This is a genomic window from Micromonospora sp. NPDC049004, from assembly GCF_040649315.1.
Taxonomy (GTDB): Bacteria; Actinomycetota; Actinomycetes; order Mycobacteriales; family Micromonosporaceae; genus Micromonospora.
In genome coordinates, this window is the sequence record NZ_JBEZFG010000003.1 from 401,497 (window position 1) to 459,167 (window position 57,671).

At 71.0% G+C, this 57,671-nt stretch carries 44 protein-coding genes (2 of these 44 only partly in view); 17 read left to right on the forward strand and 27 right to left on the reverse strand.

From position 1 onward, the window contains the following. Positions 1 to 633, reverse strand: partial view of an amino acid adenylation domain-containing protein gene (locus AB0B97_RS11190; RefSeq protein WP_357492696.1) — the start only. Its footprint begins 2,655 nt before the window's first position; 633 of the gene's 3,288 nt are visible here — the first part of the coding sequence; its start codon is at positions 631 to 633; its stop codon lies off the left edge, out of view. Continuing rightward, a complete protein-coding gene (locus AB0B97_RS11195; RefSeq protein ID WP_357492698.1) occupies positions 630 to 3,014 on the reverse strand; it encodes a non-ribosomal peptide synthetase in 2,385 nt (794 codons plus the stop codon). Before AB0B97_RS11195 ends, AB0B97_RS11190 begins: the two co-directional genes overlap by 4 nt. 409 nt (positions 3,015 to 3,423) lie before the next feature. On the opposite strand from AB0B97_RS11195, the gene AB0B97_RS11200 reads away from it, so the two are divergent. Further along, positions 3,424 to 5,745: a BTAD domain-containing putative transcriptional regulator gene (locus AB0B97_RS11200; RefSeq protein WP_357492700.1), complete on the forward strand. Its 2,322-nt coding sequence runs from the start codon at positions 3,424 to 3,426 to the stop codon at positions 5,743 to 5,745. Between the two features lie 111 nt (positions 5,746 to 5,856). Here the strand turns inward: AB0B97_RS11200 and AB0B97_RS11205 are convergent, their stop codons facing one another. Beyond that, positions 5,857 to 6,930, reverse strand: a complete 1,074-nt coding sequence (locus tag AB0B97_RS11205) for a glycerophosphodiester phosphodiesterase family protein (protein ID WP_357492702.1) — start codon at positions 6,928 to 6,930, stop codon at positions 5,857 to 5,859. Positions 6,931 to 7,114: 184 nt separating this feature from the next. After that, positions 7,115 to 9,181, reverse strand: coding sequence for a PQQ-dependent sugar dehydrogenase (locus AB0B97_RS11210; protein ID WP_357492705.1), 2,067 nt, complete (start codon positions 9,179 to 9,181; stop codon positions 7,115 to 7,117). A gap of 878 nt (positions 9,182 to 10,059) precedes the next feature. On the opposite strand from AB0B97_RS11210, the gene AB0B97_RS11215 reads away from it, so the two are divergent. The 4 genes from AB0B97_RS11215 (at position 10,060) to AB0B97_RS11230 (ending at position 15,578) form a co-directional block, all read left to right on the forward strand. After that, positions 10,060 to 11,106 carry a polysaccharide deacetylase family protein gene (locus AB0B97_RS11215; RefSeq protein WP_234581226.1) on the forward strand — a complete coding sequence of 349 codons (1,047 nt, stop codon included), beginning with the start codon at positions 10,060 to 10,062 and terminating at the stop codon, positions 11,104 to 11,106. Positions 11,107 to 11,319: 213 nt separating this feature from the next. Continuing rightward, positions 11,320 to 12,822 (forward strand): FAD-binding oxidoreductase, encoded by a 1,503-nt coding sequence (locus tag AB0B97_RS11220; RefSeq protein ID WP_357492707.1) that lies wholly within the window; start codon positions 11,320 to 11,322, stop codon positions 12,820 to 12,822. Positions 12,823 to 12,993: 171 nt separating this feature from the next. Next, the gene (locus AB0B97_RS11225) at positions 12,994 to 15,036 is read left to right on the forward strand and encodes a copper resistance protein CopC (RefSeq protein WP_357492709.1); all 2,043 of its coding nucleotides are present in this window, start codon (positions 12,994 to 12,996) and stop codon (positions 15,034 to 15,036) included. 170 nt (positions 15,037 to 15,206) lie between these two features. Continuing rightward, positions 15,207 to 15,578, forward strand: a complete 372-nt coding sequence (locus AB0B97_RS11230; protein WP_007461709.1) for a metalloregulator ArsR/SmtB family transcription factor — start codon at positions 15,207 to 15,209, stop codon at positions 15,576 to 15,578. A gap of 28 nt (positions 15,579 to 15,606) precedes the next feature. Here the strand turns inward: AB0B97_RS11230 and AB0B97_RS11235 are convergent, their stop codons facing one another. Further along, positions 15,607 to 16,425 carry an SAM-dependent methyltransferase gene (locus AB0B97_RS11235; protein WP_357492712.1) on the reverse strand — a complete coding sequence of 273 codons (819 nt, stop codon included), beginning with the start codon at positions 16,423 to 16,425 and terminating at the stop codon, positions 15,607 to 15,609. Between the two features lie 76 nt (positions 16,426 to 16,501). Continuing rightward, complete coding sequence (locus tag AB0B97_RS11240) at positions 16,502 to 17,515, reverse strand: PaaX family transcriptional regulator C-terminal domain-containing protein (RefSeq protein WP_357492714.1); 1,014 nt, start codon at positions 17,513 to 17,515, stop codon at positions 16,502 to 16,504. Positions 17,516 to 17,797: 282 nt separating this feature from the next. Between AB0B97_RS11240 and AB0B97_RS11245 the strand changes: the two genes are divergently transcribed. Continuing rightward, positions 17,798 to 19,186: a PHB depolymerase family esterase gene (locus AB0B97_RS11245; protein ID WP_357492716.1), complete on the forward strand. Its 1,389-nt coding sequence runs from the start codon at positions 17,798 to 17,800 to the stop codon at positions 19,184 to 19,186. Positions 19,187 to 19,311: 125 nt separating this feature from the next. On the opposite strand, the gene AB0B97_RS11250 is transcribed toward AB0B97_RS11245, so the two are convergent. After that, positions 19,312 to 19,926, reverse strand: a complete 615-nt coding sequence (locus AB0B97_RS11250; protein WP_357492718.1) for a dihydrofolate reductase family protein — start codon at positions 19,924 to 19,926, stop codon at positions 19,312 to 19,314. A gap of 155 nt (positions 19,927 to 20,081) precedes the next feature. Between AB0B97_RS11250 and AB0B97_RS11255 the strand changes: the two genes are divergently transcribed. After that, the gene (locus AB0B97_RS11255; RefSeq protein ID WP_357492720.1) at positions 20,082 to 20,792 is read left to right on the forward strand and encodes a DNA alkylation repair protein; all 711 of its coding nucleotides are present in this window, start codon (positions 20,082 to 20,084) and stop codon (positions 20,790 to 20,792) included. An 85-nt stretch (positions 20,793 to 20,877) separates the two neighbouring features. Here the strand turns inward: AB0B97_RS11255 and katG are convergent, their stop codons facing one another. Next, positions 20,878 to 23,154 (reverse strand): catalase/peroxidase HPI, encoded by a 2,277-nt coding sequence (gene katG, locus AB0B97_RS11260; protein ID WP_357492722.1) that lies wholly within the window; start codon positions 23,152 to 23,154, stop codon positions 20,878 to 20,880. Positions 23,155 to 23,177: 23 nt separating this feature from the next. Then, positions 23,178 to 23,606, reverse strand: coding sequence for a Fur family transcriptional regulator (locus tag AB0B97_RS11265; protein ID WP_357492724.1), 429 nt, complete (start codon positions 23,604 to 23,606; stop codon positions 23,178 to 23,180). 442 nt (positions 23,607 to 24,048) lie between these two features. Between AB0B97_RS11265 and AB0B97_RS11270 the strand changes: the two genes are divergently transcribed. Continuing rightward, positions 24,049 to 25,089, forward strand: a complete 1,041-nt coding sequence (locus tag AB0B97_RS11270; protein ID WP_357492726.1) for a glycoside hydrolase family 11 protein — start codon at positions 24,049 to 24,051, stop codon at positions 25,087 to 25,089. 99 nt (positions 25,090 to 25,188) lie between these two features. On the opposite strand, the gene AB0B97_RS11275 is transcribed toward AB0B97_RS11270, so the two are convergent. From AB0B97_RS11275 to AB0B97_RS11290, 4 genes are all read right to left on the reverse strand, one after another. Then, positions 25,189 to 25,608: a VOC family protein gene (locus tag AB0B97_RS11275; RefSeq protein ID WP_357492728.1), complete on the reverse strand. Its 420-nt coding sequence runs from the start codon at positions 25,606 to 25,608 to the stop codon at positions 25,189 to 25,191. Positions 25,609 to 25,696: 88 nt separating this feature from the next. Beyond that, positions 25,697 to 27,436, reverse strand: coding sequence for a multicopper oxidase family protein (locus AB0B97_RS11280; RefSeq protein WP_357492730.1), 1,740 nt, complete (start codon positions 27,434 to 27,436; stop codon positions 25,697 to 25,699). Further along, the gene (locus AB0B97_RS11285; protein ID WP_357492732.1) at positions 27,433 to 27,885 is read right to left on the reverse strand and encodes a DUF6220 domain-containing protein; all 453 of its coding nucleotides are present in this window, start codon (positions 27,883 to 27,885) and stop codon (positions 27,433 to 27,435) included. Before AB0B97_RS11285 ends, AB0B97_RS11280 begins: the two co-directional genes overlap by 4 nt. Before the next feature lie 9 nt (positions 27,886 to 27,894). After that, on the reverse strand, positions 27,895 to 28,884 hold the full coding sequence (locus AB0B97_RS11290; protein WP_357492734.1) for a carboxymuconolactone decarboxylase family protein: 990 nt from the start codon (positions 28,882 to 28,884) through the stop codon (positions 27,895 to 27,897). 143 nt (positions 28,885 to 29,027) lie between these two features. Between AB0B97_RS11290 and AB0B97_RS11295 the strand changes: the two genes are divergently transcribed. Together AB0B97_RS11295 and AB0B97_RS11300 are read left to right on the forward strand one after the other, a co-directional pair. Further along, positions 29,028 to 30,155, forward strand: a complete 1,128-nt coding sequence (locus tag AB0B97_RS11295) for a sensor histidine kinase (protein WP_357492736.1) — start codon at positions 29,028 to 29,030, stop codon at positions 30,153 to 30,155. After that, positions 30,152 to 30,814 carry a response regulator transcription factor gene (locus AB0B97_RS11300; RefSeq protein ID WP_357492738.1) on the forward strand — a complete coding sequence of 221 codons (663 nt, stop codon included), beginning with the start codon at positions 30,152 to 30,154 and terminating at the stop codon, positions 30,812 to 30,814. Before AB0B97_RS11295 ends, AB0B97_RS11300 begins: the two co-directional genes overlap by 4 nt. A 35-nt stretch (positions 30,815 to 30,849) precedes the next feature. On the opposite strand, the gene AB0B97_RS11305 is transcribed toward AB0B97_RS11300, so the two are convergent. The 4 genes from AB0B97_RS11305 to AB0B97_RS11320 form a co-directional block, all read right to left on the reverse strand. Beyond that, on the reverse strand, positions 30,850 to 33,846 hold the full coding sequence (locus AB0B97_RS11305) for a glycoside hydrolase family 95 protein (protein WP_357492740.1): 2,997 nt from the start codon (positions 33,844 to 33,846) through the stop codon (positions 30,850 to 30,852). Between the two features lie 395 nt (positions 33,847 to 34,241). Next, positions 34,242 to 34,865 (reverse strand): VOC family protein, encoded by a 624-nt coding sequence (locus AB0B97_RS11310; protein WP_357492742.1) that lies wholly within the window; start codon positions 34,863 to 34,865, stop codon positions 34,242 to 34,244. A gap of 87 nt (positions 34,866 to 34,952) precedes the next feature. Beyond that, positions 34,953 to 36,143, reverse strand: coding sequence for an MFS transporter (locus tag AB0B97_RS11315; RefSeq protein ID WP_357492744.1), 1,191 nt, complete (start codon positions 36,141 to 36,143; stop codon positions 34,953 to 34,955). A gap of 86 nt (positions 36,144 to 36,229) precedes the next feature. Continuing rightward, positions 36,230 to 36,730: a MarR family transcriptional regulator gene (locus AB0B97_RS11320; RefSeq protein WP_357492746.1), complete on the reverse strand. Its 501-nt coding sequence runs from the start codon at positions 36,728 to 36,730 to the stop codon at positions 36,230 to 36,232. 111 nt (positions 36,731 to 36,841) lie between these two features. Between AB0B97_RS11320 and AB0B97_RS11325 the strand changes: the two genes are divergently transcribed. The 3 genes from AB0B97_RS11325 to AB0B97_RS11335 are packed head-to-tail and all read left to right on the forward strand — an operon-like array spanning position 36,842 to position 39,689. Beyond that, positions 36,842 to 37,891, forward strand: coding sequence for an LLM class flavin-dependent oxidoreductase (locus AB0B97_RS11325; RefSeq protein ID WP_357492748.1), 1,050 nt, complete (start codon positions 36,842 to 36,844; stop codon positions 37,889 to 37,891). After that, positions 37,884 to 38,915: an LLM class flavin-dependent oxidoreductase gene (locus tag AB0B97_RS11330; RefSeq protein ID WP_357492750.1), complete on the forward strand. Its 1,032-nt coding sequence runs from the start codon at positions 37,884 to 37,886 to the stop codon at positions 38,913 to 38,915. Before AB0B97_RS11325 ends, AB0B97_RS11330 begins: the two co-directional genes overlap by 8 nt. A 30-nt stretch (positions 38,916 to 38,945) precedes the next feature. Further along, complete coding sequence (locus tag AB0B97_RS11335) at positions 38,946 to 39,689, forward strand: NADPH-dependent F420 reductase (RefSeq protein WP_357492752.1); 744 nt, start codon at positions 38,946 to 38,948, stop codon at positions 39,687 to 39,689. A gap of 13 nt (positions 39,690 to 39,702) precedes the next feature. Here the strand turns inward: AB0B97_RS11335 and AB0B97_RS11340 are convergent, their stop codons facing one another. From AB0B97_RS11340 to AB0B97_RS11355, 4 genes are all read right to left on the reverse strand, one after another. Continuing rightward, positions 39,703 to 40,365 carry a tetratricopeptide repeat protein gene (locus AB0B97_RS11340; protein ID WP_357492754.1) on the reverse strand — a complete coding sequence of 221 codons (663 nt, stop codon included), beginning with the start codon at positions 40,363 to 40,365 and terminating at the stop codon, positions 39,703 to 39,705. A gap of 135 nt (positions 40,366 to 40,500) precedes the next feature. Beyond that, positions 40,501 to 41,259, reverse strand: coding sequence for a GNAT family N-acetyltransferase (locus AB0B97_RS11345; RefSeq protein ID WP_357492756.1), 759 nt, complete (start codon positions 41,257 to 41,259; stop codon positions 40,501 to 40,503). Between the two features lie 91 nt (positions 41,260 to 41,350). Next, positions 41,351 to 42,040, reverse strand: coding sequence for a TMEM175 family protein (locus AB0B97_RS11350; protein WP_357492758.1), 690 nt, complete (start codon positions 42,038 to 42,040; stop codon positions 41,351 to 41,353). 124 nt (positions 42,041 to 42,164) lie between these two features. Further along, on the reverse strand, positions 42,165 to 43,733 hold the full coding sequence (locus AB0B97_RS11355) for a pectate lyase (protein ID WP_357492760.1): 1,569 nt from the start codon (positions 43,731 to 43,733) through the stop codon (positions 42,165 to 42,167). 507 nt (positions 43,734 to 44,240) lie between these two features. Between AB0B97_RS11355 and AB0B97_RS11360 the strand changes: the two genes are divergently transcribed. Beyond that, positions 44,241 to 45,116 (forward strand): CDP-diacylglycerol diphosphatase, encoded by an 876-nt coding sequence (locus AB0B97_RS11360; protein ID WP_357492762.1) that lies wholly within the window; start codon positions 44,241 to 44,243, stop codon positions 45,114 to 45,116. A gap of 487 nt (positions 45,117 to 45,603) precedes the next feature. Beyond that, entirely contained in the window at positions 45,604 to 47,337 is a 1,734-nt protein-coding gene (locus tag AB0B97_RS11365; protein ID WP_357492764.1) for a cellulose binding domain-containing protein, read from the forward strand. Positions 47,338 to 47,350: 13 nt separating this feature from the next. Here the strand turns inward: AB0B97_RS11365 and AB0B97_RS11370 are convergent, their stop codons facing one another. Then, entirely contained in the window at positions 47,351 to 48,355 is a 1,005-nt protein-coding gene (locus tag AB0B97_RS11370; protein ID WP_357492766.1) for a DUF1731 domain-containing protein, read from the reverse strand. A 171-nt stretch (positions 48,356 to 48,526) separates the two neighbouring features. Here AB0B97_RS11370 and AB0B97_RS11375 point away from each other — a divergent pair, with 171 nt between their 5' ends. Continuing rightward, complete coding sequence (locus AB0B97_RS11375) at positions 48,527 to 49,462, forward strand: hypothetical protein (RefSeq protein WP_357492768.1); 936 nt, start codon at positions 48,527 to 48,529, stop codon at positions 49,460 to 49,462. A 24-nt stretch (positions 49,463 to 49,486) separates the two neighbouring features. Here the strand turns inward: AB0B97_RS11375 and AB0B97_RS11380 are convergent, their stop codons facing one another. The 3 genes from AB0B97_RS11380 to AB0B97_RS11390 form a co-directional block, all read right to left on the reverse strand. Then, entirely contained in the window at positions 49,487 to 50,569 is a 1,083-nt protein-coding gene (locus AB0B97_RS11380; RefSeq protein WP_357492770.1) for a glycosyltransferase family 2 protein, read from the reverse strand. A 60-nt stretch (positions 50,570 to 50,629) separates the two neighbouring features. Further along, positions 50,630 to 52,414 (reverse strand): hypothetical protein, encoded by a 1,785-nt coding sequence (locus tag AB0B97_RS11385; RefSeq protein WP_357492772.1) that lies wholly within the window; start codon positions 52,412 to 52,414, stop codon positions 50,630 to 50,632. A gap of 172 nt (positions 52,415 to 52,586) precedes the next feature. Continuing rightward, complete coding sequence (locus AB0B97_RS11390) at positions 52,587 to 54,053, reverse strand: endo-1,4-beta-xylanase (protein ID WP_357492774.1); 1,467 nt, start codon at positions 54,051 to 54,053, stop codon at positions 52,587 to 52,589. A gap of 1,467 nt (positions 54,054 to 55,520) precedes the next feature. Between AB0B97_RS11390 and AB0B97_RS11395 the strand changes: the two genes are divergently transcribed. Continuing rightward, entirely contained in the window at positions 55,521 to 55,802 is a 282-nt protein-coding gene (locus AB0B97_RS11395; RefSeq protein WP_234581173.1) for a hypothetical protein, read from the forward strand. A 145-nt stretch (positions 55,803 to 55,947) separates the two neighbouring features. Here the strand turns inward: AB0B97_RS11395 and AB0B97_RS11400 are convergent, their stop codons facing one another. Beyond that, positions 55,948 to 56,871, reverse strand: a complete 924-nt coding sequence (locus AB0B97_RS11400) for a SpoIID/LytB domain-containing protein (protein ID WP_357492776.1) — start codon at positions 56,869 to 56,871, stop codon at positions 55,948 to 55,950. A gap of 6 nt (positions 56,872 to 56,877) precedes the next feature. Then, a protein-coding gene (locus AB0B97_RS11405) for a peptidase inhibitor family I36 protein (RefSeq protein WP_234581169.1) crosses the window boundary here: on the reverse strand, positions 56,878 to 57,671 show its 3' portion. The gene runs 91 nt beyond the window's last position; the window shows 794 of its 885 coding nt (coding positions 92–885); the start codon falls outside the window, past its right edge — the gene reads right to left on this strand; its stop codon occupies positions 56,878 to 56,880.

Here is a 57,671-nt window from a genome sequence, read left to right on the forward strand (position 1 = left end):
CAGCAGGTCCTGGGCCAGCGCAGCCGGTACGTCCCGGGGCGCCGGCGGCAGCGCCGGACGGCGTCCCTCCCGCACTGCGGCGTACGCCGTCGACAGCTCATCGAAGAGCAGACCCATGCTCCAGCCGTCGCATACCACGTGGTGCAGGGACAGCAGCAGCGTGCAGTCGGTGGGGCCGGTGCGGCACAGGGTGGCCCGCACCAGCGGCCCCCGGGCCAGATCGAACGGGCGTACCGCCTCGGCCGCGGCGTACTCATCGATCCGCTCCGGCGCGACGTCCTCGACCACCAGCGGCAGGCCGGTCGGCGGCAGGACCATCTGGTACGACTGCCCGTCCAGCGGCACGAACACCGTGCGCAGCGCCTCGTGCCGCGCCACGATCTCGTCGAGCGCGCCGCGCAACGCGGCCACGTCCACCTCGCCGCGCAGATCCACCCGGTACGGCACGTGGTAGGCCGGACTGTCCGGGCGCAGCTGCGCCAGCAGCAGCATCCACTCCTGGGCGGCGGTGAGCGGGTGGATGCCGTACCGGTCGCCGTCGGCGCGGATCGCGGCGAGGAACGCCCGCCGCCGTTCGGGCGGCAGGGCGTCCACGCGCTGGCGCAACTGCCCGGGCGTGAGGGCTCCGATCATCGGACGATCCCCTGTTCGAGCTGGTCGAGCAGGCCGGCGAGGTCGGCGGGCGGCGGCCCGTCCGGCGCGAGCACGGCCGCCTCGGTGGGCGCTACCGGCACCCCGCCGATCTCGTCGGCCGCGGCGGCCAACGCGGCCACCGTCGGGTGGTCGAAGATCAGCCGGAGCGGCACCTGCGCGCCGATCGCGGCGGCGAGCCGGGAGCGGACCCGGGTCGCCTTCAGGGACCGTCCGCCGAGGTCGAAGAAGTCGTCGTCGCGGCGGCGCACCGGCACGCCGAGGACGTCCTGCCAGATCTCGGCGACCGCCCGTTCGGTGGGTGTCCGCAGAGCGGCGTCGTCATCGGCCGTCGCGGTGGTGTCGGGCGCGGGCAGCGCCGCGACGTCCACCTTGCCGTTGCGGTTGAGCGGCAGCCGCGCCAGCACCACGAACACGGCCGGCACCAGGTGGTCGGGCAGTTGCTCGCGGGCCCGCTCCCGGACCGCCTCGACGCGCACCCCGTCGTCGGGCACGACGTACGCGACCAGCCGGGCGTCGCCCGCGGCGTCGCGGTCGGCGCGCACGATCGCGTCCCGCAGCAGCCTACCGGCGCGCAGCGCCTCGGTCACCTCCCCCGGCTCGACCCGGTACCCACGGATCTTCACCTGGTGGTCGGAGCGGCCGACGAACTCGATCAGCCCGTCCGGGCGTTGCCGCACCACGTCGCCGGTGCGGTAGAGGCGACCACCGGTGCGCGGCCCGAACGGGTCGGGCACGAACTTCTCGGCCGTCGCGTCGGGACGGCCGAGGTAGCCGCGGGCCACCCCGTCCCCGCCGATGAACAGCTCACCGAGCACCCCGGGCGGCACCGGCTGCAGGAGCTGGTCCAGCACGTACACCCGGGTGTTGGCGACCGGACCGCCGATCGGCACGATCGGGTCCGCGGCGGTGAGCCGGGCGCAGTCGTACGTCGTGGTGTAGGTGGTGGCCTCGGTCGGGCCGTACCCGTTGACAAGCGTCGTGTCCGGGCAGGCCACCCGGAGCCGGTCCACTGCCGTCCGGTCGGCCTGCTCGCCGCCGAACGTCAGGTAGCGCAGCGCGGCCAGGGCGTCCGGCGCCTCGGTCGCCACCTGGCGGGCCACGGACGTGGCCAGGAACATCATCGTCACGCCGGTGTCGCGCAGCCGGGCGCGCAACCGGTCCGGCACGATCACGTCGTTGATGTCCAGGTCCGCCAGGCACGCGCCGTTGAGCAGGGCGCCCCACACCTCCAGGGTCGCCGCGTCGAACGACATCGTGGCGGCCTGTCCCATCACGTCGTCCGGGCGTACGTCGACGAAGTTGGTGTCGCGGACCAGCCGGACGATGTTGCGGTGGCTGACGCCGGTGCCCTTGGGTCGGCCGGTGGAGCCCGACGTGTACATCACGTACGCGAGCTGGTCGGGGTGGATGGCCACCGCCGGCGGGTCCGCCGGGCCGTCGTCGGCCGGCAGCCGGTCCACGACGATCCGGGGCGTGCCGTCGTCCGGGAGCCGGTCGGCCAGCGCGGCGGTGTGCAGGATCGCTCCCGGTGTGGCGTCGCGGCACATCAACGCCAGCCGTTCCGGTGGGTATCCGGGGTCCAGCGGCAGGTACGCGGCGCCGACCTTGAGCGTCGCCAGCGCCGCGATCACCCAGGCGGTCGTGTCGGCGAGGCAGATGCCGACGAGCGTCTCGGCGCCGATCCCCAGCCGGCGCAGACGCCCCGCCAGGTGGTTGGCACGCCGGTCCACCTCCCGGTAGGCCAGGATCCGCTCGCCGTCGCGCAGCGCGGGCGCGTCCGGGGTCTGCCGCACCCACTGGGCGAACAGGTCGGGCACCGACCTTTCGCGCGGGTAGTCGGTGTCGGTGGCGTTCCAGTCGATCACCACCTGCCGTTCCGTCGCCGGGTCGAGCAGCGGGAGGTCGGACAGGCGCGCGCCTGGCCGCTCCTGCGCCCGGGCGAGGAGCACGGCCAGCGCCGCCCCGATCGACGTCGCGTGCGGGTGGCTCACCGTGGCCGCCGGCCGTTCGTCGGTGTCGTCGATCAACAGCCGCACCGCACCCCGAAAACCGGGAGACGCTTGATCGGAGCTAATCGATACCACCGGCCGATAGTCGGGAACCGTTTCGGGCAATTCCGCGTCGTGCTCCCGGGCCTCGCGCAGAGCCGTTCGGACCAGGTCCCGCAGCTCGGTCCACGTGGGATCCTCGGGCAACCGGACCCGCACGGGCAGCCATCGTCCCGAGCCGGTCGGCGCGGCCGGCGTCTCGGCGAGCAGGTCCCGGCCACCGACCCAGCGGTGCAGCAGCGCGAACAGGCCGGCCAGCGAGCTGACCTGCGGCTCGACCGGGTCGCAGGGCAGCTCGGCGGGGGTGTCCACGGCGGGGTCGGTGGATGGCGCGAAGGGCAGGTCCGGCGGCTCCGGAAGGTCCGTGAGCTGTCGTTCCCAAAAGGCGGAAAGGCCAGGGCGAACTGTCTGTTCGGTCATCGGATCTCAGCTCCGATCGGCGGGTGACACGCAATGCCGGGAAGTCTGGACCGGGCCCGTGCCAGTTGCTTGTAGGGGCCGTTCGGGTGCCGTTGCGGCGGTCTGAGGGAAACCTGAGTGCGCCTTTATGCCGATAGCGCATTGCAGTCAGTAAGTACACCGACTCTTTTGGTTATGGCGATGCCGCTCGATGAAGACAATGATCGTGCCCGGGGGGAAGCCACGCCGGGGGCGACGACTCGTAGTGCCCGGTTGTCTCTTCGCTCGCCTGAGCCTCCACGAGAGAACACAGGAGCGGTGAATGTCCGGAGACAATGTCAACCATGCCTGGCGCCCGTCGACGCCGGCTCGCAGCGAAGGTGGGGACGAGGCATCGACAGCGGAACGACACCCTACGGGTGGTGACCCGGGGCGGGCGCTGCGTCACCTCGCCGCCGCCGGTGACCGCGCGGCCGCGCACCTGTGGCTCGCCACCCAACCCGACCTCCTCGCCGCGACACCCGACCCGGCCGACGCGCCGGTCGCGGAGATCTGGCGCGCGGCGCTGCGGCACCACCTCGCCGGGGAACCGCACCTGGCGGCGGCCCGTCTGGCGACCGCGCCGATCGGCGCGACGGGCCCACACGCCGTGCAGATGTACTGCCACGCGGCCGTGCACCACCTGCTCGACGACGACATCGAGCGGGCCAGCGCGGACGTCGAGGAGGCGGCGCGTGCCGCCCACGCGTGCGGCGTCCCGACCGCCCACCGGGCGTACGCCCGGATTGTCGTGCTGCTCGCCGCCGCCACCGGCGACGCGACGGCGACCCACGGGCGCGCGGAGGCGACCGACGGGCTGCGCCGCGCGGACGCCGACCTGCTGCGGTTGATGGTCCACCTGGACCTGGCCGGCCACCTGCTGTGGGCCGGCGACGCCACCGACGCGCTGCGGCACGCCGAAGCGGCCGTCCGACTGACCGAGGTGGCGGGCGACACGGGTTTCGAGCCGTACGCGCTGACCCTCGCCGCGGTGGCGAAGTGTCAGCTCGGCCGGTTGGAGGAGGCCCTCGCCGACGGGGCGGCAGGGCTTCGCCTGCGGGAACTGGCGGGAGTCGCCGCCGACGAGGCGATCTCGCTCGCCGCCCTCGGGATGGTGCACCGTCGCCGGCGGGAGCCGCGGCAGGCCCGGCAGGCGTTGGAGAGCGCCCTGGCCGCGGTGGGCAGCGGTCAGCCGCGCATCGTCTCGCCCGCCTGGGTCCTGGCCGAGCTGGCGCGGATCCGCGCGGCCGACGACCTGTGCGCCGCGCAGGATCTCGCCGAACGGGCGGTCACCATGGCGCGGGAGCCCGAACGACCGTACGCCCTGCTGGCCCGTGGCTGGGTGGCGCTGCTGCGCGGTGACACCGCCGCCGCCCACTTCGACGCCGCCGAGGCCCGCACCGGCGCGACCGTCGGGCGGCGACGCGCCACCCTCGTCGAGGCGCTTCAACTCACCGTGCTCGCGGCGGACGACCCGCGCGCGTCAGCCGGGCTGCTCGACGACGCCGCCGCGCTCTGCCGGGAACTGGGCGACCCGGCCGAGGAGGCCACCGTCGCGCTGATCGCCGCGCGACTGCAGGGGCGGCAGGCCCGCCGTGGCGCCGAGGGCGCCGGGCAGAAGCTGCGCCGGTGCGGGGTACGCCTGGACCCGGGCGTCGCCGACGGGCTCACCGCGATCACGCTGCGCGTACCGGCGGTGGTCATCCACACGCTGGGCGACTTCCGGGTGTTCCGGGCCGGCGCCGTCGTCCCGTACGGCGAGTGGCAGTCCAAGAAGGCACGGGACCTGCTGAAGATCCTCGTCGCGCACCGGGGACGCGCCGTGCCCCGGGCCAGGCTGATGGAGCTGCTCTGGCCGGACGAGTCACCGTCGCGTACCGCGAACCGGCTGTCGGTGCTGCTGTCCACGTTGCGCCGGGTGCTCGGCACCGGACGCCGCACCAGCGGCCGGGGCGCGGTGCTGGCCGACCGGGGTTCGGTGGCGATCGACCTGGACGTGATCGACGTGGACGTCGAGACGTTCCTGACCGCCGCCGAGGAGGCGCAGGTCGCCCTGCGGGGCGGACACCCGGACACGGCCCGCGCGCTGGTCCGGGCCGACGAGCTGTACGGCGGGGACTTCCTCGCCGACGACCCGTACGAGGACTGGGCGCAGCCGCTGCGCGAGGAGGCGCAGGTCGCCCACACCAGCGTGCTGCGGGCTCTGGCCCAGCACGCCTCGGACACCGACCAGAAGCTGGTCTACCTGATGCGGCTGGTGCACCGGGACCCGTACGACGAGGACGCCCACCTGGAGTTGGTGCAGGTGCTGCGCGCGGCCGGGCGGCACGGCGAGGCGCAGCGGCGCTACCGCACGTACGTCGAGCGGATGCGGGAGTTGGGCATCGCGCCGGCCGGCGGTGAGGCGACCGACCCCGACGCGGGGCCCGCCGGGGCCGGCGGCGGGCAGCACGCCGACTCGCCGCCTGGGGCACTGGCCCGGTGGCGGGCCCCGGCCGCGCAGGCCCGGCCGTGGACGACGGAGTTGGGCGGCGCCCACCGACCGACAGGCGTGCCGGCGCAGCGGAGGGGGAATCCGAGGAGACTCATTGAGCATCCGGCCTGACCGGACCGCCCGGGCCGTCGCCGGCCGCGCCGCGGCACGCGCGCCGGACGGGACCGGCCCCACGAGCGCGCCAGGCGGCTCACGGGACCGGCCCCGGATCGGGCGTACGGGTCAGTGGCGGGGCTGGTAGCTCTTCGGCAGCCGCATGCCCCGCTCGGCCATGATCTCCCGGACCCGGTTCGGGTAGTTGGTGATGATCCCGTCGACGCCCATGTCCATCAACGCGGACACGGTTGCCGGGTCGTCGCAGGTCCACGGAATGATCTTCAGGCCCCGGGCGTGCGCCTCGGCCACCATCGTCGCGTCCGGGTAGAAGCGGAAGTTCGGGTCGCTGATGGTCCCGTTCTGCGGGAATCCGTAGTTGGGCGACAGGGCGGTGACGCCGGGGATGGCGGCGGCCGCCTTCACGAAGTCACCGTCGTAGTCGTCAGCGTCGATTCCCCCCAGCCAGGGGGACGCGCCCGGCTGGCCGACCTGGAGGAAGTCGTAGTTCGTGAGGGCCACCAGCGGCCACTTCGGCGCGAGCCGGTGCATCGCCTTGAGCGCACCCCAGTCGAACGACTGGATGGTGACCTGCTTTTCGATGCCGGAGGCGTGGATCTCCTCGAAGACCCGCCGGACGAACAGCTCACGCGGCGCGGTCTGCTCGGGCGCTCCCGCCTCGACCTTGGTCTCGATGTTGAGGGTGATCTGCTTGGCCCGGTAGCTCTTGACGAGGCCGAGGACGTCCTTCAACTCGACCATGCGGAAGCCCTTGACCTGCTCCTGCTCGGGAAAGCCCGGAAGCTGCTGGTAGCCGCAGTCCATGGTCTTGAGCTGGGCGAGGGTGAGGTCCTTGATGTACTTGCCGACGTACGGGTACATCGGGTCACCGGCCCGGACCGGTGCGGTGTCGGCGCACTTCTGGGCGCTGATCTGGCGGTCGTGATTGACGACCACCTTCTGGTCCTTCGTGATCTGGGTGTCCAGCTCCAGCGTGGTGACACCGAGGCGCATCGCCTTGCCGAAGCCCTCCAGCGACTCCTCGGTGGTCATGCCGATGCCGCCGCGGTGGGCCTGGAGGTCGAAATGGGTCTTCTGGGGGTGCAGCGCGCTGGCGCTGTCGACTGGCGACGCGTGCGCGGCTACCGGAGCGGCGAGCGCGGGCAGAACGGCGAGGCCCGCCAGAACGTGACGCAGGGACATGGTGCAAACCTCAGCTCTTGGGTGCAGATGCCCTGGTGAGGCTAGGTGGAAGCCGATCCGGCACGGTGACCTCGCCACGAGCGTTGTGTGAACGCTCGTCGAACCTCAGAGCTGCGGGGACCGCGTCCCGGCCTCGCCGACGGCCTCCGCGCCGAAGCCCGGTGACCGTCGGCGAACGTCCCGGCTAACCGCCGAGAGTGACGTGCAGGACGCGTTCGTTGCTGTTGTTCGGGGTGCTGTCCTTGTCGCCGGTGTTGGTGGTGGTGAGCCACAGTCCCCCGTCGGGCGCCGGCTCCACCGTCCGCAACCGGCCGTAGGTGCCACTGAAGTACGTCTGCACGTTCGTCAGGCTGCTGCCGCTGATCACGGCGCGGTACATCCGCGTACCGCGGGCGCAGGCGACGTAGAGCGCGTCGCGCACGATCGCGATGCCGGAGCAGGAGCCCTCGGCGGTCGGGTAGGTGCGGGCCGGCGCGATGTAGCCGGCCGTGCCGCAGGTGCCGCTGGTGCCCTCGCAGGCCGGCCAGCCGTAGTTGCCGCCCCGCGTGATCAGGTTGGTCTCATCCATGATCGAGTTGCCGAACTCCTGCTCCCACAGGCGGCCCTGCGAGTCGAACGCGAGCCCCTGCGGATTGCGGTGACCGTAGCTCCACACGTAGTTGCCGAACGGGTTGTCCGAGGGCACGCCGCCGTCCGGGTTGAGGCGCAGGATCTTGCCCTCGAGGCTGGAGCGGTCCTGGGCGTACGCGCCGTTCTGCGCGTCGCCGGTGCTGGCGTACAGCTTGCCGTCCGGGCCGAAGCGCAGCCGACCGCCGTTGTGGTACTTGTTGCGCCGGATCCCGCTGAGCAGGACCTGTTCGCTGGCGGTGGTGAGCCGGTCGTTCTCCATCTTGATCCGGACGATCCGGTTGTCGCTCGGCGAGGTGTGCATGATGTAGAGCCACCGGTCGCTGGCGAAGCTCGACGAGATCGCGAGGCCCAGCAGACCACCTTCACCGTCGGTGCTCTGCACGTTCGGCACGGTGCCCACTGTGGTCTTCGTCCCCGTGGTGGGGTTGAGGTGGATGATGTCGTGCGCGTCGCGGCGGTTGTAGAGGACGGTGCCGTCCGGCAGCGTCACCAGGCCCCACGGGACGTCGGTGTCGGTGGTGACCTGCCGCACCGTGCACACCGGGTTGGCGCAGGCGCCGCCGGTGCTCACCGCGACGGAGGCGCTGCGCGCCGAGGCGTTGTCCTGCCCGTCGCGAGCGAGGACCTGGTACTGGTACGTGGTGTTCGCCGCCAGGCCGCTGTCGGTGAAGGTGGTGGCCGGCGGGGCGCCCGTGACAGTGCCGATCTTCACGCCATTGCGGTAGACGTCGTACGCCCGGACCCCGACGTTGTCGCTCGATGCGGTCCACCGCAGGGTCACAGTGGTCCCCGACGCGGTGCCGGTGAGCTGCGTCGGCGTGCTTGGCGGCACGGTGTCGGCCTGGCAGGGCGGCGGCGTGATCGTCACGGTGGCACTGGCCTGCGACACGTTGCCGGCGGCGTCGCGCGCGTTGACGTACAGGCCCCAGGTCGCTCCGGGGACGACGGTGAGGCTGGCCGACAGGGTGCCGCCGCTCACCGAGGTCATGAGCTGGCCGTCGTGGTAGATGTCGTAGAACGCCACCGCGACGTTGTCCGTCGAGGCGTTCCACGCGAACGTCACCGAGTTGCAGGTCAGCCCGCTCACCCGGGGGTTGCCCGGGGGCGTGGGCGGCTGACTGTCGGTGCTGCCCAGCGATGACGTCCAGCGCTGGTTGGTCTGCCCGTTGCAGGTCCAGAGGCCGACAGTCGTGCCGTTGGCGGTGCCGCCGCCGGTCACGTCCAGGCAGAGCCCGGACTGGACACCGACGATGCTCCCGTCGGCGTTGATCCGCCAGCGTTGGTTGGCACCGCCGGTGCAGCCGTAGATCTGCAGCGCGGCCGGCGCGCTGGTGTCCTGGCCGACCACGTCGAGGCACATCGTCGCGTCGTACGCCCGCAACTCGCCGGCCGCGGTGAACGTCCAGGCCTGGTTGACCTGGCCGACGCAGTCGTAGATGTTGATGCCGGCGCCGGGTGTCCGGGAGTTGCCCACCACGTCCAGGCACCGACCGGACGCCACACCGACGACTGTCGACGGGCCCGCCGCCGACGCCGGCACACCGACCGCCGCGGCCAGCAGCACCGCCACGGCGAACGCCGGCACCAGCCGTCGTGGTCTGACTCGGGCGAAGTTTCGCATCCGTCCTCCAGGGTCGGGGCATCGAACGGCCCGACCCCACGCCGGACGACCCAGCGCCCGACCGGACCGACGAGAAGCAACATCGACCATCAAAGATGGATTCGCGGCACATGTCAAACGATGTCGTTCGATCGGGGACAAACCGATCAACGGGGTCGCCGCCGCCGGTCGGGACAGGCGCGCGGGGCGCCGACGGTGATCCGACCCGGCGGCCGGACCGCCCCAGCCCGCCGTGCGGGGCGATCCGGCCGGCGGTCAGCTCGCCCTGCGTGAGACCGTTGGCCAAGGTGCGGCCGGCTGCCGTCGCCGCCCGGCAGACCAGGTCGCCGCGAGCGACCCGAATCGACATCCGTCAAGGTCTGTCGATGGCGGAAGTATTGGTAGCACGGCGGCGCACTGTCAACGTTTATCGGAAACATTGCGGAATCACCTGACGAGCGTCGCCCGCTGAACGGCCTGTCGAACCTGGCCAGAGCCCTGATCAATCAGTCGACAACAGATGCCTCGGCGACGTCCGTCATCGATTGGTCGGATCTCCGCCGAGAGTTCCGGGAGATTTCCGGATCACGCGATCGAGTGCTCCCTGAATCGAGGCCGAAAGGTCCGGCCTTTGCGAGCACCTGGTTGCCATTGCTCCGACATCCCGGCTGTTCCCGGGTCACGTCGAGCACGAGAGCGGCTCCGGACGACTCCGGCCGGGGTTCCGGAAATTGTTGACGCGTCGGAATTCCCGCTGCAATACTCCGATCCATTCTGGTCGATGCGATCCGGCTTCCGGCGAGCTTCGGTCGATCTCCCCACCCACCACCCACACGTCCGGACCGGACCGTGCCGCCCACACACACCGGGGCGCGTCCGACCCGGTAGAAGGGGCACAGATGAGCACTGTCTCCGCTGGCACGCTCGTACGGTCGAGGCGACTCCGTGCGGTGCTGTCCATCCTCGCCACCGCCGTCGCGACATGCGGCGTCGTCGTCGTGGCCACCGCGACCCCGTCGAGCGCCGCCACCTGCAACGGCTACGTCGGGCTCACCTTCGACGACGGTCCGACCGGCAGCACCAGCGCCCTGCTGAACGTGCTGCGCGCCAACGGCGTACGGGCCACGATGTTCAACATCGGGCAGAACGCGCAGAACAACAGGTCGGCGGCGCAGGCACAGGTGGCCGCCGGCATGTGGGTCGGCAACCACAGCTGGAGCCACGCCCACATGACGTCGATGAGCCAGTCCCAGATGCAGTCCGACCTGTCCCAGACGAGTTCGGCGATCCAGTCCGCGACCGGCAGCCGGCCGCAGCTGTTCCGGCCGCCGTACGGGGAGACCAACTCGACCCTCCAGTCGGTCGCCTCGTCGCTCGGGATGCGGCAGGTGATCTGGGACGTCGACTCACAGGACTGGAACGGCGCGAGCGTCAGCCAGATCGTGTCGAACGCCAGCCGTCTCCAGGCCGGCCAGGTCATCCTCATGCACGACGGGATCCAGAACACCCGGGACGCCATCGGCCAGATCGTGGCCAACCTGACCAGCCGCAATCTCTGCCCCGGCATGATCTCGCCGTCCACCGGTCGCGCGGTCGCACCCGACGGCGCGACCCCGCCGCCGGGCAGCACGACTCCCCCGCCCAGCAGCACGACCCCGCCCCCGTCCGGCGGCAGTTGCACGGCGACGGCGACGACGCCGAACGTCTGGGGTGACCGGTACAACACCTCGGTCACCGTCAGCGGCACCAGCACCTGGACGGTGGTGGTCGCCCTCACCGCGCCGCAGAAGGTCTCCACCATCTGGAACGGCAACGCCACCTGGGACAGCAGCGGCTACGTCATGACCGTGCGCCCCAACGGCAGCGGCAACACGTTCGGCTTCACCACGATGTTCAACGGCAACAGCAGCGCCCGACCGCAGATCCGCTCCTGTACGGCCGGCTGACGCCGCGACGGTCCTGCGTGGCGTCGACTGACGTCACGCAGGACCGAGCCGTCCCGCACACCACGAACCGACCCGTCCCGATCACCCGACCGGGTTTCCGGACAAAAACGCCCATCTCCGAATAACTCTCCCGTAATAGCGTGAGTTGCGTGCCACCGGGCCAGAACCACTCTGGTCGATCGCTGGCGGAACCCACATCGAGAGGATCGGACCATGCGCGACCTATCTCGTCGCGAAGTACTCAAGGCGACGGCGGCCGTCGGCGCGGGGGCCGCGGTCTTTCCCGGCATCGTGGCCGCCGGCACCCCGGGGTTCGCGGCCGACGGCGGCCCGGGTCCGTCTTCCACCGCGGAGTGCCCGCCGGCGGAGCTGACCGGCCGCATCGTCCGCCCGCAGGATCCCGGCTACGCGAACGCGAGCCTCGGCTGGGACGAGCTGTTCGTCCGCTACCCGCTGGTCATCGTCTTCGCCCAGAACACCCAGGACGTGGTCAACGCCCTGACCTGGGCGCGGCAGAACGACGTCGCGCTGCGGGTGCGCAGTGGCCGGCACAGCCTGGAGGGCTGGTCGAACGTCGACAACGGCATCGTGATCGACGTGAGCGAGCTGAAGTCGACAGACATCGACTACGCAAGCCGCACCGCGCGGGTGGGCGCCGGGCTCAACCAACTGGAGGCGGTCACCGCGCTCGGTGAGCACGACCTCGCGGTGACCACCGGGACGGAGGGAAGCGTGGGCCTGTCCGGCGCGACCCTCGGCGGCGGTCTCGGCTTCCTCACCCGCTACCTCGGGATGGCCTGCGACAGCCTGATCGGGGCGGAGATCGTGGTCGCGTGGGGCACCAACGGCGCGAAGGCGATCGAGGTGGACCTGCACAACCACGAGGACCTGCTCTGGGCCCTGCGCGGCGCGGGCAACGGGAACTTCGGGATCGTCACCTCACTCACCTACCGGGTGACGCCGCTGCACAGCGTCGCCTACGTCCAGGCGACCTGGGACGGCCTGGGCGACCTGGAGGAAATCTTCGACACCTGGCAGCGCATCGCTCCGTTCACCGACTACCGCCTCGGGACCCAGGTCGAGATCCACAAGTCCCAGATCCTGCTGTTCGCGGTGCTCGCCGACGGTCCGGAGGCCGAGGCGAGGGAGTTGCTGGAGCCGATCCTCTCGATCGGCAGCCCCGAGGTCACCGTACAGACCGGGGGCTGGGGCGAGATCTACGCGGGCTTCCAGATCCCGACCGAGGACGAGCCCGCCAACTGGAAGTTCTTCTCGCAGTTCTCCAACCGGCCGTTCCCGAAGAAGGCGATAGGTGTGGTCCGGGCCTTCATGGACAAGGCACCCACGGACGACAGCAACTTCTTCCTCCAGGCGTTCGGCCGCGGGGCCCAGGCGCACGAGCCCCGTGGCGGGTCCGCGTTCCCGCACCGCGACGCGCTCTTCTACTCCGAGCCGGGCGTCGGCTGGGGCACGCGCGGGGAGCCGGACAGCGGCGACGCCCTCACCCCGGTCGCCCAGACCTGGATCGCCGAGTTCAGCCAGGCCCTGCGGCCGTACGTCGACGGCGCCTACGTCAACGTGCCGAACATCGGGATGGCCGAGTGGGAGTCGGCCTACTGGGGGTCCAACTTCTACCGACTGCGCAAGGTCAAGGCGAAGTACGACCCGCACAACGTCTTCCAGTACGAGCAGAGCATTCCACCCGCGACCTGCTGAAGCGACGGCCCCGGACCACGCGTGGGCGTGGGCGTGGTCCGGGGTCGTGGCGCGCGGCGACGGTCGTGGCCACCGGCGGAGTGTGCCGACCGGAGCGAGCGCAACTTTTGCCGTCGGCGAAAAAAGATCAGCTCCTTGTGAAGAAAGCCTCACCCCGGTGAGGATATTCAGATGCGTCGTCTCCCCCAGAGTCTCGGCCGGCTGGTCGCGGGCGTGCTCGCGCTCGCCCTCGCCACGGCGGTCACCCTTCTCGCGTCCGCTCAGCCCGCCGCAGCTCACGGGACGTTCGCGATGTCCACTCCCGAGAGCGGCGCCACGGTGCCGGGGCCGTTGACGTCGGTGGCGCTGTACTTCACGGAGAAGGTCGGCGCCAACGCCTACTTCACGGTCACCGCGCCGAACGGCGTCCGCGTCGACAACGGCTGGACGTACGGGGAGCCGAAGCCGCTGACCAAGCCGGTGCGGGAGTACTTCCTGGTCGACGGCCAGTTCCAGCCACGCGAGTACACGACAGGCTTTCCGGCGGTGGTGTCGGTCGCGCACCTTCCCGCCGCCGGCCAGTACTCGGTGAGCTACCTGTCGGTGGCCTCCGACGGTGACGCGGTGCGCGGCACGATGACGTTCCGCTACACCGGCCGGGCGACCAAGGCTCCGCAGGGTTGGCAACCGCCGACCCAGCAGCCCGACCCCGCGCTGCTGGCGGCCATCGACCAGCACGCCTCCACGGGGCAGCAGCCGGTGGCCTCGGCGGCGCCCGCCGGCTCGCTCGGCACGACGCCTGCGGCGCCCGCCGCACGCCCGCAGGAGCGAAGCGGCCCGGGCGCGCTGCTCGGGGTCGGTGGGGCGGTCGCGGTCCTGGCTGCGGTGGCGGGATTCGTCCTCTGGCGTCGTCGTTCGTCGCCCGCGGGTGGATCGCCTGGCCGGGTCCGCACGTCGAAGGCTCCCGCCGGCCGGGGCGGTCGCGTCGCCCCCTCGGCACGCAAGCCCGTCGGCGCCAAGAGCACGGCGACCGCCGGCAGGAACGCGGCGACCGCCGGCAGGAGCCCGGCGACCACGGGCGGCGGTCGCGCGGCAGGTGGCAGGCAGCGCAGCGCCGCCGTACCCCCGGCGCAGAGAAGCGGCGCGCGCTCCAGCGCGCGAGGTCCGGTAGTGGTCGAGTCCGCGCCGGCGCCGTCCGCGCAGGCCCTGGCCACGCCCGAGGACGCGTCGCCCGCCGAACGGTCGCGGCCCGAGGCGCAGGACGGCACCGGGGCACGCGGGTCACGACTGACCAACACCCACCTGGCGCTGCTCGTCGGCGGGCTCATGGTGGCTCTGCTGGCCGGCTTCGGGCTCGCCCGCATCGGCGCCGGCGACGCGTCCACTGCCGGGAACGCTCGTCGGCCCGGGGCCGCCGGCGGGGCGCCGACCGGCGCCGGGGAGGCCCTGTCGGCCGGGAACGGGCACGACCACGCGCCCGGGACGGGGCCGCACTCGCATCCGGGGGACGTCGGCGCGGGTGAGACGCTGGCGACCGGGACGACGGTCAGTGCGGGCGGTTACACGTTGCAGCCCCTGGAGCGGACCCAGCCGCCCGGCGTACGCGCGGACTACCGGTTCCGGATCGTCGGGACCGACCGGCAGCCGGCGACGCGTTTCGCCGTCGTGCACGAGAAGCCGTTGCACCTGATCGTGGTGGGGCGCGACCTCGGCGGCTACCAGCACCTGCACCCGACGATGGCGTCCGACGGCACCTGGAGCGTCCCCCTGACACTGGCCCGACCGGGTGGCTACCGCGTCTTCGCCGACTTCTCCGTCAACGCCCCCGACGGTCGACAGGTGCCCCTCGTGCTGGGCGTCGACCACCACGTGCCGGGCGCGTACGCCCCGGCCGCGTTGCCACCGGCCCAGGCCCAGGCGACGGCCGGACCGTTCACGGTGTCGATGACCGGGACGCCCACCGCCGGGGTGACCGCGCCGGTGCGATTCCAGCTCACGCGCACCGACGCCGCCGGGCCGGTCCAGCCGCAGCGATACCTGGGCGCGTACGGGCACCTGGTCGTCGTTCGCGAGGGTGACCTCGGGTACGTGCACGTCCACCCGGAGCAGGAGCTGGTCGACGGCGCTGTCGCGTTCTGGCTGACCGTCCCCAGCGCCGGCCGGTACCGGGCCTTCTTCGACTTCCAGGTCGACGGGAAGGTCCAGACCGCCGAGTACACGATCAACCTGCCCTGACGGCTGGCCCACGCGGCCCCGGTTCGACGGAGGACGTCAGCCGTACGCCCTCCGGAGAGCCCACCGAGGGCGCGTCGGCCACGACACGCGTCGATGGTGTCGTGATGAGCACAGCATCCGCTCGGGGATTTGTCCGGTTCCGCCGCTCTGTTCCCCAGGTTGGTGGAACGATGGCTGTCGTGGGAACTGCCGAGACTGCCATGCCTGCCATTTCGCCGCTTGCCGGTGAGCCGATCAAACGCGCGGATGCCGAGCGGCTCGCGGGGGTGCTGAAGGCGTTCGCCGATCCGGCCCGCCTGCGGCTGCTCAGCCTGATCCAGGCCGCCCCGGAGGGCGAGGCCTCGGTCACCGACCTCACCGCGCCGCTCAACCTCTCTCAGCCGACCGTGAGCCATCACCTGCGGATTCTCACCGAGGCCGGCCTGATCGAGCGCGAGAAGCGCGGCGTGTGGGCGTATTACCGCATCGTGCCGTCGGCGATCGCGGCGATCGCCGACCTGCTGACGCCGCCCCGCAAGCGGCCGACGAAGAAGACTCGCTGAGCGACCGCGGCGCCGGTGGCGGTCGTCGTCACGGGACCCGGGCGACGGCGGCGTTGAACGACACGTCCTCTACGGACGGGCGCGGCTGCGGCGCGTCGTCGGCGTGCCAGCGCGCCACCGACACGATGCCCGGCTCGACGAGCTCCAGCCCGTCGAGAAGGGCCGCGAACTGCTCGGTGCTCCGGGCCTGGAACCGGCCGTCGCGGTTGTTGGCTTCGAGCTGGGCGGTGACGGCGGGCGGCAGGTATTCCCAGGTCACGTGCGAGGCGACCACGTAGCTGCCGGACGGCAGCGCCGCGATGAGCCGATCGAGGATGCCCTTGGGGTCCTCGTCGTCGCGGATGAAGTGCAGGATGGCCACCAACATCAGCGCGACGGGCCGGGTCAGGTCCAGTGTCGTGCGCAGATCGGGGTGGGCGAGGATCGTCTCCGGCTCGCGCAGGTCGGCGTCGAGGTAGGCCGTCCGCCCCTCGGGCGTGCTGGACAACAGCGCGCGGGCGTGGGCCAGGACGATCGGGTCGTTGTCGACGTACACCACCCGTGCCGACGGGTCGATGCCCTGGGCAACCTCGTGGGTGTTGTCGGCGGTCGGGATGCCGGTCCCGATGTCCAGGAACTGCCGGACGCCGTGCCGCGCCAGGAAGCGCACCGCGCGTTGCAGGAACATCCGGTTCTCCACGGCGGAGAGCCGGATGGTGGGCATCGCGGCCGCGAGCGCGTCGCCGGACTCCCGGTCGGCGGCGAAATTGTCCTTACCACCCAACAGGTAGTTGTACCGGCGGGCAGGGTGCGCGACCGAGGTGTCGATCCGGTCGGTCGCCGAAAGGTCTGCACCGCGTGACGTCATCCGGCCTCCCCAGTGCTGCGCGTTCTCCACAAGGTACACACCTGGCCGCCGGTGGGGAGACCCCGTCAGCCCCCGTTCAGGTCGCGCAGCTCTCGACCGGCGCCGACGTGCCGCCCCGGTCCGGAGCCGGGTCCGCGCCGCAGACACCGGCGAGCAGGTCGGCGGTGGTGTGCGCCTGGATGCCGGGCTGCGCGCCGTCGGCGAACCGCGCGACGACCGACCGGACGTGGCGCGCGGCCGGTTCGGCGAGGCCGTCGTAGACGGCTTCGAACAGCTCCCGGGCCGGCCGTCGGAGCCAGCCGGGCGGCAGCAGCTCCAGCGGCAACCGGGGGTCGAGGGTGGGAAACCGCCGGAAGGTGTCCATGACCTCGGTACGCGCCCGTACCGCCGCCGCGCCGTCGACGGCTCCGGATCGCAGCACCGGCACCAGGGGCGTCCAGCGCCGCAGGAACTCCTCGTAGTGCCGTCCGATCGCCTCGATGTCCCAGGCGTCGATGGGAGCGCGCTGGCCGATCACGTCGAGCGCGGCCTGCCGCCCGCGAAACACCGTGACGGCGCCGAGAGTGAATCGGGCGAGCTGGGCCCTGCCCTGCGCGCTCAGTTCGTACGGCGAGATCCACAGACCGTCGTACAACGGCGCGTACCCGAGCCAGCGGAGCTGGCCCCGCAGGGCCCGTCGCTGGGTGCTGTGATCCTGCGGCAGCGAGAAGGCGACGATGGTCCAGCATCCGTCCCACGTCGTGACCTCGGTGGTGGCGGCCAGGATCCAACTGCCGCCGCTGGACAGGTTCGCGGCGGCGGCGCGGCTGATCCGGTAGGAGCTGCGCCGCCCCTCCCGGCTGCCCTCCAGCACACCCCGACGGGCCAGGCGGCTGATCGCGGCGCGAGCGCCGGCAGTGCTCACCCCGGCCTCGGCGAGCAGCGCGACGAGGGCGGCGGACGGGATCCGCGCGCGGTTGCGCAGGGTGTAGTCGGCCAGCAGGGTCACCGCGAGATCCTGCGGCGAGCTGCCGGCCTGTCGCCGGGGCAGCCGCGGCGGGTCGTCCCCGTCGTCGGGATAGATCTCCTCGATGGTGAAGGGGCTTGCCACAGGCGCTCCCGGCTCGACTCAGGGACGGTGCACCGACTGTAGACGGACGGTCCGTGCCGCCGGGACCGCCGCGGCGGTCACCAGCACTCGTGCAATTGAGGTACATCGATTGACACTTCGACGACCGCGAGGAACACTATCTGCATCGCGACGCCGCACAGAGCCGGGCACAGGGCAAGCACACGTAGTGGGCGAGGCGCGATCACCACGGGCAGTCGGGCGCACCCGTGACCGCCGCGCGACCACACGCAACCCGCACAGGTGATCGAAGGAGTCGTCCCCGTGAAGATCCGAAGAAAACTGCTGCTCGGCCTGGTCACGTCGCTGGCAGCGGCCGGCCTGGTGGCACCCGCCCTCCAGCCCGCGTACGCCGCATCCCTCACCGAGGTGACCAGCTTCGGCGACAACCCCGGCGGAATGCGCATGCACGTCTACGTGCCCGACACCCGCCCGACCAGGCCCGCGATCGTGGTCGCCATGCACGGCTGCGGAGGATCGGGCCCCGGCTTCTACTCCGGCAGCGAGTTCGCCGCCCAGGCCGACCGGTACGGCTTCATCGTGATCTACCCGACCGCGACCCAGCAGGCCGGGTTCGGCAACTGCTTCGACACCTGGTCGGACGCCGCCAAGCGCCGCGGCGGCGGCAGCGACCCCGTGTCGATCATCTCGATGATCCGCTACGCCCAGCAGCAGTACGGCGGCGACCCCGACCGGGTGTACGCCACCGGCAGCTCGTCCGGCGGCATGATGACCAACCACATGCTGGCGCTGTATCCCGACGTGTTCAAGGCCGGCGCGGCGTTCATGGGAGTCCCCTACAACTGCTTCGCCAACGCGGCGGACTATCCACCGGGGAGCAGCCAGTGCACCGGCGGGAACATGAACCGCACCCCGCAACAGTGGGGTGACGCGGTCCGTCAGGCGTACCCCGGCTACTCCGGCCCCCGCCCGCGTGTGCAGTTGTGGCACGGCACCAGCGACACCCTCGTGCCGTACTCGCTGTTGCAGGAGACGATCGAGCAGTGGACCAACGTGTTCGGGCTCAGCCAGACACCCACCTCCACCGACACACCGCAATCCGGCTGGAACCGGCGTCGGTACGCCGACGCGAGCGGGACCGTTCAGGTCGAGGCGTACAGCATCCAGGGGGCCGGGCACAGCCTGCCCTCCGCCGGCATGGCCGCTGCCGCCGTCGCCTTCTTCGGCCTGACCGCCCCGCCGAACCCGACCACACCGCCGCCAAACCCGACCACGCCGCCACCCAACCCGACCACGCCGCCCCCGAACCCCACGACGCCGCCACCCAACCCGACCACGCCGCCCCCGAACCCGACCACGCCGCCGCCGGGTTCCGGCGCGTGCCGGGTGAGCGTCGCCGTCAACGCCTGGAACACCGGCCTGACCGAGAACTTCACCATCACCAACACCGGTGCCAGCGCCGTCAACGGCTGGTCGCTCGTGTTCACCCTGCCCGGCGGGCAGAGCATCACCTCGGGCTGGAACGCGACCTACTCCCCCACGTCCGGCCAGGTGACGGCCCGGAACGTCGCCTACAACGCCAGCATCCCGCCGAACGGATCGGTCACGATCGGCTTCCAGGCCACGCACACCGGCAACACCGCCCGACCGAGCTCGTTCACACTCAACGGCGCGACCTGCACGATCGCCTGATCGCGGACCTCCACCAGGGCTGAGCTGTCCGAGCCCGGACGAGATCGGGCCGGCCCCGTCGCGCGCAGCGACGGGGCCGGCTCGGACCAGGCGTCGGGCGGCCGACAGGTGGGCGGCCGGGTCGCCTAGTTTCCTGCGGGCACCTGGTCCTTGACCTCGTCGTAGCCGACCGCGCCGGGCGCGTCGGTCGGGGCGTAGATCACGCGGAGCACGCCCGTCGGAAACACCTCGGTCGCCGTCACCCGCAGGTGGTACGGGGTGTCACCGTCGTCGAACAGCCTGCGACCCTTGCGCGCCGCCACCGGGTGCACCAGCAGTCGCAGCTCGTCGACCAGCCCGGCGGCGAGGAGCTGCTGCACCACGGAGATCGACCCGGGAATGAGGATGCCCTTGATCCCGGCGTCGGCCTTGAGCGCGGCGACGGCCGCCGGGAGATCGCCGTCGACGAGCTCCGAGTTGCGCCAGGAGAACTCCAGCGGCTGGCGGGACACGACGACCTTGCGCACGTCCCCGAGCTGCTTGGCGAACCCGGCGTCCTCGCCACCCGCCGCCTCCCGGTCGGGCCAGGCTCCGGCGAAGCTGTCGTAGGTCACCCGGCCGATGAGCAGCACGTCGGACGTGTCGTAGTCCTCGGTGACGGCGCGGCCCATGTTGTCGTCGAAATACGGGAAGTGCCAGTCGGGGTCGATCTCGGCCACGCCGTCGGCCGAGATGAACAGCGTGGAGATGACCTTCGCCATCGCAGTGCTCCTTCAGATCAGGTGCTGTCGGCAGAGAGACGGCCACAGCATCCCAAACTGGTCGGACACTCACCGGCCTCTCGCACCGCGCGCCGCGGACGGAACGCCACCGAACACGACCGAACTGTCGGACGCGCCCGGTAGGTTGCGCAGACATGGCCACGCCCGCCGACGTCCGCCACGACCTCGCGCGCCTCGCCGACCCGGCCCGGGCGGCCGGATCGAGCCGGCTCCTCCAGCTGGTCCCCGGCGGCTACGGCGAGGGCGACCGCGCGATCGGCGTTTCCGTACCAGACCAGCGGCGGGTCGCCGCCCGGTACTGGCGCGATCTCTCCCTGACCGACACGGCGGAGCTGCTGACGGGCGACGTGCACGAGGAGAGGTTGACGTCGCTGTTCGTTCTGGTCCGCAAGTTCAGCCGGGGCGACGAGGAGGAACGGGGCCGCGTCGTCCGTCTCCTGCTGGACAACACGGACCGCGTCAACAACTGGGACCTGGTGGACTCGTCCGCCCCGTACATCCTCGGGCCGTGGCTGATCGACAAGGACCGGAGCGTCCTGGATCGCCTGGCCGCGTCGGACCTGGTGTGGGACCGGCGCATCGCCATCATGGCGACCTTCGCCTTCATCAGGGTCGGTGACTTCGACTGGACGTTTCGCCTGGGTGAACGGCTCCTGCACGACCCGCACGATCTGGTCCGCAAGGCGGTGGGCTGGATGCTGCGCGAGGTGGGCAACCGCGACCGGGCGGCCGAGGAGGAGTTCCTGGCCCGGCACCACCGGGTCATGCCGCGCGTCATGCTGCGGTACGCGATCGAGAAGTTCGAGCCGCAGCGACGCAGCGAGTACCTGTCCGGGCTGGACTGACGGACGTCAGGCGGTCGGCGGCAGGACGCGGACGAGCCCCGGTCGATCGCTGACGGATCGGCCGGGGCTCGTCGGTGACGCAGGATCAGGCGAGGTCGAACCGGTCGAGCTCCATGACCTTCGTCCAGGCCGCGACGAAGTCCTGCACGAACTTGTCGCGCGCGTCCTGGCTGGCGTAGACCTCGGCGAGGGCCCGCAGCTGGGAGTTGGAGCCGAAGATGAGGTCGACCGCGGTGGCGGTCCACTTCACCTCGTCGGTGGCCAGGTCCCGGATCTCGTACACGTGCTCGTCGGACTTCGACGCGCTCCACCGGGTGCCCGGGGAGAGCAGGTTGGCGAAGAAGTCGTTGGTGAGCACACCGGGCCGGTCGGTGAGGACGCCGTGCTGGCTGCCGCCGGTGTTGGCGCCGAGCGACCGCAGACCGCCGACGAGGACGGTCATCTCGGGCGCGGTCAGGTTCAGCATGTAGGCACGGTCGACGAGCAGCACCTCCGGCTGGGTCTTCTCACCCGGGCGCAGGTAGTTGCGGAACCCGTCGGCGCGCGGCTCCATGACCCGGAAGGACTCGACGTCGGTCTGCTCCTGGGTGGCGTCGGTGCGGCCCGGCCGGAACGGCACGGTCACCTCGACACCCGCGTCGCGCGACGCCTTCTCGACCGCGGCCGAGCCGGCCAGCACGATCAGGTCGGCCAGCGAGATCTTCGCCCCACCTGCGGCGTTGAACTCCTGCTGGATGCCCTCCAGAGTGCTCAGCACCGACGCGAGCTGCTCGGGCTGGTTGACCTCCCAGTTGCGCTGCGGCTCGAGGCGGATCCGCGCGCCGTTGGCGCCACCGCGCTTGTCGGTGTACCGGAAGCTCGCGGCGGACGCCCAGGCGGTGGAGACCAGCTGGTCGATCGTGAGACCGGACTCGAGAACCTTCGCCTTGAGCGCGGCGATGTCGGCGTCACCCACCAGCTCGTGGTCGACGGCCGGCACCGGGTCCTGCCAGAGCTGCGGCTCGGCCACCCACGGTCCGAGGAAGCGCTCGATCGGGCCCATGTCGCGGTGCAGCAGCTTGTACCACGCCTTGGCGAAGGCCAGCGCGAACTGGTCGGGGTTCTCCAGGAAGCGACGCGAGATCTTCTCGTACGCCGGGTCGACGCGCAGCGACAGGTCGGTCGTGAGCATCGTCGGCTTGTGCTTCTTCGCCGGATCGAAGGGGTCCGGGATGATCGCCTCGGCGTCCTTGGCGACCCACTGCTTCGCGCCGCCCGGGCTGGTGGTGAGTTCCCACTCGTAGCCGAAGAGGATCTCGAAGAAGCGGTTGCTCCACTGCGTCGGGACGTCGGTCCACGTCACCTCGAGACCGCTGGTGATCGTGTCGGCGCCCTTGCCGCTGCCGTGGGTGCTCAGCCAACCGAGGCCCTGCGCCTCCAGCGGGGCGCCCTCGGGCTCCGCGCCGACGTGCCCGTCGGCGACACCGGCGCCGTGGGCCTTGCCGAAGGTGTGGCCGCCGGCGATGAGGGCGACGGTCTCCTCGTCGTTCATCGCCATCCGGCGGAAGGTCTCCCGGATGAAGTGGGCGGCCGCCATCGGGTCCGCGTTGCCGCGGGGGCCCTCCGGGTTGACGTAGATGAGGCCCATCTCCGTCGAACCGACGCCGGCCGCCATCTCCTTCTCGGAGGAGTACCGCTCGTCGCCGAGCCAGGTGTCCTCCGGACCCCAGAAGATCTCCTCGGGCTCCCACACGTCCTCGCGACCGAAGCCGAAGCCGAAGGTCTTGAAGCCCATCGACTCCAGGGCGACGTTGCCGGCGAGCACGATCAGGTCGGCCCAGGAGATCTTCTGGCCGTACTTCTGCTTGACCGGCCAGAGCAGCCGGCGGGCCTTGTCCAGGTTGGCGTTGTCCGGCCAGCTGTTGAGCGGGGCGAAACGCTGACCGCCGTCGCCGGCGCCACCGCGGCCGTCCTCGATGCGGTAGGTGCCGGCGGCGTGCCAGCTCATCCGGATCATCAGACCGCCGTAGTGGCCGAAGTCGGCCGGCCACCAGTCCTGCGAGGTGGTGAGGACCTCGACGATGTCGCGCTTGAGGGCCTCGACGTCGAGCTTGGCGAACTCCTTGGCGTAGGAGAAGTTCGCACCCAGCGGGTTGCCCTTGGACGAGTGGGCGTGCAGGACCGAGAGGTCGAGCTGGTTGGGCCACCAGTCCCGGTTGGTGCGCGGACGACCACCGGTCTTCGGGGTCGGCGAGTCGATCGCCGGGTTCTCGCTCTCGCTGCCGTGCGCGGTCACCGAGTCGTGCGCGACCGGGCAGCCTGCTGCGGCCTTCTCGTCCACGCCCTGCGCGCTGGCGGGGCGGTTGTCCTGGGTGTCGCTCATGTACTTCCTTCCGAACTGGCGGATCACTGGGAGGTGCGGGCGGTCGCGCAACCGGGGCAGGTGCCCCAGTAGACGACCTCCGCCTCGTCGACCACGAAGCCGTGGTCGTTCGAGGCGGTGAGACAGGGTGCGTGACCGACGGCGCACTCGACGTCGGCGATGGCGCCGCAGGAGCGGCACACGACATGGTGGTGGTTGTCCGCGATCCGGGACTCGTAGCGGGCGGTGGCACCGGCGGGCTGGATCCGGCGGACCAGGCCGGCGTCGGTGAGCACACGCAGTACGTCGTACACGGCCTGGTGGGACACGGTGGGATGGTCCGCCCGCACCAGCGCGATCACCGCGTCGGTGCCGACGTGGGGGTGGTCGCGCAGGGCCGCGAGCACCGCCAGCCGGGGCCGGGTCACGCGCAGCGAGGCGGCTCGCAGTTGCGCCTCGAAGTCGGGCATCACCCGACGAACACTAGCTCACTTTTTTGGAACGGATCAAGTTTCACCCGATCCAGCACGCGGAAGTGGCGGCAACCTCTCCGGGACCCACTTCCCGCGCTCCCGCTGGCCAAGGTCCGGAAAGTCTTCGGAAATTTCGGGGGCTTCCGACCGGGGCGGCCGTCGCCACCGCCGACATTCGTATGACGATACCGAACTCTGATTGACTACTGACCTGCCTCGACATGCGTCCCCTCCACAGCGGGAGGCCAGCGCGACGTTGCCACGGCGTTTCCGGAAATTGTTGACAAGTCGACGACCGGGTTAATACGGTCGCCATCGACGACGTTCAATCACCGTCAGCACCAGCCACCACGGCCCACTCCTCCGGTCGTCGTGCAGGGCGACCGGCCAACCACCACCACGCGGCACCACGCCGTGGCCGTTACGAGGAGGAACCACCCACATGACCGACACCAGCCACACCCCCACCAGGCGAGGGAGGCGCGGTCGCATCCGGCTGCTCCTGGGCGCCGCATGCGCCGCCGTCCTGGCCGTCGCCGGCACGGTGACGGCGACCAACGCGTACGCCGAGGCCGACCGGACGCTCACCTCGAGCCTGACCGGCACGCACAACGGCTACTACTTCTCCTTCTGGAAGGACGGCGGCAACGCCAGCATGACGCTGCGCGAAAACGGCCGGTACTCCAGCAGCTGGGACCGCAGCACCAACAACTGGGTCGGCGGCAAGGGCTGGGCCACCGGCTCGCGGCGGACGGTCAGCTACTCGGCCAACTACAACCCGGGGAACAACAACACCTACCTCGCCCTGTACGGATGGACGCGCAACCCGCTCATCGAGTACTACGTGGTGGAGAACTTCGGCAGCTACAACCCGAGCAGCGGCGCCCAGCGGCTGGGCACGGTGACCACTGACGGCGGCACCTACGACATCCTGCGCAGCCAGCGGGTCAACGCTCCGTCGATCGACGGCAACCAGACGTTCTACCAGTACTGGAGCGTCCGTCAGAACAAGCGCTCGAGTGGCACCATCACCACCGCCAACCACTTCGACGCCTGGGCCCGCGCCGGCCTGAACCTCGGCACCAACCACAGCTACCAGATCATGGCCACCGAGGGTTACCAGAGCAGCGGCAGCTCCGACGTCACCGTCCAGGAGGGTGGCGGCGGCAACCCGACCTCCGGGCCCACCTCCGGACCCACCACCGGTAACCCCGGGAACGGCACCTGCAACGCGACGCTCTCCGCCGGTCAGCAGTGGGGCGACCGCTTCAACCTGAACGTCGCGGTCAGCGGCACCAACAACTGGGTCGTCCGGCTCGGTCTCGGCGGCGGCCAGAGCATTCAGAACAGCTGGAACGCCTCCGTCAGCGGCACCAGCGGAACCGTCACCGCCAGGCCGAACGGCAACGGCAACAACTTCGGCATAACTGTCATGGCCAACGGCAACTGGAACTGGCCGACTGTCACCTGCGGAACCAGCTGATCCCGACCGACTCCGCGCACCGACACCCGGCCCCGCCGCCACGCGACGGGGCCGGGTGCTGCGCCTGTCCGATCCGGCGGCCGGCGATGGGACTCGCGACTAGAGCCCCTGGCCGATCTCCACCAGATAGCCGTCGGGGTCGCGGAGGTAACAACGGATCTCGGTGCCGTGGTCCTTCGGCTCGGTGAGGAAATCCGCGCCCCGGGCCTTCCATTCGGCGTAGAGCGTGCGGATGTCCCGGACGCGGACGTTCATCGCGCAGCTCAGGGTGTTGGAGTCCGTCGGGGCCTTGGCCTGGACCGTCGGCTTGTCGTCAGTCGGGCCGCCCTCGACGTTGATAATGATGTAGCTGTTGAAGAACTTCATGATCAGCGGGTTCGCGTCGTGGACGCACGTCGCCCCGAACACGCGCTCGTAGTATTCGCGCGACCGATCGATGTCCCGGACGATGAGCAGGGTCGCCAGGAACATGCCGTCTTCGGGCTCGAAATAGTCCGGAGCCGGGTTGGCCAGCGTCATAGCCGCCTCCTCGTCGCCTGCCTCCGCTGCACGGGCGGCGACGGGGTTCCCGCCAGGGTGGGGCCGAAACCGGGAACCGCACGGGAGATCACGAGTACATCAGGTGCAGCGTCATCCCGGCGTCGGCGTGCCCCAGGTTGTGGCAGTGGTTGGCCCACATCCCCGGGTTGTCGGCCCGGAACGCCACCTCCCACACCTCACCCGGCCGGACGTCGAACGAGTCCAGCCACAGCGGACTTCCGATCGCCGGCGAGCCGGTACGGGACAGCACGAGGACGTGGTGGCCGTGCAGATGCCACGGGTGCACGGTCTGCGACCGGTTGACGATCGTGAAGCGGACGACGTCGCCGCGGTGGACGACCTGCGGCGGGATGTCCGGATCGGCCGCGCCGTTCACGGTGTGGGCGTATCGCGGAAGCAGTCCGTGCAGGTCGAGACCACGATCGAGGACGAGGGTGAACTCCCGGTCGAACCCGGTCCACGGCGCCGGAGCCGGCACGCCGTAGGTGAGCGGGTCCAGGACGGGCCAGCCGCCGGTCGCCGTCGACAACTCCCCGGTGGACCAGACCACCCGTCCGTCGACGAACAGCGCCACCGGGGTGGCCTGCGCGGTGAACACCAGGTCGTAGCGGCCCCCGGCCGGGATCAGCACCGCGGTGTCCACGAGCGGCGTCGGACCCCGCAGATCGAAGCCGTCGATCGCGGCCACCTGGAAGGCGGTCCCGGCCAGGACGTAGCGGTGCGTCGTGTTGTCGGTGTTGATCAGACGCAGCCGTACCGGCACACCGGCCTCGACCCGCTCCACTCTCGCCGCGGGAAGTGGACGACCCGCCAGGGTGTGCACCGGCACGGTGACGTCGAGGCCGGTCGTCGGCCCCGGGCGCACCACCAGGACGCCGTAGAGGCCCATCCGCACACCGACGTCGGACACCGCGTGGGTGTGGTACCAGTACGTCCCGGCCTGATCGGCACGGAACCGGTAGACGAACTCCTGGCCGGGCAGCACCGCTGCCTGCGTCACGCCGGGCACCCCGTCCTGACTGTTCGGCACGTCGTACCCGTGCCAGTGCAGTGTGACGCCCCGCCCGATGTCCCGGTTGCGCAGCGTCACCTCCACGACGTCGCCGACGGTGGCGGTCAACTCCGGCCCGGGTACCTGCGCGTTGAACGCCCATGCCGCTACGTCGCGGCCACCCACGTTCACCGTGGCCGTCCCGGCCGTCAGGGTGAACCGCCGAGTGGGTTCGTCGGTGGTCCGGATCTGCGGATAGCCATGATCATGCGGTACGGCGGTCGCGGTGTCCGGTGCGACGGCCAGCCCGGTTCCGGCCAGCAGGGCAGCGACCGTCGTCACGGTGGCCGCGCGGGACACCGTCCGGGACGGGCGCGCGTCGAGAAAGCGCCACGTGACCGCCGTCGCCGAGCCGATCCCGGCGACCGCGAGCAACCCCGTCGACGTCGACGCCGGATAGCCGTGCAGGATCGTCACGAGCAGGGCGCCGCTCACGGCGTACCCGGCGAAGAGGAGCGGGACCGCGACGGACCTGATGTCGCCCGCGGCCCGCAGCAGCCGCGGCCCGGCGACGATCACCGCGGCGAGCGACAGGGGCGCGGCGACGAGGACCTTCTCCGCGGCGAACCACCAGCCGGCGCGGGCGAGCGCGATCACCGTGAGGGCACGGCCGAGCGTGGCGAGCAGCGCGAGGGCGGCCAGCCCGAGGGCGAGCGGTCGGCGTCGGGCGGCCGCCGCGGCGCCGCCGCCCAGCCATCCGGCGGCGGTGAGAACGGCGAGCACGAGGTCCGCCACGAGCAGTGAGCCGGTGGTCATGCCGGCTCCTGCTCCCGGACGGCCGCGCGGATGTCGCCCAGCGGCGTCGGACCGCCCAGCCTCCGCGCTCCCCGCAGGACGCCGACCACGACGTGCACCGCGACGATGCCGTTGATCGCGTGCAACCCACCGATGGTCAGGCCGAGCACGGTGCTGACGCCGGCGGCGTCGGTGGAGCCGTTGGCGAGCATGGCGAGCAGCGCCTGCACGACGACGAGGCCCAACGGCAGGATCGCCAGTCCGACGAGTCGGCCCGGCGCCTTCGCCAGCGCGGCGAACAGGGCGGTGAGCACTGTGAGGACGGGGATCACCGCCATGCCGTTGGCGCTGTGCAGGGCGTACGCGCCGTCGCCCCCGGGCTTCGTGAACGCGCCGACGGCGGCGAAGACGAACTGGACGGCGAACGCGACGAGCAGGAGTGCGGCGCTGACGACGAATGCCTTACGCATGGTGGGCTCCTAGAGGTGCGCCGAGGCCAGGGCCTGGGCGACGTGGTCGGTGGCGGTGATCGCGCCGTACGCGACCAGCCGGACGAGGTCGGCGTCGGCGGGGTGCGACAGCCGCCAGAGGGCGACGTCCCCCACGCTTATCGAGCTGGGCGCGAACGCCGCCAGCAACGCGATCCGGGTTCCGATGCGGTCCCGGCCCGGCACGTCCCGGACGAGGTCGACGGCCCAGTCGGCGGGCCGGGCCGGGAACCGCCCGTCCTCCCAGCGCACGGTTGCCGTCACGGTCTGGCGGGCCACGTCGCCCAGCAGGTCCCCGCCCCGGGTGGCGGCGGTTCGCAACGAGGCGTAGGCGACACCGACCGGGCTGTCCCCCGCCCAGGCCGGCGGCGGCGTCGGACCGGCATCGAGGAGCGGCAGGCTGCGTCCGGGTTCCCTCGGCTCCCGGGCGGCCCTGGCGTACAGGCGGCCCCCGACCGAACGCACCAGCGGTGCGCGTTGCAGGCCGCCGGGGAGCAGGTCGGGGTCGAGCAGCGCCGAGACGATCCGGTTGATGAAGTGGAAGGCGAGCAGGGTGCCGGTGACCTCCGGGCCGTACGGGCTGCGCCAGTCGGCGGCCCGGGGGCTGCGACTGGCCTGGGCCCAGCGGGCGAGTTCGGCGTGCCTCGGGTCGGCTGGCGTCCCGCCCCGGGCGACCACCTCGGCCAGCGAGTGCTCGCCCAGGGCGTGCAGCAGCAGCACGTGGGCGTCGATGCAGAACTGACAGCGGTTGGCTCGGGACACGGCCGCCGCGACGAGTTCGCGCTCGACCCGGGACGCGTCCCCGGCGAGCAGGGCCTCGCGCAGCAGTGACCAGGTCGCGGCCAGCACCTCCGGCACGGCCGAGAGCACCTGGAAGGTGGGCAGTGGCCCGAGGAAGTCCTCACGCGACTGCTGGTAGACCTCCGCGGTGCGGCCGGTGACCGCCTTCGTGGGAACGGGGGTGAAGAAGCGGTATGTCATGAGGTCGATGCTCGCCGCGGCGGGCTGGGAAAACGTCGTGCCGCCGCAGACACTTGCTCCGGCGCGATACCGCGTCCGTGGTACGGCTGATCTACCGCGTGCGCGGGATGCTCCCCGGACGACTGCCGTTCTACAGTGCGACCATGCGCCGCGACCTGCCGTACGCCCTCAGTGGTCTCGCCCTCGGCGGCCTGCTGCTCGGCAACGCCGCGCTCGCGCCCGACGCCGCGACGGTCGGGGCCCTCGACGTCGCCCTGGTCCTGGCCATGGCGGCGGCCCTCGCGGTGTGCCGGCGGTACCCGGTGGTCGCGCTGGGCGTGGTGACCGCCGCCATGCTGGCCGTGCACGTCCGGGTGCATTCCGGGGTGTCCGCCGCGTTCCCCGTTCTCGGTGTGGTCTACCTCGCCGCCTGGCGGGGTCGCCGGGCGGCCGCCGCCGTGGCCAGCCTCGCCTTCCTCGGTGGCTTTCTGGCCCGCGACTTCTCGGTGGCGCCCGCCGACCGCCCCAACCAGCTGATCGTCGAGCGGACGGCCCTGCTGCTGGGATGGTTCGTGGCGGCCAACGTCGCCGGGCTCGTCGGTCGGCAACGCCGGGCGTACCTGGAGCAGGTCGAACAGCGGGCCATCGAGGCCGAGCGCACCCGCGAGGAGATGGCGTTGCGGCGGGCCGGGGAGGAGCGGCTGCGCATCGCCCGCGACCTGCACGACTCCCTGACCCACAGCATCTCGGTGATCAAGGTGCAGGCGGGGATCGCCGTGCACCTGGCCCGTAAGCACGGCGAGGAACCGTCGGCCACGCTGCTGGCGATCCAGGAGGCCAGTGGCGCCGCGATGCGGGAACTACGCACCACCCTCGACATCCTGCGCGCGCCCGACGACGACCGGGTCGGGCTGGCCCGGGTGGACGAACTCGCCGAGCGGACCCGGGCGGTCGGCGTGCCGGTCCAGGTCACCGTCAGCGGTCGGCCCCGGAGCCTGCCCGACGAGGTCGACCAGGCCGGCTACCGGGTCGTGCAGGAGGCCCTGACCAATGTGGCCCGCCATGCCGGCCCGGCGTCCGCGCACATTCACGTCGAGTACGCCCCGGCCGGGCTGACCGTGGCGGTCACCGACGACGGGCGGGCGTCGCCGGCACGACCCCCGACACCGGGGGTGGGACTGCGCGGTATGCGGGAACGGGTCACCGGACTGGGCGGCACACTGGAGGCCGCCGCCCGCGACGACCACGGGTTCACGGTGCGGGCCACGTTCCCCCTGGACGAGCCGGCATGATCCGGGTCCTGCTCGCCGACGACCAGGCGCTGATGCGAGCCGGTTTCCGGGCGCTGTTGGAGGCCGAGGACGACCTGGAGGTCGTCGGCGAGGCCACCGACGGCACGTCGGCCGTGCACCTCGCGCGACGCCTGCGCCCCGACGTCGTACTGATGGACGTGCAGATGCCGGGGCTCGACGGCATCGAGGCGACCCGACGCATCGCCGTGGATCCCGACCTGGCCGCGATCCGGATCCTCATCCTCACCAACTACGGGCTCGACTCCTACGTCTTCGCCGCCTTGCGAGCGGGCGCCAGCGGTTTCCTGCTCAAGGACGCCGACCCCGCCGACCTGCTGCAGGCCGTCGCCGTCGTGGCGCGCGGCGACGCGCTGCTCGCCCCGACCGTGACCCGTACGCTGATCAGCGAGTTCGTGGCCGGCCCACCGCCGGCCGTACCGGGGGCGGGCCGGGACGTGCTGACCGCCCGCGAACAGGAGGTCGTCGAGCTCGTCGCCCGAGGGATGACCAACGACGAGATCGCCGTGCGGATGGTGATCAGCCCGTTGACCGCCAAGACCCACGTGAACCGGGCGATGACGAAGCTGCACTGCCGTGACCGGGCCCAGCTGGTCGTGTGGGCGTACGAGTCGGGACTGATCACGCCGCGCCGCCGGTGACCGTGCCGTCCCGGCGGCGCGGCGCGAGCCCGGTGTCAGGACCCGATGGCGATGGCGAAGACGTGCATGGTCGGCACGTTCGCCGCGGGCCGTGCGCTGATGTTGGGCAGCACGACCTGGGTCACCGCCTTGCTCTGCAACGCGACGCCCACGTAGTAGATGCAGGCCGCCGTGGCCTGGCGGGCGTTGTTGGGCCGGTTCTGGTAGGCGGACACGATCGCGGCGGTCGCCCCGGACTGCGGCCCGCCGTACCAGTCGGGCGTGCTCAACGTGAACGTCTGGCGGGTGCCGTCGGCGTACACGACGGTGCCGGTTCCCGACACGGCGCCGTAGGTGCCGGTCACGAGGAAGCCGAGCGTGCTGCCGGTGCCGCTGACGCCGATGGTCTGGCCCGAGGCGATGGCGTTGTCGGCCGTACCGGGGCTGACGTTGGGCCAGCGGAAGTTCACACCGTTGCGGCTCACCGTGCCGCCCGGGCTGGCGCCGGCCTGCGCCAGGGCCTGCGCGGAGAGACTCGCGCCGTTGCCGTCGAAGTTCGCGACGTTGGTGTTGCTGTCGTTGCTGATGCCGGCGTTGGTGAAGCTCTGCTCCAGCGTCGGCGTGGCGACACCCGTGCTGCTGACCCGGTAGGTGCGTCCCGCCTGCACGGTCACCTCGACCAGGTCGGACTCGATCCGGGTGACCCGCGGTGACGTCCCGTCGGCGGTGTCGACGACGCTGACGGTGCCGGTCAGGAACCGCGACCGCAGGCGGACGGTGCCGGCACGGTCCGGTCGCACCAGCACCTCGGTGGCCGCGCCGCTCGCCCACGTGATGCTGACCGTGTGCCCACCGCGGGCGCGCAGGCCGGTCACCCGGCCGCTGGGCCAGGCCGGCGGCAGCGCGGGCAGGATGTGCAGCTCACCGATGTGGCTCTGGAGCAGCATCTCGGCGATGCCGGCGGTGGCGCCGAAGTTGCCGTCGATCTGGAAGGGCGGATGCAGGTCGAACATGTTGGGGGCGAGCCGGGCGGTGGTGGCGAGGTAGCGGATCAGGTCGTGGGCCCGCTTGCCCTCCTCCATCCGCGCCCAGAAGTTGATTTTCCAGGCCAGCGACCAACCGGTGCCGTCGTCGCCGCGCAGCGCCAGCGTACGGCGGGCGGCCTCGAACAACTGCGGGGTGCCGCGCTTGGTGATCTGATTGCTGGGCGCGAGCCCGTAGAGGTGCGAGATGTGCCGGTGGTTGGGCTCGGTCTCCACCCAGTCGTACAGCCACTCCATGATGTTGCCCCGCGAGCCGATCTTCATCGGCGCGAGCCGGTCCCGGGTGGCGCGGACCTGGGCCCGGAAGGTGCTGTCCACGTTGAGGATCTCGCTGGCCCGGGCGACGCCGTCGAAGAGGTCGCGCAGGATCTGGTTGTCCATGGTCGGGCCCGCGCACACGCTGGCGTTCGCGTGGTGGCTCAGCTCCGGCGAGTTCGACGGGTTGGTCACCAGGTAGCCGAGGGTCGGCTCGGTCACCAGGGTGTCGAGGAAGAACTGCGCGGCGCCCTTCATGGCCGGGTAGTTCGTCCGCAGGAACTCGACGTCACCGTTGAACAGGTAGTGGTCCCAGATCAGCGTGGACAGCCACGCGCCGCCGGTCTGCCACATGCCCCAGAACGCGCCGTCCACGACGGCGGTCGCCCGCCACGCGTCGGTGTTGTGGTGGGTGACCCAGCCGCCCGCGCCGTACTGCACCTGGGCGGTGCGCGCGCCGGCCACCGACAGGTCGCGGACCATGTCGAACACCGGGTTGTGGCACTCGGCCAGGTTGGTCGTGTTGGCCGGCCAGTAGTTCATCGGCAGGTTGGCGTTGATCGTGTACTTCGAGTCCCAGGAGGGGGTGAGCGAGTCGTTCCAGATGCCCTGGAGGTTCGCCGGCTGGGTGCCGGGCCGCGACGACGAGATCAGCAGGTACCTGCCGAACTGGAACAGCAGCGCGGAGAACTGCGGGTCGTTGACGCTGTTGTGTTGCGCGATGCGGACGTCGGTCGTCTGGTCGGCGGCGGAGGTGCGGCCGAGGTCGAGGGTCACCCGCCCGAACAGCGACTGGTAGTCGGCGACGTGCCGGCTGCGCAGCTGGTCGTAGCTGTAGGCGCGCGCCGCGCTGAGGCGCTGGCGGGCGATGCCCCCGTAGTCGCCACCGACGTTGCGGTAGTTGACGTAGCTGGAGCCGATCGAGATGAGCAGTGTCACGCTCGTCGCGTTGGTGACCCGCAGGGTGCCGCCGGAGCTGGACACGGTGCCCCCGCTGACGGTGGCGTTGGCCAGGGCGAGGAAGCGGACCTGCCCGGTGACGCCCTCCTGACTGCCGGAGACGCCGTCGAGGCCGATCGTCGTGCCGTCCGGGCTGGACACCGTCGTACGTTGGGGGCTGTCGAAGGTGGCGGTGAAGCTGATCGAATTGCTGCGGTCGGCGGTCAGTCGCATCGCGATGACCTGGTCCGGCGCGCTGGCGAAGACCTCACGCTGGTAGCGGATGCCGCCCAGGACGTACGACGTCGTGGCCGTGGCGGTGGTGAGGTCCAGCGTGCGGTTGTGCTGGGACGCCCCGCTTGCCGAACCAAAGGCCAGCCGGAGGTTGCCGACGGTCTGGTACGCCAACTGCCCGCCGGGGTTGCCCATCATGGTCTGGTTGATGAGGTCCTGGGCCTGGGTCCACTGGTTGGCGTTGACCAGTCGCCGGATCTCCGCCAGCGCGGCGGCGCCTCTGGTGTTGCTGGGGTCGTGCGGGCCGCCGGCCCACACGGTGTCCTCGTTGAGCTGGAGTCGCTCGGTGTCGACGTTGCCGAACACCATCGCGCCGAGCCGGCCGTTGCCGATCGGCAGGGCCCGCAGCCAGTCGGTGCCGGCGCCCTCGTCGTACCAGAGGGCGAGGTCGTTGGCCGCCAGCACCTGCGGCGGCGCGACGGAGTCAGCTTGGGCGGTGGCCGTCCAGGGCAGCGGGAGCAGGGCGCCACCCGCGCCGGCCGCGCCGATCTTGAGGGCCTGCCGCCGGGTCAGGTCTGACATCGATCCTCCAAACGGTGACCGGTACGGCCACCCACGCGCGACAACGACGACCCCCGATAGTGGATCCGCGCGGTGGCACCGGCCTCGCTGCGCAGGCCGTCGGCAGACCCTCGGACGGTCAAACGTCCGATGTGTTTCGGGAAGATTACTCCGGTGTCACGCAATAGGCAACGGTCGATAGCCCGGAGGATCACGGGCGGCGACCCGACCCTAATCAGGAGAGTTCGGACTCGCCCGGAACGGTGGCGCGGGCAGGCGGCCACGGTGGACACACGTGCCGTCCACACGACTCGCCAATACATCTGATGATTCTTGTCGACGGCCGGTGGAGGTGGGCACGCAACAGCACCGCCGCGCCGGATCCGGCGGACGGTGGGGTGGTGCGCCGGCACCGCTCACTCGGGCGGCGTGGCCCCCGACTGCTCGCTCACCATGTACGTCGCGTACCAGTCGGGCCAGTTGTCGTCCCGCTCGCCGGTGCGCTTCTCGTGCTCGCCGTGGGCGGCGGCCGCGCGCCGCAGCGCGCTCGCCAACTCGCTCGCGGACCCGTACGACGTCAGGTCGCCCTCGACGCGCCCCGGCAGCCGGTTCGTGATCTCCTGCATCAGCCAGGTGTTGCCGTCCGGGTCGCGGAACGTGGCACGCGAGACGTAGCTGCGCCGCTCGGGGTCCGGGCCGTCGGCCGGCCCGTCCGGCGTCACGTGGAAGACGCCGCCCACGTCGACACCGGCCGAGGCGAGCGCGTCGCGGGCCGCCTCGATGTCCGACACGACCAGGTACGCCGTCGCCGAACCCGGCGTCGCCGACGTGAGCTGAGCGCCGAACTGCACCGAGCACGCGGAGCCGTGCGGCGTGAACTGGACGATGCCCGGCGGCGTCTGGTCGAGTCGCCACCCGAGGCCCTGGTAGAACCGCTTCGCGCGGTCGGCGTCCGAGACTCCGATGACGATCACCTCGACCTTGACGTCGAGGCCTGCGACATTCGACGCGGCGCTCGCGTCGCCAGCCTTCGGGCTCATCTCGGCCTCCTGGATCGCGTGCGGGCACCGCCGTCGGCGATCACCACGCTACGTCCTGTGCCGGCGGCGGGTGCGGCGTTTCCCGCATCAGCCGGGTGCCACCCGTGCCGCTCTGCGCACCCCGAGCAGGGCGACGAGGGCGAGGAGGATGACGGCGACCGAGTACTCGTCGGCCGTCTGCGGCAGACCGCCGGCGTAGACGACGAGGAAGCCGGCGATCACGGTGGGAAGGCCGAAGCCGACGTAGCAGACGACGTAGAGCAGCGACAGGACGCTGGCGCGTTCGTGCGCCTCGACCAGCGGCATGATCGTCTTGAGACTGCCCTGGAACCCACCGCCGAAGCCGACGCCGCCCAGCGCGAGGCCGACGAAGAACCCGGGAACGGACTCGGCCATGACCGAGAGCACCGTGACGACCATGCCCAGGATGAGGGCGACGATCCCGGTCAGGATCACGGTCCGCGCCGCGGTGTTGCGCAGCACCAGGACGGCGACCGACCCGAAGAGCGCGAAGACGAAGAGGACCAGGCCGGCGACCACGATCGACGGCTCCATCAGACTGTGGACAAGCGCCGGGCCGAGCGCGCCGAAGAAGCCGGCCAGCGCCCAGACCGCGAACAGCACCGGAGCGACGACCAGCACCGGCCCGCGTACGGGGCGCGGCAGCCGGATCTCGGGTCGCAGACTGCGCCGAGCACCCGGCATCGGTGTGACGGTCTCCGGCATCAGGGCGACCCCGACGGCCTGGATCAGCAGGACCGCAACGAGGACGACGTACACCAGCCGGGTCGGCGCGGGCAGGTAGCGGATGAGCAGCGCCGAGAGCAGAGCGCCACTGCCGGTGCCGAGACCGGGCGCGATCGAGTTCGCGAGCGTCCCGCGCACACGGTTGATGTCCAGCATCGCCGCGCCGACCGCCCCCGTGGCGGCACCCGCCGCGAGCCCCTGCACGAGGCGGGCGACCACCAGGGCGGGCACGCCGTTGGCGATGATGAAGACCAGCAGCGAGAGGATCTGCACGGCGATCGCGACGGCCAGGACGGGACGCCGGCCCACGTGGTCGGAGAGCTTGCCGAAGATGAGCAGCGACGCCAGCACCGCGAGCGCGTAGACCGCGAACACCGCGGTGGTCGTGACCGGCGAGAAGTGCCAGCGCTCCTGGTAGATCCCGTAGAGCGGAGTCGGCGCCGCCGAGGCGGCCAGGAACGACACGAGGATCGACGCCAGCAGCACCAGCGAGACGTTCGGCGCGAGTCGTGCCCGCCCCGCGATCGACATGTCGGTACTCCTCGTGCTGCGCGGCGCGCGTCGGGCTTGACGGCCGCAGCGGCGTACCCGGTCTGCCGCGTCGCATGCGGCCCGGCCTACTCCTCGCGCTCCTCGGGCCGCGGCCGGAGGTGCTCGCGCAGCGCCGCCGCGATGTCGCCGGCCGCGCGGAGCTGCTCCGGTGTGAGAGCGTCGACGAACAGCTCCCGGATGGTGCGCAGGTGCCCGAAGGTGGCCCGCTGGAACGCCTCGGCCCCGGCCGGCGTGAGGATCACCTGCGCCCCGCGCGGGACGGTTGCGTACTCCTCGCGCCGAATGAGCCCGCGTCGTTCCATCCGGCCCAGGTGGTGCGAGAGCCGGCTCCGCTCCCACCCGATGTGTGCGGCGAGGGCGGAGGAGCGCATCCGCTCGTCGGGCGCCTCGGTGAGGGCGAGCAGGACGGCGTAGTCCCCCGAGGAGAGGGAAGTGTCGACCTGGAGACGTGACCCGACCCGGGAGGTGAGCATCCCCGTCGTCTCGACGAAGTCCCGCCAGATCCGCAGCTCCTCCGCGGTCGGCAGCTGGCGGCCCCTCCGCCGCTCGGGTGTGGCGCTCACCATGTGTCTCTCCCGGGGAATTGACGCGTCAATCAGCAGGTTAGCATCATTGACACGTCAACAGGGGAAGATCACTTCCCCGCGGTCGACGGCGAGGATCGCCGAGGAGGAGACATGACGGCGAAAGGCTTCGAGCTGGGGCTCAACTCGTTCGGCGAGGTGGCCACCGACGGCGACCGGACGCTGAGCGACGCCGAGACCGTACGACTGCTCGTGGACGAGGCCCGACTCGCGGAGTCGGTCGGGCTCGACGTGTTCAGCCTCGGCGAGCACTACCGGGAGGGCCACAACGACTCGGCCACACCCGTCCTGCTCGCGGGGATCGCGACGGCGACCGAGCGGATCCGCCTCGGCACCTCGGTCACGGTCCTCAGCACGAACGATCCGGTACGGCTCTACCACGAGTTCGCCACCCTCGACGCGGTGAGCGACGGCCGCGCCCAACTGGTCCTCGGGCGGGCATCGGCGACCGAGTCGTTCCCGCTGTTCGGCTACGACCTGGCCGACTACGAGCGGTTGTTCGAGGAGAAGCTGGACCTCTTCCTACGGCTTCAGCGCGACGAAACGGTCACCTGGTCCGGGACGGTACGCACTCCCCTGGTCGCCCAGCGGCTGCACCCACGGATGCGGCCGGGCGGCATCCCGACCTGGATCGGCGTCGGAGGAAGCCCCAACTCGGTGGTCCGCGCCGCCCGTCACGGGCTTCCCCTCATGCTGGCGATCATCGGTGGGCGTCCCCAGCGGTTCGCCGGCCATGTCGACCTCTACCACCAGGCGCTCGCACAGTTCGGGCAGCCGGAGCAACCGGTCGGGCAGCACTCGCTCGGCCTTGTCGCGGACACCGACGAGGAGGCGGTGGAGACCTGGTGGCGGTACTGGCAGCCGACCGTGGCGCGGCTCGCCGAGGAGCGCGGCTTCTACAAACCGGACCGCGCCCGCTACGAGGCCGAGATCGACCACGGGGCGTTGTTCGTCGGCTCGCCGGAGACGGTCGCCCGCAAGATCGCCACGATGGCCCGCGACCTGCGGCTGAATCGGTTCGACCTGAAGTACGACATCATGCACCTGCCTCGCGAGGCACGGGCGCGCACCATCGAGCTGCTGGGCAGCGAGGTCGCGCCGCGGGTCCGGGAGCTGTTGGCGAAGGAGCCCACCAATGTCTGACCTCGTATTCGGCCTCGACACCTTCGGTGACGTACCGGAGGACGACTTCGGCAAGCCCGTGTCGCACGCCGCCGCGATCCGGCAGGTGGTCGACGAGGCAGTGCTGGCCGACGACCTCGGCGTCGACGTGATCGCCCTCGGCGAGCACCACCGTCCGGAGTACTCGGTGTCGACGCCGGAGACGGTGCTGGCGGGCATCGCCACCCGCACCTCGCGGATTCGACTCTCCTCCGGTGTCACAGTGCTGAGCTCCGACGACCCGGTCCGGGTGTTCCAGCGTTTCGCCACTGTCGACGCGCTGTCGCACGGCCGGGCCGAGGTCATCCTCGGCCGGGGCTCGTTCACCGAGTCCTTCCCCCTGTTCGGCTACGACCTGGCCGACTACGACGTGCTGTTCGAGGAGCGGATCGAGCTGTTCGCGAAACTGCTCGACGAGCAGCCGGTCACCTGGAGCGGCACCACGCGCGCCCCGCTCACGGACGCCGACGTCTTCCCCAAGACGGAGTCGGGGCACCTCACCACGTGGGTGGGCGTGGGCGGCTCACCCCAGTCGGTGGTGCGGACGGCCCGGTACGGCCTGCCGCTCATGCTCGCCATCATCGGCGGCGCTCCCGACCGTTTCGCCCCCTACATCGACCTCTACCGCCGGGCGGCCGACCAGCTCGGCACCACCGCGCACCCGGTCGGGATGCACTCACCCGGCTTCATCGCCGACACCGACGAGGAGGCCAAGGAGCTGTTCTGGCCGCACTACCGGGTCATGCGGGACCGGATCGGCGCGCTGCGCGGCTGGCCACCGATCCGCCGTACGGAGTTCGACGCCGAGGTCGAGCACGGCTCGCTCTACATCGGCTCGCCCGAGACGGTGGCCCGCCGGATGGCCGGTGCCATCCGCAGCCTGGGCGTCGGCCGGTTCGACCTCATCTACACCGCCGGAGCGCAGTCCGTGAGCGCCCGGATGCGCGCCGTGGAGCTGTACGGCTCGCGGGTGATCCCCATGGTCCGCGACATCCTGGCCAGCTGACCCACCGGCCGACCCCTCTGGAAGGACGACATGTTCGACAACGGTCACGACCGACCCCGGACCCTCGCCGTGCTCGGTGCCGGCAAGGTGGGCACCGTCCTCGCCCGGCTCGCGCTCGCCGCCGACTACCGGGTGCTCGTCGCCGGCTCCGGCGACCCGGCGAAGATCGCCCTGACCATCGAGGTGCTCACGCCCGGGGCGGTGGCCACCACCGCCGTCGACGCCGTGGCCGGTGCCGACATCGTCATCCTCGCCCTGCCCCTGGGCAAGTACCGTGCGCTGCCCGCCGAGGCGCTGCGCGGCAAGCTCGTCGTCGACGCGATGAACTACTGGTGGGAGGTGGACGGCATCCGCGACGACCTGACCGACCCGCGCACCTCGTCCAGTGAGATCGTCCAGGCGTTCCTGGCCGACGCGCGGGTCGTCAAGGCGTTCAACCACATGGGCTACCACGACCTTGAGGACGAGGCGCGGCCGACGGGCACGGCGGGCCGCAAGGCCATCGCGATCGCCGGTGACGACGAGGCCGACCTCGCCACTGTCGCGTCCCTCGTGGACGATCTCGGCTTCGACCCGGTCGTCGCTGGCCCCCTCGCCGAGGGGGTACGACTCGAGCCGGGCAGCGAGTTGTTCGGCGCCAACGTGAGCGCCGACGAGGTGCGCGCGATGCTCGGCCGCTTTCCGGGGTCGGAGCGCGGCCGGGCGGTCGCCGCCGCGCGGGCCCGCACGGGCGACGGTGACGATGCCCGGTCGGCCCCCGAGCCGCCCGCCTGACCGGCCGTCCCTCTCAGAGGTCGTCGTCGAACGCCGTACGGGGGTCGAGGTGCCGACCCCGCTCCTGCGCGGCGGCGTAGGCGTCGGGGCCGAGCGCCTCGATCGCGGCGTCCCGCACGGCGGCGAGGTCGGCCGCGTCGTCCGGATCCGGCACCTGGCCGAGGGCCGCGAACGCCGCGTCCGCGAGGCCGACCATGAGCGCCGCTCGCGGGTGGTCGCCCTCGGCGGACGCGAGCGCCGCGCCCGCCACGCAGACGTACGGCACGAACTCGTCCCAGCCGTGCCTGAACACCCGGGTACGGCTGAGGGTGAACAGCCTCCTCGCCTCGGCGAGATTGCCCAGGCCCAGCTCGCAGAAGGCCAGGTTGTGCGTCTCGGAGTTGACGGTCTCCGGCCGCCCCAGCGCCTCGTTAAGCGCGATGCTCTCCCGGTACAGATCCCGTGCCCGGGTCAGGTCACCGGCCATCCGCGCCACCGCGGCCAGCACGTGCCTCGGCCGCTCCTCCAACGCGCGATCGCCGGAGCGCACCGCGACGTCGAGCGCCTGACGCGCCCGCGCCTCCCCGAGCGTCAGGTCGCCGCCGCGAATCGCCACCCGCGCGAGGCTGTACCGGGCCTCCACCTCGCCCGCCGCGTCGCCGACGGTCCGGGCCCGCTCGATCTCGGCCGTACTCATCCGCACGACTTCGTCGGTCTCCCCCCGCCGAAAGGCCGAGCGGACGTCGTCACTGAAACTCACGGTTGATGTCCCCTCGTTGCTCGCGCAGGGTGGCGTCGCCCGCTCCGCGGTGTCGGCCGTCTCGTCAGCTGGTCACGCATGAAAGGCGGTCCAGTTTTCCAGGAGGCGAAAGCCCATCGACTCGTACAGTGGCCGGCCGAGCGCGCTGCTCTGCAGGTACGCCGCGTCCGCGCCGGTCGCCACGCCGTCGCGCAGCACCGTCTCGGTGATCGCCCGACCCAGGCCACGACCGCGCGCGCCCGGGACGACGGCGATGTTGAACACGCCGACCACCCCTCGGGTGCGCATCCCGAGACCCGTGCCGAGGGTCTCGCCGGCCTCCTCGTACAGGTAGCCGTCGATCCGTTCCGCGTCGAGCACGGCGCCGCCCATCAGCGACCCGAACAGACCGTCCGGGGCGTCGAACCCCCTGGTGAGGACGTCCGTGTACCGATCGCTGTCCGCCGCGCCGACCCGGCGCACGCGCTCGCGCTGCGCCTCGTCAGCCCGGTAGACCAGCTCGCCCGCCGTGCAGGCCAGCAGCGGCAGCTCGCTGCGCTCGGAGAGCCCGTGACGGCCGGCGAGATCAGCCACCGCGCCGGCGGCGTCTTCCCGGACCATGATCGACCAGGTCTCGATCTGCCGGGCCACCTCGGTCGCCATCGTGTCCAGCGAATCGAGGTCCGGCTCCCGCGACAGGTCGTACGCCACGTTCAACGTCGACGCTCCCGCATGGGTCACCGCCGCACGGGCGGTGCCCCGCTTCGCGTACCACCCCTTCGGAGTCGCTCCACACAGATCCTCGATGGCATCGTCGTACGCCGCGGCCATCCGATCGGCGATGGTGTTCATGGCCCTCCCCCAGACGGTCTCCACGAAGGCAGAAAGATAGCCGCAGCGGTGTGACCTGCGCGAATCGAGGTCCGGTGGGACGGCGGGTGGGTCAGCTCCGGGGGGCGTCGCGCCTGCGCCGCCGCAGCCCGTGCCGCAGGCCCTGGCTGGTGGCGCCATGGAAGATGATCATCACGACCACACCGATCAGGCCGAGCAACGGGGTCACCAACCAGCCGAGCACCCCGGTCAGGCCGTAGAGGACCAGGCCGACGATCGGGCGGGCCTCCTGCACCCGGACCTGCTCCTGGTCGACGGTGTCGGCGCGCAGGGCCGGGTGGCGGCGCACATAGGCGAAGAGCACCCACCAGGGCGCCGACATCAGTGATGCGGCGAACGCGTACAGGACGACCGCCACGCGCAGATCGTCGGTGTTGCCGTCGGCCAGCGCCGACGCCAGGACGGCTGTGGGAAACGGGATGATCACCACGCCGAAGAGGATGCCGAGGTTGATCGAGCTGAAGGCGGGGGTGGTGCCCCGGACCATCTGGAGCACCGCGTGATGATTCAGCCAGAGAACACCGACATAGATGAACGACACGACGAAGGCCAGATACGACGGTCCCTCCCCGAGCAGACCCTCGGCCAGTCCACCCTCGTGGAAGTCCGGCACCCGCAGATCCAGCACCAGCAGGGTGATGACGATGGCGAACACGGCGTCGCTGAACGCTGCCAGACGGCCCGCGTCGGTCACCGCGGGACCACTGTCGCCTGCCTGAATCCCCCGTTGAGCTGCGGACATTGCCGCATGCTAGCAGTCACTGATCGGCCACCGAGGGTTATCGTCGGGGCGGCGCGGGCCGGCCTCGTCCTTCGTGGACCACGGGTGGGCGGGAGCGGCCGGACCGTCCCCGCCCACCCGATGGCTAGCTGGCGTACGTCTCGAACTCGCCGACCCGCGGCACACCACTCGAGCTGTTGATCTTAAAGGTGATCTTGCTCAGTGCTGTCGCGGAGAACGTGATCACGCCCGCACCGCTACCGGAGGCCAGGACCGCGCCCGTGTCGTGGTTGACGAGCTGCCAGGAACCGATGGAGCCCTGGGTCCCGGAGGGCTCCCGAATGATCACCCGGGACACCCGGGTGGCCGATCCCCACTTGATCGAGATGGAGCCGGTCGATCCGGCCGGCGACCAGTAGGTGCCGATGTCGCCGTCGCGCACGTTGCCGTAACTGGTGCCGCTGGCCTTGCTGGAACCGTCGGCACCGGCACCCAGGCTGAGGTTGGTCCCGCTGGGCGGGGGCGTCGTCGCCGGTGGCGCGGTGGTCGGCGGCGCGGTGGTCGGCGGCCTGGTGGTCGGCGCAGCCGTGGTCGGCGGCGGCGTCTGCGGCGAGCAGCTCCCGTCGGAGACCCGCAGGCCCGTGTTGGCGCCGGCCATCTGCCGGACGACATCCGGTACGCAGCTCGCGCCGTCGAGGCGGTACGCGTACGGGATGCTGACTGTGGTGTTGGACGTCGGGTTGGGGCCGGCGGGGTAGTTCTCGCTGCCGGCGCTGGACCAGGTGACGTTGTCGAACGTGTTGCCGCTGACCTGCCAGTAGCCGCGCTCGTTGGTGTAGAAGGTGCCCAGGACGTCCTTCGAGTTGCGGAAGTAGTTGTTCTCCACCTTGGCCCGTGCGCCGGCCCGGGAGTTGATGCCGGACTCGTGGAGGCTCACGTAGTGGTTGTTGTAGATGTGCGCGATGCCGCCGCGCAGCAACGGCGTACGGGAGTCGATGTTCTCGTACAGGTTGTGGTGGAACGTGATGAAGCCGTTCGAGAGGTCGCTCTCGCTGGAGCCGATGAGGCCACCACGACCGGAGTTGCGCAGGATGCTGTACGACAAGGTCACGTACTGGGTGTCGTCCTTCATGTCGAACAGGCCGTCATAGCCCTCGGACTCCCCGCCGGACGCCTCCAGGGTGACGTGATCGACCCAGACGTTGCGGACCGTGCTCTCCATGCCGATGGCGTCTCCGCCGTTGGACGTGGGCGAACCCGACTTCTTGACGTTCCGGACTGTCACGTTCTGGATGATGATGTTGCTGGAGTCACGGATGTGGATGCCCAACTGATCGAAGATCGCGCCGCTGCCGACCCCGATGATGGTGACGTTGCTGATCTGCTTGAGCTCGATCACGCCGTCGGCGGTGTTACAGCTCGAACCCGACACCTTGCTGGTGTTGCCGTGGTTGATCGTCCCCGTCACCTCGATGGTGATCGGGGTGCTGCTGCTGGCTCGCCCGCACAGCGCCGCGTGGATCGCGGTGCCCGTGCTGGCCCGTACCGTCTGCCCGCCCGCGCCGCCGGTGGTCCCGCCGTTCTGGGTGGCGTAGCCGGTGGCGGTGCCGACCGCCGCCGACGCGTGCGGGATGGACAGTGTTCCTCCGACCGCGATCCCGACAGCGGCCGTGGCCAGCGCCGCCTGAAGTCGCAGTGCGACTGGTCGTCTCATGTCGCGCCTCCTTCGTCTTTCGTCTCGATGTGCCGACGGCAGCGGCGATCGACGCGTCGACCCTCCACGGGTACGCGATTTCAGTCGATCACTGTGCATTGACGGCAATCAATTGTTTGCTCGTCGCCGAGAATGTCATCGCCCTGGCGTGCGCGGCGAAGCCGCTGGCCAAACGGCACGTCGCCGGAAGCGCATCCCGATGCGCACCCGCCCAGCTCGAGATGAAACATCGATGTAACGCAATCGTAGGAAAGCGGTTTCCCTCTGGGCAAGGGTTAGCGTTTGCAGGTTTTTTGCAGACGCTTGTCGGGCCGGCCCGGGTCAGCGCCCCGGCGCAGCCCGACACGATCAGGGGACCAGCCGTGCCGCCACCCGGGTCATTGACTGGTTCGTCCTAATCTCAACACGTTCATGACTCACATCGGCCGGTCGTCGACACCGATCCGCGGCGCGATGACACCTGACGGCACCCGTTCTGAGCAGCCACGGAGGATGAAGATGGGTGGTATGGCCAGGCGTCAGTTCGTCCGGATCTCCGGAACGGCCGGCGCCACGGGGCTCCTGGGCATCATCGGCGCGGACCGGGCGCTGGCCGACGGGGGCCAGGGCCCCGAACCGTCCCCGCCGGAGCCCGGTGGCGCCCCCTGCCCCACGCCCTCACCCCTGTGTGGCTACCCCGGCGACACCGGAGGCAGGTTCGACCTCTGGGACCGGGTGCAGGTCTGCGAGGGCACCAGGACCGGCCCTCCGTTCCCCCAGTGCCTGCGCACCACCCCCACCTACGTGATCCTCAATGGAGGATCCGGGTCGAACCACGACTTCCTGCTGGTCCCCAGTTGTCGGATCCGCGGCATCGAGTGCCCGTTCATCACCACCGCCAGCGCACCGAACTACTGGCTCGACGCGTGGGACAACGCCCAGCCGGGCCAGCCGGGACACGTCGTCTATCCCCACCTCGGGCTGGGCATCAACTCGGCCGACCCGACGATCCGTACGCAGGACCAGCTGCACATCCACCTGGCCGGGATCCACTCGGGCATCCAGACCCAGCTGAACACCCACGACAGCACGATCACGAACGACCCGTCGCGGTGGCGCAACCAGATCGTGCCGATCTGGGGCCTGACGAGCACCGGCGCTGCCGCTCCCCGCTCGTACCGGGTGCTCCACGTCGCGAACCTGAACGCGAACCTCTTCCGGCTCCTGCTCGACAGCGTGGTGCGGCCGACCGGAGCGACAATGGCGGCGCAGATGATGGCCGTGACGCCCCGGCTGATCGGCAGCGGCGGTTTCTACGTCCTGAACAGCGAACCCGGCCTGCCCGTCGCCCCCGGCCAGCCCGGCGGCACCGGGACCGTCGACTTCCTGCTCGCGTACGCCTGACGCATTGACAGGCACCACTTGACGAAATAAATTCCTGGCAACAAGAAACTGTTTCGTACGCTCGCTGTGCGGCACTCACCCGCGAGCCCGCGAATGAGCAGCGAGGCCGGCCCGCTCCAGGAACCGGCCGACGGAGGAGGGTGCCACAGTCCCGCTGGACCCGTTCGCCGCACCAACGCGGTCCCGCCGCCGCTCGCGCATTCGCGACCGGTGGCGCGAGACCCCATCTGGTGCCGACATTCCGGCCGACGCACCGGCGTTCCCCCGGTGTTCCCTCCGCGCCCGTCCGAGCGACGCGAGGGTCGGCGATCGGCGGGTGATGTCGAGGGTTGCCATGCGGGGCTGAACTGGACAGGCGAATTCCCGACAACGCCCGCCGCCACGCTTGGGAGCGCTCCCGAGCACCTGACGAGGTACCGCCTGACGCTCTGCGAACGACCGATCCACCGGATCCGTCGCCGCCACCACCCCCTGCAGGAGAAGGCTCATGAGAAAACGAAGAGTCACAAACGCCGCACTGGTTTCGGCCGGCGCCGTCCTACTGGCATCGACAGCTGTCGCCCTGGCGGCGCCGGCCGGTGCCGCACCCGCCGGCTGTGCGGTGAACTACGCCGTGTCGTCGCAGTGGGAGGGCGGCTTCGGCGCGAACGTCACCATCACCAATCTCGGCGACCAGGTCAGCGGTTGGACGCTGACCTGGTCCTACAGCGCTGGCCAGACGGTCACGCAGGCGTGGAACACGACCCTGACCCAGAGCGGCGCCGCGGTCACCGCCAAGAACGTCAGTTACAACGGGGCCATCCCCACCAACGGCACGACGTCGTTCGGGTTCAACGGCTCGTGGACCGGCAGCAACCCCGATCCGTCGAGCTTCGCGCTCAACGGTGTGACCTGCACCGGCGGCACGACGCCGACCACACCACCGCCTACCACGCCGCCCCCGACGACACCGCCGCCGACCACACCGCCACCCACCACCCCGCCACCCACCGGGCCGGCGGACATCACGGTGAACAGCGCCACCCGGTACCAGACGGTCGACGGCTTCGGGGCCGCGCAGTCCATCTGGGGCAGCGCCTGGTCGACGACCGACACCCAGACCCTGGTCGGGCTGGGCCCCAACCAGCTCGGGCTGTCCATCGTGCGCACCGGCCTCTCACCGGTGTCCAGCGAATGGTCGACCCACGTGAACTCGCTGAAGACGGCGAAGTCGTACGGGTCCGGCGTGAAGATCCTCGCCTCACCGTGGACGGCGCCGGCGGCGTGGAAGACCAACAACAGCCGCACCAACGGCGGCAAGTTGAAGACCGACTACTACGACGACTACGCGAACCATCTGAACAGCTACGTCCAGTACATGCGCGGCCAGGGCGTCACCATCGACGTCACGTCGGTGCAGAACGAGCCGGACTGGCACCCCGACTACGACTCGATGGACTGGAGCGGCACCGAGCTGCGCACCTTCGTCCGTGATCAGGGCACGAAGGTGCAGAACAGCAAGCTGATGGTCGCCGAAGCGGTCAACATGAACTACGGCTACACCGATCCGACCCTGAACGACGCGACCGCCCGGAACAACATCGGCTACATCGGCGGCCACCTGTACGGCACCGAGTCCGCGGGTCGGCTGGCGCCGTACCCCCTGGCGGCCCAGTACAACAAGCCGGTGTGGATGACCGAGTGGAACTACCACGAGGCGGACGGCAGCGGCTCCAACATCTGGGGCAACCCCGCCAACCTGGCGGTCTGGAACGAGACGCTCGACGACATCATGCGCACGGTGCACAAGTCGATGGAGGCGAACTGGAGCGCCTACATCTGGTGGTACGGCAAGCGTTACTACTCCTTCATCGGCGACGGCGAGGCGGCCTATGGCACCACGGCGGGCGCTCCGCTCAAGCGGGGGTACGCGTTCTCGCAGTACGCGAAGTACGTCCGGCCGGGCTATCAGCGGGTGGCCCTGACCAAGAGTTCCAAGGCCTCGCCGCTGGAGGTGACCGCCTACCAGGGCGACGGCAAGATCACGCTGGTGATCCTCAACCGGTCGAACAGCGCGGTCAACAACGCCGTGATCCAGGCGCCGCAGAACGTCAGCAAGGCCGAGTACTACCTCACCTCGCAGAACGCCAACGCGGCCAGCCAGCCGACAAGCGTGAACGGAGGACAGGCCACCATCACCGTCGGCGCACGCAGCATCTCGACCCTCGTGTTCACTCTCTGACCGCTTCCGCGAGTCAGTCTCGGCGCGACCGGGCGTGGGGGTGTGCGCGACCGTGCGCTCCCCCACGCCCGAGGCCGCCAAGGTCCCGGCGTCGCAGGGCCAGATCCACTGCGGCGTCGGACCAGCACGGATGATCGAACGTGAAGCCCGCGGCGGAGAGCCGACCCGGGGCGACGCGCCGGCTCTTCAACAGCAGTTCGGTGTCCGACCGGAGCACTAACGCGCCGACCTCCGCCATCAACCTGGTGGCCGGCAGGCCGACCGGCATCCGCCAGGCCGACCGCAGCGCCCGCATGAATTCCCGCTGTGGCACCGCGCCGGGCGCGGCCAGGTTCACGGGCCCGGCGAGGTCGTCACGGTCGATCAGAAGGCACACCGCGCGGACGAAGTCCCGGTCGTGGATCCACGAGACGTACTGCCCACCGCCCGCCACCGGGCCACCGAGCCCGACCCGCGCGAGCCAGCTCAGCACATCGAACACGCCACCGCGGTCGGGGCTCATCACCATTGCCGAGCGCAGCGCGACCTTGCGGGTGTGGGGGGTCGCCGCCCGCTCCTGCGCGGCCTCCCAGTTCTGGGCGATCTTGACGCTGTACGACCAGTACCCGGGCACGCCGTGTTCGCCGCCGCCGAGCACCCCGTCGTGCTCGTCGTTCGCGGCGTCGAAGCGGTGCGCATAGATGGTCGCGGTGCTCATCTGCATCCACACCCTGGGTGGCCGCTCGGCCGCGGCGATGGCCTCGCCGACAACGCGCGCCGACTCCACCCGTGAACGCATCATGGCGTCGAGGTTCTCCGGGGTGTACCGACAGCTCACGCTGCGGCCGGCCAGATTGATGACCACATCGCTGCCGTCGACCTGCCGGGCCCAGTCGCCGAGCGTGACGCCGTCCCAGCGAACCTGACGCGCACCACTGGGCGAGCGGGTCAACAGCACCACCTCGTGACCCTGCGCGGTCAAGGCCCGGTCCAGGATCGCGCCCACCTGGCCGGTGCCGCCCGGAATGACGATCTTCACGGTCGATCCCCGACCGACACCAGTTTTTGAACATGTTCAACCATGCTCCGAGCGTACGGCTGAACAGCCGGCGGATCAAGATCGGTCGCCGGGGCTCGTCCCTCGCGGCGGGGAGCGCCTTCCCCGACAGGAGGGGACCGCTCCCGGCGGTGCCCCGCGAGGATCGGAGGCATGACGACACCGACAGCTACCGCGCGCGGGAGCGGCAACCACCTGACCTCCGCCGTACTCGCCTGGGCCGTGGCCTACGGCGGCGTACGTCTGGCGTGGACGATCGGGGAGGCGCCGGAGTTCGGCCCGTTCGGGTCCGACCTGCTCGGCTTCACCGGCTGGTGGTCGGTGGCGCTGTGCCTGGCGGCAGGCGCGACGGCGGTGGCGCTGGACCGGGCGGCGACCTGGCGGCCGGTGCTCGCGGGATCAGCCTGGGCGCTCGGCGGGGCACTGGTCGCGGCCGCCGCGATCCTGCTGCCGGAACTGGTGAGTCTCCTGCTGTTCGCCCCCGGCCCGTCCTTCGATCCGGTGGCCTTCGCGAGCCGGCTCGGGTGCGTCACCGGAGCGGCCCTGCTCGGCCTGGCCACCGCTCGCTACCAGCGCCGCACGCGGGGCGACTGCCTCAACTGCTGCCGGACGGGCCCACCCGGCCGGCGGCGTTCGGCACCCGCGCCGTGGGCACGCTGGGCCGCGTACGTGGCGGTGGCCGGCCTCGTGACCCGGTTCGCGGCCCAGGCGGTGGTGGGCTTCGACGGCCTCACGCAGGACGCCTCGGTGATCGGGTTGGAGATCGGTCTGGTGCTGGCCGGGGTGCTGTTACCGCTGGCACTGGTGCGGCACTGGGGTGAAATCTGGCCGGGATGGGTGCCACTGCTCGCCGGCCGTACGATCCCCCGCCGGCTGCTGCTCGTGCCGGGCTTCGGGCTCGGGGCGGCCATCGTCGCCTATTTCGGCATGGGGCTGGCGCAGGTGGCGTCCGGGTCGGCCAGCGAGTTCTCCGACGCGTTCCTCTGGGTGGCCATGTCGGCGTACTGCCTCCTGGGGCTCGGCCTCCTCGCCGCGTCCAGCGACTACCACCTGCGCACCCGCGGCGCGTGCCCATCCTGCGGTCGCTGACCGACCCCACTGCGCCACACGCCGTCAGCCGGTGTCGCGGTCGTGGACCTCCCGCCGGCGGGGCGCCGGATCCCGGCCGACGGAGTCCTCCCGGGCCGGCACCGTCCGTTGGCCGCGTACGGTCGAGCGTGGCACGGGCGGAACCTGCAGCCGCGGCCCGTCGCCGGTCTCCGCGCGCAGGTGCTCCGTCTCCTGCACCAGGTAGTGCGGTCGGCGCTTGGTCTCGTAGTAGATCCGGCCGATGTACTCCCCGATCACGCCCAGGATCGTCATCTGGATGCCGCCGAGCCCGATCACGCTGACGATGATGGTGGTGTAGCCAGGAACGTCGATGCCCTTCTCGACGGCGTCCGCGACCACCCAGGCCATGTAGACGAGCGCGATGAGCGTGAGGAACAGGCCCCCGTAGATCGCCAGGCGCAGTGGCCGGTTGTTGAACGACAGCAGGCCGTCGAACGCGTAGTTGAAGAGCTTGCCGAACGTCCACCTGCTCCGACCCGACTGCCGGGTCTCGTTGGGGTGGGCCACCACCGCCGTCCGGAAGCCGATCCAGGAGAACAGTCCCTTGGAGAAGCGGTTGTACTCCGGCATCGCCAGGATCGCGTCCACCGCGAGTCGGGACAGCAGACGGAAGTCACCCGCCCCGTCCTGTAGGCGCACGTCGATCCACCAGTTGATCACCCGGTAGAAGGACCGCGAGGCGACCATCCGCACGAACCGGTCACCGCGCCGGTCCCGACGGGCGATCACCTGGTCGAAGCCCTGCTGGTACAGCATCACCATCTCGGGCAGCAGCCGCGGCGGATGTTGCAGGTCGGCGTCCATGATGACCACCGCGTCACCGGTGGCCCGCTGCAACCCGGCGAGCATCGCCGCCTCCTTGCCGAAGTTCCGGCTCAGCGACGTGTAGCAGACAGCAGGGTCCGCGGCGGCGAGCCGGCGCAGCGCCGCGAGGGTGCCGTCCTCGCTGCCGTCGTCGACGTACACCACCTCGACGTCCACGTCGGGCAGCTCGGCGAGGGCGGCGCACACGGTCTCGTGCAGCCGCTCCACCGACGCCTCCTCGTTGAAGCAGGGCACCACGACGGACAGTCGCACTGTCGTCACCCCTTTCCGCCCGTGCCCGGGTGTCCGACGCCGACGCCGGCCGGTCCGGCGCCCGCGCGGTCAGAGGTGGTAGACAAGCGTGCCATCGAGATCCTCCCGGGTGATGCCCAGCCCGTCGATGGGCCGGGCCGCGATGCCCTCCCACGGCGTCCCCGCGGCGCGGCTCGGCACGAACACCACCGACCGCACGCCTATCCCCCGCAGGTACGCCACGCTGCCCGCGTCGGGGAACGACGCCACAGCGGTCCGGGTCTGCGCCTGACTGACCGGCTCGAAGCCGGCCAGACCGTTGGTCACCCGGGGGAACCCGTCGGTCGTCCACAACATGTACGTCAGATCGCCCACGCTGCCGGCCGGCAGCACCAGGATCGGGTCCTGCACCGTCCGCATCGCGGCCGGCGGCTGCGGCACGCTCGGGTGGGGCGTCCGGTTGACGCCCTCCAGGGTGACCATGGTCAACGGCACCAGCAGGACCAGCGGCGTGAGGATCCGCGTCCACTGGCGGGGCGAGGACTCGCGCAGCGATTCGGCGAGCGCCGTCACCGCACCGGCGGCCAGCACCGCCAGCAGCAGGCTCGTCCAGTGCATCATCCGCCCGGGGGTACGCAACGCGTCCCAGCCCGGCAGGAGCGTGGACAGTGTCAGGTAGCCGGGGTCGCCATCACCGCCGAGCGTGGCGCCCAGACCCAGCAGCACCGTGCCGACCACGCCGAGCCCCAGCGCGACCCGGTGCCGCAGCGGATACGCCGAGAGGAACAGCCCGGCCGCGGCCAACCCGATCAGCATCATCCCCGGCAGCAGCGCCATCTCCGGCGGCCAGGACAACTGTTCGCGTGCGGCGGCGTGCCGCTCGCCCCACAACCACGAGTCGGCAGGTGCGGTGACGAACCCGATCAGCGGAGGCGAGAACATCTTCGTCCAGTCCAGCGTCCGCTCGGCCTGCGGGTTGAGATCGACGACACGCAGGTAGACCATGCCCAGCAGCAGCGTCACCGCGCCGAACACACCCCCACCGATCAGATCCGCGAGCAACAGCCGCCGACCGAACGGCGGCCGCTCCCGCCGCCGCCACCAGGACCAGCCGTAGCAACCCGCCGCCACCAGCACCGCGGCCAGCAGGAAGTACACCAGCGGCAGGCCGATGCCGAAGCCGAGGGAGACCTGCCAGGCGGCGACCAGCCACCCGGCCACCGCCCAACCGGGCCGGCGCAGCTCCGGCCGGTACCCGTGGCGCAACGACCAGCCGTGACCCCGGGCCAGCATGGCCAGCGACAGCGCGATTCCCGCGCTGGACAGGATGTTCAGGTGCCCGGAGTGCGCCAACCGCCAGGGCGCGTACGCCCATGCGATCCCGGCGACCGCACCGCCCCACCGGTTCGCGCCGAGCTGCCGCGCCAGGGCGTACGCCCCGAGCGACGCCAAGGCGTGCAGCAGCACGTACAGCACGTTGTAGTGGATCACAGCGGCCGTGAAGCCGGAGCCGAGCATTCCCATCGGGGCGTAGCCGAGCAGGGTGTCGCTGTAGGCGTACGTGTACTTCTCGGGGTAGAACGTGTTGGAGTTCCAGAGGTCGGCCGGACTGCTCAGCAGAGCGTGCCCCGACCAGGCGACCTGCCACGCCTGCAACAGCGGGTCGCCCAGGTCACCGGGGATCGTGCTCGCCGGGTGCCGCAGCGTCGGCCAGGTCAGCACCACCGCCACCAGCAGGCTCGCCAGGACCGCCACGGTCCATTCGTTACGGACCCAGCGCCATCGACCCCAATCGGCCGGTGGCCGGTCGTCGGAGACCGGCTCGGGCGGCACGTTCTCCGTGGTCGGTGGCGGGGTGGCGGACCGGATAATCATGAAATAGATGCTCTCCAATAGTGCTGCCCTTGTCCATCCGCTGTCCGAAGCGTGGATGCGCAGGCACGAGGTTCAACTGTCGGGTGCCGAGGGGGTGTCGCGGCCAGCGGCGACGGTGGCGCGGACGAGGTGCGTCCGCGCCACCACGCTGCCGGTTCAGCGGGTCGGGTGGCTACCCGACCCGGACCAGTTGCCACTGCTGGTTGTTGCCACCCCAGTCGGCATACTGCACGATGTTCCCGCCGTCGGCGGTGGACGCGCCCTGCACCTCGACGGCCTTGCCGCTGTTGCGGTTGATCAGGCGCAGGTAGCCACCGGACGACTCGGCCAGCCGGAACTGCTGGTTCGTGCCGTTGCCGTCGCTCCACTGGACGATCGCCGCCGAGTCGGCGGTGGAGAAGTTGTAGACATCCAGCACCTTGCCCGAGTTGCGGGACTTCAGTCGGTAGTAACCGCCACCGGAGTCCACGAACTGCCACTGCTGCCACGCGCCGTCGTTGCGGGCCCACTGGTCGATCCGCGCGCCGTCGGTGGTCGCCCGCTCGTACACGTCGAGCGCCTTGCCGCTGTTGCGGTTCACCAACACGTACCAGGCGGTGGTGTCCACCCCGGTGCCCGGCGGAGGCGTGGTGGGCGAGGTGCTGCCCCCGTTGAGAGCGTTGAGGACGGAGGTGTACGCCGCCTTCTTGTTGCCCGAACCATCGAACAGCAGCGCGTTGTCGCTACCGCGCCAGGAGTCGCTGTCGCGCACGCCCCAGGTGGTGATGCCGGCGCAGCGGGCGACGGCCAGGCAGGCGCGGGTGACCGCACCGTAGATGTTGGCCTGGTTGGAGCCGGTCATCACGTCCAGCTCGGTGATCTGCACGTCGACGCCGAGGTCGGCGAAGCGCTGGAGGTTGGCCTGGTAGTCACTGGCCAACGTGGTGCCGAGGTGGGACTGGAAGCCGACGCAGTCGATCGGTACGCCGCGGGACTTGAAGTCGCGCACCATGTTGTAGATGCCTGTCGACTTCGCGTTGATGCCGTCGGTGTTGTAGTCGTTGTAGCAGAGCTTCGCGCCCGGGTCCGCGGCGCGGGCGGCGCGGAACGCCGCCTCGATCCAGTCGTTGCCGGTGCGTTGCAGGTTCGAGTCCCGTCGCCCGCCGCTGCCGCCGTCGGCGAACGCCTCGTTCACCACGTCCCAGGCGTAGATCTTGCCCCGGAAGTGGGTGGCGACCTGGGTGACGTGGTTGATCGCGGCGTTACGCAGCGCGGTGCCGGACATGCCCTGCGCCCACCCCGGCTGCTGGGCGTGCCACAACAGCGCGTGCCCCCGCACCCTCATGCCATTGGCCTGCGCGTGACTGACCAGACGATCACCACCGCTGTAGTTGAACGCACCCTGGGACGGCTCGGTGGCGTCCCACTTCATCTCGTTCTCGGGGGTGACCTGGTTGAACTCGCTGTTGAGGATGCCGACGTACTGGCTGTTGGAGAGCTTGCCCGTCGCGACGGCGGCGCCGAAGTAACGGCCCTTCTCGGCCGCCGAGGCCTTCAACGTTGTTCCGGCGCTGGCCATGGGCGCCAGCGCCATGGTCATACCCGCGGTCAGCGCGACCGCGAGGGTCGCCGTCGCCAGCAGAGCTTTCTTGGGTCTCATGTCGTTCCTTCTCAGTGGTTGCATCGGTGGTGGTGATGTGCCACTTCACTCAGGACGGACTGGTCCCGACGACAGGCGCCGGCGTGAGCCGAGGAATCCGGAACGATCATCCTGGGCACTGCGCACAGCGCACGCAGCCTGGCCGGCGCTCGCCGGCAACCACGCGAGTCCTGAGACGACGTCCGCTGCCCGGGGACGCCGTGCTTCGAGGCGCGACCGCGGGACTCGCCCGGTGAGCCACCGACGCCGCCGACCTCTGCATCGAGAGTGAGCGATAACATGCTGTTCGTCAAGACGTAACGAGCCGGCCACATAGTCGCCCGGCCGAATCGGTTCGCGGAGCGTGTCCCATTGCCACCTGTCGACGTCCGGACGGGATCGGGTCGACGATCCGTGCCGCTCCGACGCTGTGGGTGCGCCGCGCGACGGTCTTGTTATCGCTCACAGTCCAGGTCACCTGCCCGGCGTACCACAGGGGCGCGGAGCGGGGACCCGCGCGCCGCACGCGCCCGGCGAAGCTGGACCGGCGCGGTGGCCGCGGATCGGTCCGCGACAGGTGTAACCCGAGTTACCCGGGGGCAACAGTCCGCGCATGGATGGGACGGCGTGAGGCGGCCGAAGCGGTGTCCGCCGCCGCCCACGCTCGGCGCAGCGGCGTTCGGAGCGGCAGCGCTGGGGGCGGCGGCCCTCGGCGCGGCCCTGGGCCCCGAGCCCGCGCACGCCGCCCCTTCACCGGCACCGTCGCCGACCACCCGCGCACCGGCACAGGACGCCACCGCGCCGGGAATCGTCGGGGCGCTGCTGCACGACGTGGTCGAGACACCGCTGGACGTCGGCCGGTCCTTGCCGACGGCCGTCCCCCTGCCCGTGCCGACGGCCGTCCCAATACCCGTGCCGACGGCCGTCCCACTGCCCGTGCCGACAGCCGTCCCCCTGCCCCTGCCGAGTGTCACCGGCGCGCTGTCGGTCGAACCCTCCACCGCCGCGCCAGCCCGACGACCCCGTGCGCGACAGTCGTCCCCGCCGCGCGTTCCGTCGGCCTCGGCCCCGCCGGCCGCACGCGCCACCGCGCCACCGTCGCCACCGCCGCCGACCCAGGTGACGGCGCGAGCGTCCCGGGCCCGCCTCCCCGGCACCGTCGACGGCCGCGTGCCCACTCGAACGCCGACGGCGATGACCGCTCGACCGCTGTCGGCGCCACCCCCTCCCGCCGGCCCCCTGCCGGTGCGACCGGCGTTGGTGCTGGCATTCGTGTCCGCACCCGCCGGCGCCGGCTCCGGCGCCGGCGGGCTCGACCAGAAGGCGCCGGCGGCCTACGGGCCGCCGCCCGTCGCAGCGCTGCACCGGGGGCGTGCCGTCCTCCCCTTCGACAGCCATGCCATCAGCCGGCCCGTGGAGCGGGGTCCCCCACCGCCCCGGCAACTCCTGATCTGTCACCCGCGTCCACGACGTTGATCAGGAGAGATCATGGAACTAGCCGTTATCTGGGTACCGGCCGACATCGAGCCGTCGGAGCACGCCATCGCGTCGTGTCTGACCCACCTCCGCCGGCATGACTACCGACTGAACGGGATCATGCGGGCGCCGTGGGAGGCCGTCGAGCAGAAGATGATCGACGGGGAGGTGGATGTGGTGGTGATCGCCGACCGCGCTCATCTTCCGCCGGACCGGTCGCCCCGGATCGAGGTGGCCGCCCCGGCGTCGAGCGCCGACGAGGCCGGACCGGTGCCCGGCACAGACCTCGGCTGAACCGACGAAGCGCCCCGTCCACGCCGGACGGGGCGCTTCGTCTTTCCCGCAGGCCACGCAGCTCGTACGGCTCCCGCGCGCCGGGCGCCCACGAGCGTGCCGCCCGCCGCGAGTGTGCGGCGGGCGGCACGTGTGACGCGTGACGTCAGGAGATGACCACGTCGCGGTAGTAGTGGCGCAGGATCGCCTGGTAGCTGCTGCCCGAATTGGCGAGATCACGGGAGCCGTACTGCGACAGCCAGTCCCCGTCCACCCAGCCACCGCACGCGGTGGTGGTCGCGCAGTAGTGCGCCCGCAGGATGTTGCCGCTCCGGGTCATCCGGGTCGACCAGGTCCGGTCCACCGCCGCCGACGTCGAGGCCTGTGCCGACGACGGCCGGTAGACCTGGTCGCCCGTGTCGTCCCGGACGTCGTAGCACTGGCCGCCGGAGGTCTTGCGGGTCGAGTGCAGCGCCCAGTACCAGGCGTAGCTCTTCACGGCCATCGCACCGGCGTCCAGCGAGGCAGCCGGCCAACTCGTGATCCACTCGTTCGGGAGGACGTTCTTGACGTACGTCTTGAAGTCGACCCGATCGACTCGGCCGAGACTGACCCGGTAGACGAGGATGGTGCTCGGCAGTTTGCTGTTGGTGCCGTCGGTGCTACAGCCCGTCGGTCCGCTCAGCAGCTCGTGCGAGGCGTTGTTGTTCTTCAGCGTGGCGTTGAGGTTGCCCTTCGCCCCGGACGCGAAGTCCTGGGTGGCACCGGCGAAGTTGCTGTTGAAGTAGACCCGCACGGTCTTGCCGGTACGGTTCCACACCGACGCGGCGTTGTTCTTCACGCACAGGCCCTTGCCGGCGCCCGCGCCCTTGAAGTCGTAGCAGGTCGGTTGGGTCGTGCCGTAGTCGTCCAGGGAGTCGGTGAAGTCGGAGACCGAGCCGGCCTGGTTGCTGTTGTAGTAGTAGCAGAACTCGCCGCTGTCGCAGGTTCCGTCCCGTTCGGCCGCCGCCGCCGGCGAGGCGACACTCAGGATGGAGGTGGACATGGCGAGCACGGCGCCGACGACGGCGAGGCCCTTGCGGATATTCATGGTGTCCTACTTCTCGTTGTAGCCCTGGGCGTTCCAGAACGCGGTCGGGTCGGCGTTGTCCAGCGTGGGGTCACCGACGCTGACGGCCGCGTGGGTCTGCCGACCGGCCCGGACCTCGACGTGGGTGTGCGCGCCCGAGCTGGAGGACACCCCGTGCCACGACTCATCCGCGATGATCTGGCCCTTGCTGATGGCGTCGCCCACGCTCACCCCGGACCTCGGCGCGGTGTGCAGGTAGATCACCGTCTTGTTGAGCGAGGAGTTGTAGACGGAGATCGTGGACAGGCCGCCGCTGCCGGTGCTGCCCTGCGCGACGTAGGTGACCGTTCCGGAGACCAGGGCGTGCACGTCCGAGCCGACGCTGCGGGCGATGTCGATGCCCTCGTGCCGGCCGGGCGTGGTGGTGTAACCGTCGAAGCCGCACGTGACCGCACCGCCGCTGGCCTGGTACAGGGCGTACGACAGGTTCGTGCGGGTCGACGGCGAGAACTGGTGCGAGGCGTTGTTGTTCTTCAGCGTGGAGTTGAGGTTGCCCTTCGCGCCGGCCGCGAAGTCCTGGTAGGAACCGGCGTAGCCACTGTTGTAGTAGACGCGTACGGTCTTGGTGCTGCGGTTCCAGACCGAGGCGGCCTCGTTCTTGATGCACAGGCCCTTGCCGGCGCCGGCGCCCTTGAAGTCGTAACACGAGGGCTGCTCGGTGCCGTAGTCGTCGAGCGAACCGGTGAAGTCCGAGATCGACCCCGCGTTGTCGCTGTTGTAGTAGTAGCAGAATTCGCCGCTGTCGCAGACCCCGTCTCGGG

Bases quoted from the DNA above. Each gene is read 5' to 3' on its own strand.
- AB0B97_RS11200 (WP_357492700.1), top strand. From the start codon at position 3,424: ATGTCCGGAGACAATGTCAACCATGCCTGGCGCCCGTCGACGCCGGCT.
- AB0B97_RS11205 (WP_357492702.1), bottom strand. From the start codon at position 6,930: ATGTCCCTGCGTCACGTTCTGGCGGGCCTCGCCGTTCTGCCCGCGCTC.
- AB0B97_RS11210 (WP_357492705.1), bottom strand. From the start codon at position 9,181: ATGCGAAACTTCGCCCGAGTCAGACCACGACGGCTGGTGCCGGCGTTC.
- AB0B97_RS11215 (WP_234581226.1), top strand. From the start codon at position 10,060: ATGAGCACTGTCTCCGCTGGCACGCTCGTACGGTCGAGGCGACTCCGT.
- AB0B97_RS11220 (WP_357492707.1), top strand. From the start codon at position 11,320: ATGCGCGACCTATCTCGTCGCGAAGTACTCAAGGCGACGGCGGCCGTC.
- AB0B97_RS11225 (WP_357492709.1), top strand. From the start codon at position 12,994: ATGCGTCGTCTCCCCCAGAGTCTCGGCCGGCTGGTCGCGGGCGTGCTC.
- AB0B97_RS11230 (WP_007461709.1), top strand. From the start codon at position 15,207: ATGGCTGTCGTGGGAACTGCCGAGACTGCCATGCCTGCCATTTCGCCG.
- AB0B97_RS11235 (WP_357492712.1), bottom strand. From the start codon at position 16,425: ATGACGTCACGCGGTGCAGACCTTTCGGCGACCGACCGGATCGACACC.
- AB0B97_RS11250 (WP_357492718.1), bottom strand. From the start codon at position 19,926: ATGGCGAAGGTCATCTCCACGCTGTTCATCTCGGCCGACGGCGTGGCC.
- AB0B97_RS11255 (WP_357492720.1), top strand. From the start codon at position 20,082: ATGGCCACGCCCGCCGACGTCCGCCACGACCTCGCGCGCCTCGCCGAC.
- katG (WP_357492722.1), bottom strand. From the start codon at position 23,154: ATGAGCGACACCCAGGACAACCGCCCCGCCAGCGCGCAGGGCGTGGAC.
- AB0B97_RS11270 (WP_357492726.1), top strand. From the start codon at position 24,049: ATGACCGACACCAGCCACACCCCCACCAGGCGAGGGAGGCGCGGTCGC.
- AB0B97_RS11275 (WP_357492728.1), bottom strand. From the start codon at position 25,608: ATGACGCTGGCCAACCCGGCTCCGGACTATTTCGAGCCCGAAGACGGC.
- AB0B97_RS11280 (WP_357492730.1), bottom strand. From the start codon at position 27,436: ATGACCACCGGCTCACTGCTCGTGGCGGACCTCGTGCTCGCCGTTCTC.
- AB0B97_RS11285 (WP_357492732.1), bottom strand. From the start codon at position 27,885: ATGCGTAAGGCATTCGTCGTCAGCGCCGCACTCCTGCTCGTCGCGTTC.
- AB0B97_RS11290 (WP_357492734.1), bottom strand. From the start codon at position 28,884: ATGACATACCGCTTCTTCACCCCCGTTCCCACGAAGGCGGTCACCGGC.
- AB0B97_RS11295 (WP_357492736.1), top strand. From the start codon at position 29,028: ATGCGCCGCGACCTGCCGTACGCCCTCAGTGGTCTCGCCCTCGGCGGC.
- AB0B97_RS11300 (WP_357492738.1), top strand. From the start codon at position 30,152: ATGATCCGGGTCCTGCTCGCCGACGACCAGGCGCTGATGCGAGCCGGT.
- AB0B97_RS11305 (WP_357492740.1), bottom strand. From the start codon at position 33,846: ATGTCAGACCTGACCCGGCGGCAGGCCCTCAAGATCGGCGCGGCCGGC.
- AB0B97_RS11310 (WP_357492742.1), bottom strand. From the start codon at position 34,865: ATGAGCCCGAAGGCTGGCGACGCGAGCGCCGCGTCGAATGTCGCAGGC.
- AB0B97_RS11315 (WP_357492744.1), bottom strand. From the start codon at position 36,143: ATGTCGATCGCGGGGCGGGCACGACTCGCGCCGAACGTCTCGCTGGTG.
- AB0B97_RS11320 (WP_357492746.1), bottom strand. From the start codon at position 36,730: ATGGTGAGCGCCACACCCGAGCGGCGGAGGGGCCGCCAGCTGCCGACC.
- AB0B97_RS11325 (WP_357492748.1), top strand. From the start codon at position 36,842: ATGACGGCGAAAGGCTTCGAGCTGGGGCTCAACTCGTTCGGCGAGGTG.
- AB0B97_RS11330 (WP_357492750.1), top strand. From the start codon at position 37,884: ATGTCTGACCTCGTATTCGGCCTCGACACCTTCGGTGACGTACCGGAG.
- AB0B97_RS11335 (WP_357492752.1), top strand. From the start codon at position 38,946: ATGTTCGACAACGGTCACGACCGACCCCGGACCCTCGCCGTGCTCGGT.
- AB0B97_RS11340 (WP_357492754.1), bottom strand. From the start codon at position 40,365: ATGAGTACGGCCGAGATCGAGCGGGCCCGGACCGTCGGCGACGCGGCG.
- AB0B97_RS11345 (WP_357492756.1), bottom strand. From the start codon at position 41,259: ATGAACACCATCGCCGATCGGATGGCCGCGGCGTACGACGATGCCATC.
- AB0B97_RS11350 (WP_357492758.1), bottom strand. From the start codon at position 42,040: ATGTCCGCAGCTCAACGGGGGATTCAGGCAGGCGACAGTGGTCCCGCG.
- AB0B97_RS11355 (WP_357492760.1), bottom strand. From the start codon at position 43,733: ATGAGACGACCAGTCGCACTGCGACTTCAGGCGGCGCTGGCCACGGCC.
- AB0B97_RS11360 (WP_357492762.1), top strand. From the start codon at position 44,241: ATGGCCAGGCGTCAGTTCGTCCGGATCTCCGGAACGGCCGGCGCCACG.
- AB0B97_RS11365 (WP_357492764.1), top strand. From the start codon at position 45,604: ATGAGAAAACGAAGAGTCACAAACGCCGCACTGGTTTCGGCCGGCGCC.
- AB0B97_RS11375 (WP_357492768.1), top strand. From the start codon at position 48,527: ATGACGACACCGACAGCTACCGCGCGCGGGAGCGGCAACCACCTGACC.
- AB0B97_RS11385 (WP_357492772.1), bottom strand. From the start codon at position 52,414: ATGATTATCCGGTCCGCCACCCCGCCACCGACCACGGAGAACGTGCCG.
- AB0B97_RS11390 (WP_357492774.1), bottom strand. From the start codon at position 54,053: ATGAGACCCAAGAAAGCTCTGCTGGCGACGGCGACCCTCGCGGTCGCG.
- AB0B97_RS11395 (WP_234581173.1), top strand. From the start codon at position 55,521: ATGGAACTAGCCGTTATCTGGGTACCGGCCGACATCGAGCCGTCGGAG.
- AB0B97_RS11400 (WP_357492776.1), bottom strand. From the start codon at position 56,871: ATGAATATCCGCAAGGGCCTCGCCGTCGTCGGCGCCGTGCTCGCCATG.